Source organism: Mycobacterium paraffinicum (assembly GCF_025822865.1).
In the GTDB taxonomy this organism is placed as follows: Bacteria; Actinomycetota; Actinomycetes; order Mycobacteriales; family Mycobacteriaceae; genus Mycobacterium; species Mycobacterium paraffinicum.
In genome coordinates, this window is record NZ_JACKUR010000016.1 from 225,858 (window position 1) to 281,180 (window position 55,323).

56 protein-coding genes, 1 tRNA gene and 1 pseudogene (1 of these 58 cut by a window edge) are annotated in these 55,323 nt (G+C 66.7%); 24 read left to right on the forward strand and 34 right to left on the reverse strand.

Annotation, left to right across the window (positions count from 1 at the left end; translation table 11 throughout):
* Positions 1–485: 485 nt before the first annotated feature.
* The 3 genes from H7J89_RS06295 to H7J89_RS06305 form a co-directional block, all read right to left on the reverse strand.
* Entirely contained in the window at positions 486–1,475 is a 990-nt protein-coding gene (locus H7J89_RS06295; protein WP_264037842.1) for an anti-sigma factor RsbA family regulatory protein, read from the reverse strand.
* 97 nt (positions 1,476–1,572) lie between these two features.
* Complete coding sequence (locus tag H7J89_RS06300) at positions 1,573–3,003, reverse strand: FadR/GntR family transcriptional regulator (protein WP_264037848.1); 1,431 nt, start codon at positions 3,001–3,003, stop codon at positions 1,573–1,575.
* 33 nt (positions 3,004–3,036) lie between these two features.
* A complete protein-coding gene (locus H7J89_RS06305) occupies positions 3,037–4,230 on the reverse strand; it encodes a thiolase family protein (protein WP_264037854.1) in 1,194 nt (397 codons plus the stop codon).
* Positions 4,231–4,289: 59 nt separating this feature from the next.
* On the opposite strand from H7J89_RS06305, the gene H7J89_RS06310 reads away from it, so the two are divergent.
* On the forward strand, positions 4,290–4,625 hold the full coding sequence (locus H7J89_RS06310) for a Zn-ribbon domain-containing OB-fold protein (RefSeq protein WP_264037860.1): 336 nt from the start codon (positions 4,290–4,292) through the stop codon (positions 4,623–4,625).
* A gap of 9 nt (positions 4,626–4,634) precedes the next feature.
* On the opposite strand, the gene H7J89_RS06315 is transcribed toward H7J89_RS06310, so the two are convergent.
* Entirely contained in the window at positions 4,635–6,800 is a 2,166-nt protein-coding gene (locus tag H7J89_RS06315; RefSeq protein ID WP_264037868.1) for an acyl-CoA dehydrogenase family protein, read from the reverse strand.
* 108 nt (positions 6,801–6,908) lie between these two features.
* Positions 6,909–7,667, reverse strand: coding sequence for an SDR family NAD(P)-dependent oxidoreductase (locus H7J89_RS06320; RefSeq protein ID WP_067204519.1), 759 nt, complete (start codon positions 7,665–7,667; stop codon positions 6,909–6,911).
* 121 nt (positions 7,668–7,788) lie between these two features.
* Between H7J89_RS06320 and H7J89_RS06325 the strand changes: the two genes are divergently transcribed.
* The 4 genes from H7J89_RS06325 to H7J89_RS06340 are packed head-to-tail and all read left to right on the forward strand — an operon-like array spanning position 7,789 to position 13,831.
* Positions 7,789–9,318 carry an ATP-dependent DNA ligase gene (locus H7J89_RS06325; protein WP_264037896.1) on the forward strand — a complete coding sequence of 510 codons (1,530 nt, stop codon included), beginning with the start codon at positions 7,789–7,791 and terminating at the stop codon, positions 9,316–9,318.
* A 39-nt stretch (positions 9,319–9,357) separates the two neighbouring features.
* A complete protein-coding gene (locus H7J89_RS06330; protein ID WP_264037905.1) occupies positions 9,358–11,619 on the forward strand; it encodes a carbon starvation CstA family protein in 2,262 nt (753 codons plus the stop codon).
* Positions 11,620–11,628: 9 nt separating this feature from the next.
* Positions 11,629–13,158 (forward strand): Hsp70 family protein, encoded by a 1,530-nt coding sequence (locus tag H7J89_RS06335; RefSeq protein ID WP_264037913.1) that lies wholly within the window; start codon positions 11,629–11,631, stop codon positions 13,156–13,158.
* Positions 13,159–13,165: 7 nt separating this feature from the next.
* Complete coding sequence (locus H7J89_RS06340; protein ID WP_264037922.1) at positions 13,166–13,831, forward strand: nitroreductase family protein; 666 nt, start codon at positions 13,166–13,168, stop codon at positions 13,829–13,831.
* Between the two features lie 29 nt (positions 13,832–13,860).
* Here the strand turns inward: H7J89_RS06340 and H7J89_RS06345 are convergent, their stop codons facing one another.
* Positions 13,861–14,325, reverse strand: a complete 465-nt coding sequence (locus H7J89_RS06345) for a cyclic nucleotide-binding domain-containing protein (RefSeq protein ID WP_264037929.1) — start codon at positions 14,323–14,325, stop codon at positions 13,861–13,863.
* 140 nt (positions 14,326–14,465) lie between these two features.
* On the opposite strand from H7J89_RS06345, the gene H7J89_RS06350 reads away from it, so the two are divergent.
* The gene (locus H7J89_RS06350; protein WP_264037938.1) at positions 14,466–15,296 is read left to right on the forward strand and encodes an oxidoreductase; all 831 of its coding nucleotides are present in this window, start codon (positions 14,466–14,468) and stop codon (positions 15,294–15,296) included.
* Here the strand turns inward: H7J89_RS06350 and H7J89_RS06355 are convergent.
* The 5 genes from H7J89_RS06355 to H7J89_RS06375 form a co-directional block, all read right to left on the reverse strand.
* Entirely contained in the window at positions 15,280–16,812 is a 1,533-nt protein-coding gene (locus H7J89_RS06355; protein WP_264037945.1) for an AMP-binding protein, read from the reverse strand. The two genes, H7J89_RS06350 and H7J89_RS06355, sit on opposite strands and share 17 nt — an antisense overlap.
* A gap of 3 nt (positions 16,813–16,815) precedes the next feature.
* Positions 16,816–18,333 carry an aldehyde dehydrogenase family protein gene (locus H7J89_RS06360; RefSeq protein WP_264037953.1) on the reverse strand — a complete coding sequence of 506 codons (1,518 nt, stop codon included), beginning with the start codon at positions 18,331–18,333 and terminating at the stop codon, positions 16,816–16,818.
* Between the two features lie 149 nt (positions 18,334–18,482).
* Positions 18,483–19,589 (reverse strand): NDMA-dependent alcohol dehydrogenase, encoded by a 1,107-nt coding sequence (locus H7J89_RS06365; protein WP_264037960.1) that lies wholly within the window; start codon positions 19,587–19,589, stop codon positions 18,483–18,485.
* A 16-nt stretch (positions 19,590–19,605) separates the two neighbouring features.
* Entirely contained in the window at positions 19,606–20,883 is a 1,278-nt protein-coding gene (locus H7J89_RS06370; RefSeq protein ID WP_264037978.1) for a cytochrome P450, read from the reverse strand.
* A 134-nt stretch (positions 20,884–21,017) separates the two neighbouring features.
* On the reverse strand, positions 21,018–22,304 hold the full coding sequence (locus H7J89_RS06375) for a sensor histidine kinase (RefSeq protein ID WP_264037985.1): 1,287 nt from the start codon (positions 22,302–22,304) through the stop codon (positions 21,018–21,020).
* 36 nt (positions 22,305–22,340) lie between these two features.
* Here H7J89_RS06375 and H7J89_RS06380 point away from each other — a divergent pair, with 36 nt between their 5' ends.
* A complete protein-coding gene (locus H7J89_RS06380; protein WP_264037992.1) occupies positions 22,341–23,015 on the forward strand; it encodes a response regulator transcription factor in 675 nt (224 codons plus the stop codon).
* Here the strand turns inward: H7J89_RS06380 and H7J89_RS06385 are convergent.
* Complete coding sequence (locus H7J89_RS06385; RefSeq protein ID WP_264038000.1) at positions 23,008–23,202, reverse strand: ferredoxin; 195 nt, start codon at positions 23,200–23,202, stop codon at positions 23,008–23,010. The genes H7J89_RS06380 and H7J89_RS06385 overlap by 8 nt on opposite strands.
* Before the next feature lie 165 nt (positions 23,203–23,367).
* On the opposite strand from H7J89_RS06385, the gene adhE reads away from it, so the two are divergent.
* The gene (adhE, locus tag H7J89_RS06390; RefSeq protein WP_264038008.1) at positions 23,368–26,001 is read left to right on the forward strand and encodes a bifunctional acetaldehyde-CoA/alcohol dehydrogenase; all 2,634 of its coding nucleotides are present in this window, start codon (positions 23,368–23,370) and stop codon (positions 25,999–26,001) included.
* On the opposite strand, the pseudogene H7J89_RS25725 reads toward adhE, so the two are convergent.
* Both H7J89_RS25725 and H7J89_RS06395 read right to left on the reverse strand, forming a co-directional pair.
* Positions 25,986–26,119, reverse strand: a pseudogene (locus tag H7J89_RS25725) (LLM class F420-dependent oxidoreductase); the annotation flags it as partial. The gene adhE and the pseudogene H7J89_RS25725 sit on opposite strands and share 16 nt — an antisense overlap.
* Before the next feature lie 100 nt (positions 26,120–26,219).
* Positions 26,220–26,909, reverse strand: coding sequence for a sensor domain-containing protein (locus tag H7J89_RS06395; RefSeq protein WP_264038015.1), 690 nt, complete (start codon positions 26,907–26,909; stop codon positions 26,220–26,222).
* Positions 26,910–27,140: 231 nt separating this feature from the next.
* Here H7J89_RS06395 and H7J89_RS06400 point away from each other — a divergent pair, with 231 nt between their 5' ends.
* Positions 27,141–27,923 (forward strand): enoyl-CoA hydratase/isomerase family protein, encoded by a 783-nt coding sequence (locus tag H7J89_RS06400; RefSeq protein ID WP_264038021.1) that lies wholly within the window; start codon positions 27,141–27,143, stop codon positions 27,921–27,923.
* A gap of 29 nt (positions 27,924–27,952) precedes the next feature.
* On the forward strand, positions 27,953–29,302 hold the full coding sequence (locus tag H7J89_RS06405; protein ID WP_264038039.1) for an acyl-CoA dehydrogenase family protein: 1,350 nt from the start codon (positions 27,953–27,955) through the stop codon (positions 29,300–29,302).
* On the opposite strand, the gene H7J89_RS06410 is transcribed toward H7J89_RS06405, so the two are convergent.
* Positions 29,299–29,955 (reverse strand): MspA family porin, encoded by a 657-nt coding sequence (locus tag H7J89_RS06410; protein WP_264040161.1) that lies wholly within the window; start codon positions 29,953–29,955, stop codon positions 29,299–29,301. The genes H7J89_RS06405 and H7J89_RS06410 overlap by 4 nt on opposite strands.
* A gap of 245 nt (positions 29,956–30,200) precedes the next feature.
* On the opposite strand from H7J89_RS06410, the gene H7J89_RS06415 reads away from it, so the two are divergent.
* Positions 30,201–30,428 (forward strand): hypothetical protein, encoded by a 228-nt coding sequence (locus H7J89_RS06415; RefSeq protein ID WP_264038049.1) that lies wholly within the window; start codon positions 30,201–30,203, stop codon positions 30,426–30,428.
* 12 nt (positions 30,429–30,440) lie between these two features.
* Here H7J89_RS06415 and H7J89_RS06420 read toward each other — a convergent pair whose 3' ends face one another.
* Genes H7J89_RS06420 through H7J89_RS06435 form a run of 4 tightly spaced genes read right to left on the reverse strand, consistent with a single transcriptional unit; the run spans position 30,441 to position 33,595 of the window.
* Positions 30,441–31,400: a phosphotransferase family protein gene (locus tag H7J89_RS06420; RefSeq protein WP_264038057.1), complete on the reverse strand. Its 960-nt coding sequence runs from the start codon at positions 31,398–31,400 to the stop codon at positions 30,441–30,443.
* Complete coding sequence (locus H7J89_RS06425) at positions 31,401–32,201, reverse strand: SDR family NAD(P)-dependent oxidoreductase (protein WP_264038065.1); 801 nt, start codon at positions 32,199–32,201, stop codon at positions 31,401–31,403.
* A 45-nt stretch (positions 32,202–32,246) separates the two neighbouring features.
* Positions 32,247–32,675: a DoxX family protein gene (locus tag H7J89_RS06430; protein ID WP_372513726.1), complete on the reverse strand. Its 429-nt coding sequence runs from the start codon at positions 32,673–32,675 to the stop codon at positions 32,247–32,249.
* Complete coding sequence (locus H7J89_RS06435) at positions 32,672–33,595, reverse strand: alpha/beta fold hydrolase (protein ID WP_264038070.1); 924 nt, start codon at positions 33,593–33,595, stop codon at positions 32,672–32,674. Before H7J89_RS06435 ends, H7J89_RS06430 begins: the two co-directional genes overlap by 4 nt.
* 137 nt (positions 33,596–33,732) lie before the next feature.
* Between H7J89_RS06435 and H7J89_RS06440 the strand changes: the two genes are divergently transcribed.
* Together H7J89_RS06440 and H7J89_RS06445 are read left to right on the forward strand one after the other, a co-directional pair.
* Positions 33,733–34,128, forward strand: a complete 396-nt coding sequence (locus tag H7J89_RS06440) for a hypothetical protein (protein ID WP_264038071.1) — start codon at positions 33,733–33,735, stop codon at positions 34,126–34,128.
* Between the two features lie 42 nt (positions 34,129–34,170).
* Complete coding sequence (locus H7J89_RS06445) at positions 34,171–34,494, forward strand: DMT family transporter (RefSeq protein WP_264038072.1); 324 nt, start codon at positions 34,171–34,173, stop codon at positions 34,492–34,494.
* A gap of 2 nt (positions 34,495–34,496) precedes the next feature.
* Here the strand turns inward: H7J89_RS06445 and H7J89_RS06450 are convergent, their stop codons facing one another.
* On the reverse strand, positions 34,497–35,330 hold the full coding sequence (locus H7J89_RS06450; protein ID WP_264038078.1) for an alpha/beta fold hydrolase: 834 nt from the start codon (positions 35,328–35,330) through the stop codon (positions 34,497–34,499).
* Between the two features lie 224 nt (positions 35,331–35,554).
* On the opposite strand from H7J89_RS06450, the gene H7J89_RS06455 reads away from it, so the two are divergent.
* The 6 genes from H7J89_RS06455 (at position 35,555) to H7J89_RS06480 (ending at position 41,825) form a co-directional block, all read left to right on the forward strand.
* Positions 35,555–36,172, forward strand: coding sequence for a hypothetical protein (locus H7J89_RS06455; protein ID WP_264038088.1), 618 nt, complete (start codon positions 35,555–35,557; stop codon positions 36,170–36,172).
* Between the two features lie 94 nt (positions 36,173–36,266).
* Positions 36,267–37,724: a hypothetical protein gene (locus tag H7J89_RS06460; protein WP_264038097.1), complete on the forward strand. Its 1,458-nt coding sequence runs from the start codon at positions 36,267–36,269 to the stop codon at positions 37,722–37,724.
* A 25-nt stretch (positions 37,725–37,749) separates the two neighbouring features.
* Positions 37,750–37,926 (forward strand): hypothetical protein, encoded by a 177-nt coding sequence (locus H7J89_RS06465; protein WP_264038102.1) that lies wholly within the window; start codon positions 37,750–37,752, stop codon positions 37,924–37,926.
* A gap of 15 nt (positions 37,927–37,941) precedes the next feature.
* A complete protein-coding gene (locus tag H7J89_RS06470) occupies positions 37,942–38,379 on the forward strand; it encodes a hypothetical protein (RefSeq protein WP_276041755.1) in 438 nt (145 codons plus the stop codon).
* 222 nt (positions 38,380–38,601) lie between these two features.
* On the forward strand, positions 38,602–39,000 hold the full coding sequence (locus tag H7J89_RS06475; protein WP_264038119.1) for an MmpS family transport accessory protein: 399 nt from the start codon (positions 38,602–38,604) through the stop codon (positions 38,998–39,000).
* On the forward strand, positions 38,997–41,825 hold the full coding sequence (locus H7J89_RS06480; protein ID WP_264038127.1) for an MMPL/RND family transporter: 2,829 nt from the start codon (positions 38,997–38,999) through the stop codon (positions 41,823–41,825). The genes H7J89_RS06475 and H7J89_RS06480 overlap by 4 nt, the downstream gene beginning before the upstream one ends.
* Here the strand turns inward: H7J89_RS06480 and H7J89_RS06485 are convergent.
* Entirely contained in the window at positions 41,822–42,562 is a 741-nt protein-coding gene (locus tag H7J89_RS06485) for an SDR family NAD(P)-dependent oxidoreductase (RefSeq protein ID WP_264038136.1), read from the reverse strand. The genes H7J89_RS06480 and H7J89_RS06485 overlap by 4 nt on opposite strands.
* A gap of 348 nt (positions 42,563–42,910) precedes the next feature.
* Positions 42,911–43,105: a long chain fatty acid-CoA synthetase Faa4p gene (locus H7J89_RS06490; protein WP_264040179.1), complete on the reverse strand. Its 195-nt coding sequence runs from the start codon at positions 43,103–43,105 to the stop codon at positions 42,911–42,913.
* 252 nt (positions 43,106–43,357) lie between these two features.
* Here H7J89_RS06490 and H7J89_RS06495 point away from each other — a divergent pair, with 252 nt between their 5' ends.
* Complete coding sequence (locus H7J89_RS06495) at positions 43,358–43,660, forward strand: Rv1352/Rv1906c domain-containing protein (protein WP_264038145.1); 303 nt, start codon at positions 43,358–43,360, stop codon at positions 43,658–43,660.
* Here the strand turns inward: H7J89_RS06495 and H7J89_RS06500 are convergent.
* A complete protein-coding gene (locus H7J89_RS06500) occupies positions 43,627–44,148 on the reverse strand; it encodes a MarR family winged helix-turn-helix transcriptional regulator (protein ID WP_264038165.1) in 522 nt (173 codons plus the stop codon). The genes H7J89_RS06495 and H7J89_RS06500 overlap by 34 nt on opposite strands.
* A 139-nt stretch (positions 44,149–44,287) precedes the next feature.
* On the opposite strand from H7J89_RS06500, the gene H7J89_RS06505 reads away from it, so the two are divergent.
* Entirely contained in the window at positions 44,288–45,232 is a 945-nt protein-coding gene (locus H7J89_RS06505) for an NADP-dependent oxidoreductase (protein WP_264038169.1), read from the forward strand.
* A gap of 100 nt (positions 45,233–45,332) precedes the next feature.
* On the opposite strand, the gene H7J89_RS25730 is transcribed toward H7J89_RS06505, so the two are convergent.
* The 5 genes from H7J89_RS25730 to H7J89_RS06530 all read right to left on the reverse strand — a co-directional run bounded on the left by H7J89_RS25730 (position 45,333) and on the right by H7J89_RS06530 (position 48,787).
* Positions 45,333–45,800: a DUF4189 domain-containing protein gene (locus H7J89_RS25730; RefSeq protein WP_308205087.1), complete on the reverse strand. Its 468-nt coding sequence runs from the start codon at positions 45,798–45,800 to the stop codon at positions 45,333–45,335.
* Positions 45,801–45,891: 91 nt separating this feature from the next.
* Positions 45,892–46,152: a hypothetical protein gene (locus H7J89_RS06515; protein ID WP_264038173.1), complete on the reverse strand. Its 261-nt coding sequence runs from the start codon at positions 46,150–46,152 to the stop codon at positions 45,892–45,894.
* Between the two features lie 257 nt (positions 46,153–46,409).
* Positions 46,410–47,603 carry an NAD(P)/FAD-dependent oxidoreductase gene (locus tag H7J89_RS06520; RefSeq protein ID WP_264038174.1) on the reverse strand — a complete coding sequence of 398 codons (1,194 nt, stop codon included), beginning with the start codon at positions 47,601–47,603 and terminating at the stop codon, positions 46,410–46,412.
* A gap of 3 nt (positions 47,604–47,606) precedes the next feature.
* Complete coding sequence (locus H7J89_RS06525) at positions 47,607–47,795, reverse strand: ferredoxin (protein ID WP_067204616.1); 189 nt, start codon at positions 47,793–47,795, stop codon at positions 47,607–47,609.
* On the reverse strand, positions 47,792–48,787 hold the full coding sequence (locus H7J89_RS06530; protein WP_443677609.1) for a metal-dependent hydrolase: 996 nt from the start codon (positions 48,785–48,787) through the stop codon (positions 47,792–47,794). Before H7J89_RS06530 ends, H7J89_RS06525 begins: the two co-directional genes overlap by 4 nt.
* Before the next feature lie 209 nt (positions 48,788–48,996).
* Between H7J89_RS06530 and H7J89_RS06535 the strand changes: the two genes are divergently transcribed.
* Positions 48,997–49,818: a DUF1906 domain-containing protein gene (locus tag H7J89_RS06535; RefSeq protein WP_264038180.1), complete on the forward strand. Its 822-nt coding sequence runs from the start codon at positions 48,997–48,999 to the stop codon at positions 49,816–49,818.
* Between the two features lie 24 nt (positions 49,819–49,842).
* Here H7J89_RS06535 and H7J89_RS06540 read toward each other — a convergent pair.
* The 3 genes from H7J89_RS06540 to pgm all read right to left on the reverse strand — a co-directional run bounded on the left by H7J89_RS06540 (position 49,843) and on the right by pgm (position 52,859).
* Positions 49,843–49,915 (reverse strand) — tRNA-Ala (locus tag H7J89_RS06540).
* Between the two features lie 53 nt (positions 49,916–49,968).
* Complete coding sequence (locus H7J89_RS06545; protein WP_264040194.1) at positions 49,969–51,138, reverse strand: MFS transporter; 1,170 nt, start codon at positions 51,136–51,138, stop codon at positions 49,969–49,971.
* Between the two features lie 92 nt (positions 51,139–51,230).
* Positions 51,231–52,859, reverse strand: coding sequence for a phosphoglucomutase (alpha-D-glucose-1,6-bisphosphate-dependent) (gene pgm, locus H7J89_RS06550; protein WP_264038182.1), 1,629 nt, complete (start codon positions 52,857–52,859; stop codon positions 51,231–51,233).
* 104 nt (positions 52,860–52,963) lie between these two features.
* On the opposite strand from pgm, the gene crcB (H7J89_RS06555) reads away from it, so the two are divergent.
* Both crcB (H7J89_RS06555) and crcB (H7J89_RS06560) read left to right on the forward strand, forming a co-directional pair.
* Positions 52,964–53,359, forward strand: coding sequence for a fluoride efflux transporter CrcB (gene crcB / locus H7J89_RS06555; protein WP_264038184.1), 396 nt, complete (start codon positions 52,964–52,966; stop codon positions 53,357–53,359).
* Positions 53,356–53,739 (forward strand): fluoride efflux transporter CrcB, encoded by a 384-nt coding sequence (gene crcB / locus H7J89_RS06560; protein WP_264038186.1) that lies wholly within the window; start codon positions 53,356–53,358, stop codon positions 53,737–53,739. Before crcB (H7J89_RS06555) ends, crcB (H7J89_RS06560) begins: the two co-directional genes overlap by 4 nt.
* Position 53,740: 1 nt before the next feature.
* Here the strand turns inward: crcB (H7J89_RS06560) and H7J89_RS06565 are convergent, their stop codons facing one another.
* The 3 genes in view from H7J89_RS06565 to H7J89_RS06575 are tightly spaced (at most 20 nt apart) and all read right to left on the reverse strand, a layout consistent with a single transcriptional unit that may run on beyond the window.
* Positions 53,741–54,358: a GNAT family N-acetyltransferase gene (locus H7J89_RS06565; RefSeq protein WP_264038193.1), complete on the reverse strand. Its 618-nt coding sequence runs from the start codon at positions 54,356–54,358 to the stop codon at positions 53,741–53,743.
* The gene (locus tag H7J89_RS06570; protein ID WP_264038199.1) at positions 54,355–55,230 is read right to left on the reverse strand and encodes an LLM class F420-dependent oxidoreductase; all 876 of its coding nucleotides are present in this window, start codon (positions 55,228–55,230) and stop codon (positions 54,355–54,357) included. The genes H7J89_RS06565 and H7J89_RS06570 overlap by 4 nt, the downstream gene beginning before the upstream one ends.
* Before the next feature lie 20 nt (positions 55,231–55,250).
* Positions 55,251–55,323 carry the 3' end of a DUF488 domain-containing protein gene (locus H7J89_RS06575; RefSeq protein ID WP_264038206.1) on the reverse strand. 284 nt of this gene lie beyond the right edge of the window, so the window shows 73 of its 357 coding nt (coding positions 285–357); its start codon lies beyond the right edge, outside the window — the gene reads right to left on this strand; it ends in the stop codon at positions 55,251–55,253.

Consider the following 55,323-nt stretch of genomic DNA (forward strand, 5'->3'; position numbering starts at 1 on the left):
CCACAGCGGGGGGTCGGTCTAGGTCAGACCCCGCTGCGGGTGCTAGCTACTACGACACGATCGAGAAGACGCACGAGCGACGACACTAGCCGCATACGACGCTGACGTGCAAGTTTTCCCCCGGCGGCATAACGCGTCAGCCGGTCTCGAAATTACTCACAAATTTTGGTTTACTCATGTCGAACAGCGGGTATGGGATCGGGACATCCGTTCGTTGAACGGATGTGCAATTACTCCCCTCGGAAGAATGATGAAAGAAGGCTCATCATGAAGGCAAAGGTCACCAAGAAGAATCTTAAAGCCGCCGCGGCAACCGCAGCTGTGGCCGCAGTATTAATACTACCGACCGGATGTGCTTCATCCGCGGCCGGCAGCGGTGGACTCGTCGGCGGTGCCACCGGCGGCGGGCTTCTAGGCGGGCTCGGCCTTTAATCGATTACGTCAAGCAATCCCGCTGGGGCTCGTCCCCAGCGGGTTGCTTGCGTTTACCCGGTCGGCCCGGCCGACGGATCGAACCGCAGATACGCCTGAATGGTCGTACCGCTGGCGGTGGTGTGAGTGCGCACCAGGTCCGAGATGGCGTTGACCAGGTACAGCCCCCGGCTGGCAGGGCCGCATGGCCCCGGGTCCATGCGGCCCACCAGCGGATCGTCGAAGCATCCGGTGTCGCGCGCCTCGCACACCAGGTAACCGTCGTCGCGCCAGAAGGCGAGCTGGCACGCGCCGTCGGTGTACATCAGGCTGTTGCTGGCCAGCTCGGTCGCCACCAATTGCAGGTCCTCGATCCCGTCCTGGGACAACCCGATCCACCCGGCGTAACTCGTGGCGAACGAACGCGCGGGGCTGAGGTCCGACGACTTCTTGACCAGGTAGGTGACCGCCCCCGGATTGCCGGGCAGCGGCCGGTTGCAGCGCCGCAAGGCGGCGTCGGGCGCGTAGTCCGCGCTGCGTTGCAGCGCGTCGCCGCTCCATAGCAACGGGTGCGTCGCCCGGGCGTCCGCCAGCACGTCGTCGTCGAGCCGGCTCCCGTCGTAGAGGCACAAATTGGTTACCTGGTAGCCGTCCATTGCCCCGTTGACCAGCGCCTCGTGCTCCACGCAGGCAATGAGCTCTTCCGCGGTGCGGCCGGGCCAGGCGACCTGACTGACGATCCGCACCCGCTGGTCGGGGTGGTCGTCGACGAAAGCCCCCTCCATTGCCATCAGCCGGCTCGGGTTGCGGGCGACCTCGGTGATGTCGACCATCTGCAGGTCGGCCGACGACTCGCCCGCGCCCAGCGCGTCATGGAGTAGCGCCAATTGTTCCGACGGCACGGCGACCATCACCGCCTCGCCCATCGCCAGCCCGTCGCTGACGAAGCGGCTCACGAAGTCCAGGTACTCCTGCTGGGATTGGTAGATGAGTGCCGAATGGAGGAAGCCGAGCTTTCCAATTTGGGTGCTCGCCGTCACTCCAGCACTCTCGCTCTCGATCACAAATGCCAACCCCCTGCTGGACCGGCCGTTCACTTCCTCCCTCCCCAGTACCCCCGACGGGCCTTCGCTATACCGCGCTGCAGATCACATCTGAGAACTACAGCCACCAGGACGCGGCAGCGTCCAGATGACGCCGCACGCGATACCGGGCCAGGCTCTCGTCACCCGCCTCGATGGCGTCCACGATCCGCAGGTGAGCGTGGTGGACGGCCAGGACGTCCGCCCAGGTCGGTGGCGCCTGCCCGGTGCTCGACCAGTGCCGCCGGAACAACTCGACGATGATGCGCAGGAACAAGTCCAGGAGCGAATTGCCCGCCAGCTGCGCCAATCCGACGTGGAACCGGAACTCCTCCACGGCGGCGTCCGCGACGTCGCCGGGCGTTTGGTCGACCTCGGACCGATGGGCGGACAGGAAGGCGGCCACCTCGGATTCGCCGCGCCGCTTGACCACCTTGGCGACGTTGTCGATCTCGATGGCGTCCCGGACGCAACGTAAGTCCTCGCGGCTCGGGTCGCGGTACTGGAGGTACAGGGCGATGGTGTCAATGCTCGCCTGCGCCTGGGGTGTGGCGATGACGAGCCCTCCGCCGGGCCCGCGGCGCATGTACGCGATCGAGTGGTATTCGAGCAATCGCACCGCTTCGCGAAACACCGCCCGGCTCACCCGATAGCGCTCGATGAGGGCCGTCTCGGTGCCGAAGACCGAACCGACCTTCCAACCGCCGGCGGCGATGTCGTCGCCGATCGTGGCCGCCAGCATCTCCGCCAGCTTGCCGCGGGGCACCTCGATGTTGAGCGGCCGCGGCCTGCGTCGCCTGCTCGCGTTGCCGGGGTGATGGTGCTGCAGCCAGGCGGTCACGGCCTCGACGTGTCGTTCGCTGAGCGTCTTGGCTCGCGCCGAGTCGCCGGACGTGACGGCCGCGACGATCTCGGAGTGGTCGACGTGCATCCGGTCGACCGCCTCGATGGCCTCGCTGGCCGTGTCCGTCCGCGACTGCAGCGCGTAGCGGGTGGTGAGCCGCATCAGCACGTCGATAAACAGTTGCAGGACAGGGTTTTTCGATTGCTCCGCCAGGGCGATGTGGAACTCGTCCCGTGGTGTCGGCAGCCCGGGTTTCCACTGTTCCTCGCCCTCCAACACGCCCCGCAGCCGAGCGATGCCCGCCTCGTCGATTCGTTCGGCGGCCAGCGAGGCCGCCAACGGCTCGAGCACCAGGCGCGCATTGAGCAAGTCGCCGAGGGTCGTGCCGAGGTATTCGAGATAGATGACGACGGCGCGGGTGGCGGGGCCGGCATCGGGCTCGCAGATGATCAGCCCGCCGCCCGGCCCGCGGCGCATCCGGGCCACCTGATGGTGCTCGACGAGCCGGACAGCCTCGCGCAGCACCGAACGACTCACCCCGAAGCGCTCCTGCAGAGCGTGTTCGGAGCCCAGCGATTCGCCGGTGGCCCAGCCGCGGCGGACGATCTCGGCCTCGAGGTCCCGCGCTATCTTGGAAGCCAGCTTGTTCCCGAGACCAGTGCTCATATCAGGCCCAACGGCGTTTTGGCGCAGGCCTTTTCAGCATGTGAGCAACATGCAGCCGGCGACGGGGCCGCCTCCGACGGAAACGACGCCGACGTCCGGGCGCTGCGACACCTGCCGCTCCCCCGCCTCGCCGCGCAGCTGCAGGCAGCCCTCGTGCAACGCCCAGTAGCCGTGCATGCGCCCGGCCGAGAGTTGGCCGCCGTAGGTGTTCAGCGGAAGTTCGCCGTCACGGGCGATTCGGGCGCCGCCTTCGACGTAGGGCCCGGCCTCGCCGTCGCCGCAGATTCCCAGGGCTTCCAGCCAGGCCAGGGTGAGGTAGGTGAACCCGTCGTAGAGCTCGGCGACCTTAACGTCCGCCGGCTTCAGGTCGGTCCGCGACCACATCTGCGCCGTCGCGTCCGACATCGCCATCTTCGGGTAGTCGTCGCGGTGGAACCAGCCCCCGGCGCCGTCGGACCCGCCGATCGCCTCCACCGCCACTGCGCGGTGCGGGCAATCACGCGCGTACTCGGCATGCGAGACCACCACCGCGATCGAGCCGTCGATCGGCACGTCGCAGTCCAGCAGCCCGAACGGCGTGGAGACCGGCCGCGCGCTGAGGTAGTCGGCCATGGTCATCGGGTCGCGGTACACGGCGCGCGGATTCAGCGCGGCGTTGCGCCTGCCGTTGAGCGCGACCCAGCCCAACTGCTGTTTGGTGGTCCCGTACAGCTCCATGTGGCGCCGGCAGTTGAGCGCCAGCCAGTTCGCGGCGGAGTAGGCGTTGGCCGCGACCAAGTCGTTGACGTCGTCCATCGCGCCGACGGCGGGCCGTTCGGCACCCTCGGGCGCCTCGAACATCCGCGCGAGCGGGGGCGCGGGCGCGTTCTCCTGCGGCTTGACGGGGACGGTGCCCCCGAGCATCTGGATGGTCCGGTACACCACCACGTGGCGGGCGCGACGCTCGGCGACTGCGCGGCACGCCGACATCACCGGGCTGAGCAAGCCGCCGGTGCCGAAGCCGGATCCGCAATCCGCCGCCTCGATCCGCAGCTGGGCGTTGACGTCCCCGGCGGGGGTGTCACCCAGCGTCGCGATGCCGTCGACGTCGGACGGGACCAACCCGGCGTCCTCGATGGCGGCCCGCACCGCTTCCATGGTCAGGTCCAGACCCGGGATGCCGCTGCGGCGACCGATCCGCGAGATGCCGATGCCGGACAGGATCGCGTCCTTCTCGAAATGCGTCATGCACACCGCCCGTCAGCCCACAGCCCCGCATCGGATCAATTGAGTGTACTGTATTCGTCGTGCCGGACGAGCCGCTGCTCATCGAACATTGCGACCATTGCGCGCGTTGGGTGCATCCCGCGGCCGGCAAATGCCGCACGTGTGGCGGCCCGCTGGTAGCGCGGCCGGTTTCCGGCCGCGGCACGGTGTTCACCTATACGGTCAACCATCACCCGTATAACCCGGAGATTCCCGTCCCGTACGTGATCGCCATCGTCGAACTCGCCGAGCAACAGGGTCTCCGGGTGGCCGCCAACATCGTTGACTGCGAACCCGATTCCGTCAGGTGCGGCATGACCGTCGGCCTCCGGCCGGAAAAGGGCAGCGGCGGGGCGCCGTTGTTCGCACCCGCCTGACCCGGGCGGCTAGTTGATCAGCGGGTCGCGCGGCATGCCGAGGATCCGCTCGGCGATCTGATTGCGGGTGACCTCCGAGGTGCCGCCGGCGATCGCCATGCCGCGCGCTCCCATCGCCAGCCGGCCCACCACCGCGCCGGGCCCGTCCATGAGTGCGACCTCCGGGCCCGCCAGCGCCGCCCAGATCGCGGCGCCGTCCACCATGTGCTCGGCCAGCTTCAGCTTGGTGATGTTGCCTTCCGGGCCGGGCCCGGCTCCCTCGACGCTGCGCGCGGCGCGGCGCAGGTTCAGCAGCCGCAGCGCGTGATCGTCGGCGAGGAAGGATCCGATCCGAATGGGCGCGCCCGCCAACCGATCTGACTGCTGCTGAGCGAGCTGCACCAGGGTGGACGCCAAGCCCTCGTAGAACGATCCGCTGCCACCGATGCTCACTCGCTCGTTGCCCAGCGTCGCGCGGGCGACCGTCCACCCCGAGTTGGGCGTCCCGACGACGTCCTCGTCGGGAACGAACACGTCGTTGAAGAACACCTCGTTGAATTCCGAGCCGCCGGTGATCTGCCGCAACGGCCGCACCTCGACGCCCGGGCCCTTCATGTCGATGATCACGGTGGTGATGCCGGCGTGCTTGGGGGCTTCCGGGTCGGTGCGGACGGTGGCCAGGCCGCGCGCGCAATACTGGGCCCCGCTGGTCCAGACCTTCTGCCCGTTGATCTTCCAGCCGCCGTCCACCCGGATCGCGCGGGTCTTGACGGACGCCGCGTCGGAGCCGGCCTCTGGTTCGGAGAACAACTGGCACCAGATCTCCTCTTGGCGCAGCGCCTTCTCCACGAATCTTTCGATTTGCCAATCGGTTCCGTGCTGGATCAGGGTCAGGATCACCCATCCGGTGATCGAGTAATCGGGCCGCTTGATGCCGGCCGCGCGGAACTCCTCCTCGATCACCAACTGCTCCACCGCGTCGGCGGCGCGGCCCCAGGGCTTGGGCCAGTGCGGCATGACGTAGCCCGTCTCGATCAGCTTGTCGCGTTGCGCCTCTTTGTCCAGGGCGGCGATCTCGGCGGCGTCGGCATGGATCCGGGTGCGCAGTTCTTCGGCCTCGGGCGGCAGGTCCAGGCTGTTCTCCCGCTTGGCGCCGGCGGCCGTGCGCTCGAAGACATCCCGGGCCGGCGCGTCACCGCCGAACAGCGCCGCGATCACCAGCGCGCGGCGAAAATGCAGATGCGCGTCGTGCTCCCAGGTGAAACCGATGCCGCCGTGCACCTGAATGTTCAGCTCGGCGTTGCGTGCATAGGCGGGGAAAGCCAGGACCGCGGCCACCGCGGCGGCCAGCTGGAACTGGTTTTCGTCCTCGGACGCCGCGCGCGAGGCATCCCACACCGCGGCGACCCCCGACTCGGCCGCCACCAGCATGTTCGCGCAATGATGTTTCACCGCTTGGAAAGTGGCGATGGTGCGCCCGAACTGCTGCCGCACCTTGGCGTAGTCCACGGCGGCCTCAACGCAGTCCGCCGCACCACCGACCGCCTCAGCGGCCAGCAGCGTCCGCGCCCGGGCCAGCGCCGATGCCCGCCCGCCCACCAGGACGTCGTCGGCGCTGACGTTCACGTTCTCCAGGCGGACCCGTCCGGAGCGCCGGGTCGGGTCGAAGTTGTTCGGCACCTCGACCGACACGCCGGCGCGGTCGCGCTCCAGCAGCAGCACGTCTTCGCCCGCGGTGATCAGCAGCAGCTCGGCCAGTCCGGCGCCGAGCACGATTCCGGCGTCACCGTCGGCGATCCCGTTCTTGAGTTGCACCCCGCCGTTCAGGCCGATGCCCGCGGTGACGGTCCCGTCGATCAGCCCGGGCAGCAGTCGCGACTTCTGTTCGGCGCTACCGTCTTTGGCGATCACCGCCGAGGCGATGACGGTCGGTACGAACGGCCCGGGCGCCACGGCGCGGCCGAGTTCCTCGACCACCACCACGAGTTCGGGCAGACCGAAACCGGAACCGCCGTATTCTTCGTCGACGTGCAGGCCGAGCCAGCCCAGCTCGACGAGGTTCTGCCAGAACGGCGGCCGGGATTCCTCGGCGGCATCGAGCAGGGACCGCGCCGCCCAGCGAGCTTTTTGCGAGGTCAGGAACCCGCGCGCGACCTCGGCGAGCTCACGGTGGTCGTCGGTCAGTGCGATACCCATGAGGGGCCCTCCTCGCTACCGGCTGGGTAGCCGGCCCCGCTTCGAGGGGAAGCGGGGCGGCTGCCTAAAGAGTGTACTTAATGCGAGGAGGGCGCCCCGTGGGGGTGGTTACTTGGGCGCGAACCGCTGTCCGGCGTCCAGCCGCAGGCACTGGCCGTTGAGCATCGGGTTCTCCACGATGGCCGCCACCAGCTTGGCGTACTCGATCGGCCTGCCGAGGCGCTTGGGGAAGGCGGCGTCCTTGGTGAGCGCCGACGCGAATTCGTCCGGAATCCCCTGTGTCAATCCGGTAGCGAACAGGCTGGGCGCGATCGCCAGCACACGAATTCCCAGGGAGCCCAGGTCGCGGGCCATGGTCAGGCACATGCCGGCGATGCCGGCCTTGGCGGCGGTGTAGGCGACCTGCCCGATCTGACCCTCGAAGGCCGCAATCGAAGCGGTGTTGATGATGACGCCGCGCTCTTCGTCCTCGGGCTCGTTCTTGGCCATGTGCGCGGCCGCGAGCCGGCTGATGTTGAAGGTGGCGATGAGGTTGAGGTCGATCACCGATTGGAAGGACTCGAGGTCGTGGGGGCCGGACTTGGTCATCGTCCGCTTGGCAATGCCGCCGCCCGCGGTCGTGATGATGACGTGCAGGCCGCCCAGTTTGTCGACCGCGGTCTGCAGGGTCTCCTCGGTGCCCTTGAAGTCGGTGACGTCGACCGGATAGAACGCCCCGCCGATGGCTTCGGCCACGGTCTTGCCGTCGGAACCCTCGCGGTCGAGGATGGCGACCTCCGCCCCGCGCTCGGTCAGCAGCTCCGCGGACGCACGACCCATCCCCGATGCGCCGCCGATGACGACGACCTTCTTCCCGTTGATCTCCATCCGGACCCTTCCTTTCGGGTTGTCAGATCTCTTGCAATCTGTAACGTTACGTAGGCACGCTAGCGTGTGCGCCGCGCAGGGTTGACCCCGCCTTGTTCAAGAGCCATGCCAAGCTGATTTGGTGCTCCTTCTCGACGTGGCGGCAACCTCACTTGACGTGGGCGGCACGTCGTCACGGCTGAGCAAGGTCGCCCACATCGCCGACCTGTTGCGCCGCGCGGCGGCCGAGCCCGACGCGGTCGCGATCGTGGTCTCCTGGCTGTCGGGTGAGCTGCGCCAGCGCCAGATCGGGGTTGGCTGGGCCTCGCTGCGGTCGCGGCCACCGCCGGCGCCGCATCCGACGCTGACCGTCGCCGGGGTGGACGCCGGCTTCTCGGAGATCGGATCGGTGTCGGGCAAGGGGTCGCAGGCGCGGCGCGCCGAGCTCATCGCCGGGCTGTTCGCCGCCGCGACCGACACCGAGCAGGCCTTCCTGATGCGATTGCTCGGCGGGGAGCTGCGCCAGGGCGCGCTGGCGGGGATCATGGCGGACGCGGTGGCCAGGGCCGCCGACATCCCGACTGCGTCGGTACGACGCGCCGCGATGCTGGGCGGGGACTTGCCGGCCGTGGCGGCCGCCGCCCTGGGCGGCGGGACCGGGGCTCTCGACGCGTTCGCCCTGCGGGTCGGCCGGCCGGTCGGCCCGATGCTGGCGCAGACCGCCACCGGAGTGGCCGATGCGCTCGAACGCCACGGCGGCACAACCATATTCGAGGCCAAGCTGGACGGCGCCCGGGTGCAGATTCACCGGGCCGGTGATGAGGTCACCGTCTACACCCGAAGCCTTGACGACGTCACCGCCCGGTTGCCCGAGGTGGTGGAGGCGACGCTGGCCCTGCCGGTGCGCGACTTGATCGCCGACGGTGAGGCGATCGCGCTGCGGCCCGACAACTCACCGCACCGCTTCCAGGTCACCGCGTCGCGGTTCGGCCGCTCGGTCGATGTGGGCGCAGCACGTGCGGCGCAACCACTTTCGGTGTTCTTCTTCGACATCTTGCACCGTGACGGCGCCGACCTGCTCGACGCTCCGACCGCCGAGCGGCTGGCCGCCCTGGACGCGCTGGTGCCGGCCGCGCAGCGGGTGGATCGGCTGCTGACCTCCGACCCCGCGGCCGCCGCGGGCTTCCTGGACGCGACACTGGCCGCCGGCCACGAAGGCGTGCTGGCCAAGTCGCCGGACGCGCCGTATCAGGCGGGCCGGCGCGGGGCAGGGTGGCTGAAGGTCAAGCCGGTGCACACGCTGGATCTGGTGGTGCTCGCGGTGGAATGGGGATCGGGGCGCCGAAGCGGCAAGCTCTCCAACATCCATCTCGGTGCGCGCGACCCGGCAACCGGTGAATTCATCATGGTGGGAAAGACTTTCAAGGGAATGACCGACACCATGCTGGACTGGCAGACGGCGCGGTTCAGCGAGCTCGCCGTCAGCGGAACCGACGGTTACGTCGTGCGGTTGCGGCCCGAGCAGGTGGTCGAGGTGGCGTTGGACGGCGTCCAGAAATCCTCGCGCTACCCCGGCGGTGTGGCGCTGCGGTTCGCCCGGGTGCTGCGCTACCGCGACGACAAAGGCCCGGCGGAGGCCGACACGATCGACGCCGTACGGGCGCTGTATTAAGTCGAGCGCTGTTCTTCTTCCGCGCGTAGGGTTTCCGCCGTGGCAGTGAAAGCGCGCGACGACGTCAGCTACATCCACACCGACGACGAGCTACCGCCCGTGGCGATCGTCGACCGCTCCCCCATCACCGTCCGGCACAAGATCGTGTTCGGGGCCGTCGCCGTGATCGGTGCGGTCGCGTGGGCGATCATCGCGTTCGCGCGCGGCGAGGCGGTCAACGCGGTCTGGTTCGTGATCGCGGCCATCTGCACGTACCTCATCGGCTTCCGGTTCTACGCCCGGCTGATCGAGATGAAAATCGTCCGCCCGCGCGACGATCACGCCACGCCGGCCGAAGTGTTCGAGGACGGCACCGACTATGTGCCCACCGACCGGCGGGTGTTGTTCGGTCATCATTTCGCCGCCATCGCCGGAGCGGGACCACTCGTCGGCCCGGTGCTCGCCGCGCAGATGGGCTATCTGCCCTGCAGCATCTGGATAGTCATCGGCGCCGTGTTCGCCGGGGCGGTGCAGGATTACCTGGTCTTGTGGATCTCCACCCGGCGGCGGGGACGTTCCCTGGGCCAGATGGCCCGCGACGAACTCGGCGCCACCGGCGGCGCGGCCGCCCTGGTCGGCGCGTTCGTCATCATGGTGATCATCATCGCGGTGCTGGCCCTGGTGGTGGTGCGGGGGCTGGCCCAAAGCCCCTGGGGCGTGTTCTCCATCGCCATGACCATCCCCATCGCCCTCTTCATGGGGTGCTATCTGCGGTTCCTGCGGCCCGGGCGGGTCGCGGAGGTGTCGATCATCGGTTTCGTGCTGCTGATGCTGGCCGTGGCCTCCGGCAACTGGGTCGGTGAAATGCCTTGGGCCGCAACGTGGTTGAGCATCTCGCCGGTGACGGTTTCGTGGCTGATCATCGGCTACGGTTTCGTGGCTTCGGTGCTGCCGGTCTGGCTGCTGCTGGCCCCACGCGACTATCTCTCCACATTCATGAAGGTCGGCGCCATCGCGCTGCTCGCGGTCGGCATCTGCGTGGCCCGCCCGCTCATGCAGGCACCCGCGATCTCGCGGTTCGCCGCCGGCGGCGACGGGCCGGTGTTCCCCGGTTCGCTGTTCCCCTTCCTGTTCATCACCATCGCGTGCGGTGCGCTGTCCGGGTTCCACGCACTGATCTCGTCGGGGACGACGCCCAAGCTGCTGGAGAAGGAAAGCCAGATGCGGTTCATCGGGTACGGCGGCATGCTCACCGAGTCGTTCGTCGCCGTGATGGCCCTGATCAGCGCATCAATCCTCGACCAACACCTGTACTTCGCCCTCAACGCCCCGGCCGCGCAAACCGGCGGCACCGCGGCCACCGCCGCCGACTACGTCAATCGGCTCGGCCTGTCGGGGGCCCCGACGACCGCGGACGAACTCACCAGGGCCGCCGCCGGCGTGGGAGAAAAGTCGATCGTGTCGCGCACCGGCGGAGCCCCGACGCTGGCGGTCGGCATGTCGGAGGTGTTGCAGCGGGTCTTCGGCGGGGTGGGCCTCAAGGCGTTCTGGTATCACTTCGCGATCATGTTCGAGGCGCTGTTCATCCTCACCGCCGTCGACGCGGGCACCCGCGTCGCGCGGTTCATGCTGTCCGACGCACTCGGCAACCTCGGCGGCCCGCTGGCCAAACTGCGCAACCCGAGCTGGCGGCCGGGCGTCTGGCTCTGCAGCCTCGCCGTGGCCGCGGCCTGGGGCAGCATCCTGCTGATGGGCGTGACCGATCCGCTGGGCGGTATCAACACCCTGTTTCCGCTGTTCGGCATCGCCAACCAGCTGCTGGCCGCCGTCGCGCTGACCGTAGTCACCGTGATCGTCATCAAGAAGCGCCTGCTCAATTGGGCTTGGATTCCCGGGATTCCGTTGCTGTGGGACTTGGCGGTCACGCTCACCGCGTCGTGGCAGAAGATCTTCTCGGCGGATCCCAATGTCGGTTACTGGACGCAGCACTTCCAATACCTCGCGGCGAGAAACGCCGGCAAGACATCGTTCGGTTCGGCCAAGAACGCACATCAACTCGACGACGTCATCAGGAACACCTTCATCCAGGGCACGCTGTCGGTTCTGTTCGCGCTTGTCGTCGTCATCGTGGTGATCACCGGGGTGGTCGTCGCGCTGGGCGCCATGCGCGGCGCGGGCAGGCCGCTGACCGAGGATGAGCCGGTGCCGTCGAAGCGGTTCGCGCCGTCGGGTCTGGTCGCCACCGCCGCCGAGCGGGAGTTGCAAAAGCGATGGGACGCGCCGGCCGAAAAGGTCGTGTCGAACTCCCCAGCGCGGTCCTAAGATTGCGCGATGAGAGTCGGCATCGACTTTGGCACCACACACACTGTCGTTGCGGCCGTCGACCGAGGCAACTACCCCGTCATCTCGTTTGACGGCGTTGACGCGTGGCCGTCGATCGTCGCGGCCAACGCCGCCGGGGACTTGCGATTCGGCGCGGATGCCGCCGCCGTCCGCCACGACCCTGGGTGGTCGGTGTTGCGATCGTTCAAACGCCTGCTCAACGAGGCCGGGCCCCAGACCGAGGTGAGCCTGGCCGGCCGCAGCCATCGACTGGCCGACCTCCTCACCGGCTTTCTGGCTCAGCTCAAGAACGACTTGCTGCGCCACTCCAACGCCAGCCTCACCGCGGGGGAACCCATCGAGGCCGCGATCAGCGTGCCGGCCAACGCCTCGAGCGCCCAGCGCCTGCTGACACTGGACGCCTTCGTCGCGGCGGGGTTCCACGTCGTCGCGCTACTCAACGAGCCGTCGGCCGCGAGCCTGGAATACGCGCATCGGTACCGCTCCACCATCACCGCCAAACGGGAATACGTCCTCATCTACGACCTGGGCGGCGGCACCTTCGACGCGTCGCTGCTCAAGATGACCGGGCACGCGAACGAAGTCGTCATCAGTGAGGGCATCCAGCGCCTGGGCGGCGACGACTTCGACGAGGCGATCGTCGACCTCGTCCTGGCCGGTTCTCGGCTCTCCGGTGTGGGCGCCGCCGTCCGCGACCTGCTGCGGGAGGAGTGCGCCGCCCGCAAAGAGGCCGTGGGGCCGCAGACGCGCCGCTTCCTGGTGGACCTGTCGGGCGTCGACGGTGCGGACCGCCCCCCGTTCTCGTGTCCGGTCGACGACGTCTATGCGGCCTGCGCGCCGCTGGTCGACAAGACGATGAAGCTGCTCGAACGCGTCCTGCACAACCCGGCGCCGGGCGGCACCGACGTGAGCTGGTCGGAGGTCGCCGGCATCTACGTCGTGGGCGGCGCCGGCAGCTTCCCGCTCGTTTCGCGGATGCTGCGCACCGCCTTTGGCGACAAGCGGGTCAAACGCTCACCGCACCCCTTCGCGGCCACCGCCATCGGCCTGGCCGTCTTCCTCGACAAGGAATCCGATTTCGCGCTCTCCGAACGCTTCTCGCGCAACTTCGGCGTCTTCCGCGAGGCCGAGGCGGGCGCCGGCGTCGTCTTCGACCCGATCGTGTGCAAGGACGTCTCATTGCCCGCGGATGGGCACACCCCGCTGGTGGTGAAGCGGACCTACCGGGCGGCGCACAACATCGGCCACTTCCGGTTCGTCGAGTGCAGCCGCCTGGTCAACGGCCGGCCCGACGGGGACGTGACGCCGTATGATCCGGTGCTGTTCCCGTTCGACCCGGCCCTGCACGGGCGCGACGACCTCGGGCGCCAGCCGGTCGGCCGCTGGCGGGACGGGCCCGATGTCGAGGAGCGCTACGTCATCGCGCCCAGCGGCGCGGTCGAAGTGACACTGACGACACAACCGGCCGGATTCAAACGCACCTTCCGCCTGGAGCGCCGCGCCTCCGCGAGCGCGTGAGGCGGCCATGGAGCTGTACGAAGTCATGCGGACGACTTTCGCGGCACGCGAATTCACCGACGACCCGGTGCCCGACGAGGCGTTGTGGCGCATCTTCGACAACGCCCGGTTCGCGCCGAGCGGGGGCAACCGGCAGGGCGCCCACATCACCGTGGTGCGTGATCCGGACACCCGTCGCCACCTCGCCGAGCTGGGCGTGACGGCGGCCCGGCGCTACTTCGCCCAGCTGCAGGCGGGTGAAAACCCTTGGAATTCAATCCATCCCAGCGGTGTGCCGCAGGACGTCATCGACCGGACCGAGATCCCCGACACCTTCGTCGCGCCAATCGCGAAAGCGCCGGTCGTTCTTGTTGTTTCGGTCGACCTGACCGTCGTCGCATCCATCGATCAGGACCTGGACCGCGTCGGCCTGGCCGGCGGCGCGTCGGTCTACCCGCTGATCTGGAACATTCTGCTGGCCGCCCGCAGCGAGGGGTACGGCGGCACCATCACGACCATGGCCATCGCGGCCGAGGACCAGGTGCGCCGGCTGCTGGGAATCCCCGACCTGCACGCGCTCGCCGCGGTTGTGCCCCTTGGCAAACCGGTGCGCCAGCCGACCAAGCTGCGCCGCCGCCCGGTCGCGGAATTCATCACGCGCGACCGCTTCGACGGTCCGGCGTTCGAGGGCTGAGGGGCTGAGGGGCTGAGGGGCTTCCGTCCCTATTCGATGACATCGGCATAGATGTCGAGGAGCCGGAACCTTGTCGCATCGAGATGCTCTCCGAGCACCGCGATCACACGCTTCTGCAGCTCGTATCCCAGTTCGTGGTCCTCTTCGCACTTGCCGCGCAGGCACTTGCCGTCGAAACCGATGGCGCGCGTCGTCTCGACCGCGCGCGCGTCGAACCGCCAGTTGTACGGCGGCACCAACCACGACCATCCAAGGATGTCTCCGTCTCCGAGTGTCTGCACCGTCAAGCTGCCACGGCCCAGAGCGGGGGTTTCGAGCGCGATCCTGCCGGCGCGGATGAGGTAGAAGTGATCAGCGGGCTGGCCCTCGCGAAAGATCAACTCGCCCGCGGCGAAGCGCAGGTTTGCCGCACACCCGACCGCCAACTGCACATAGCGCGGGTCCATCCCGCGGAAGAACGGGTGCCTGGCCAGAACGCCCTCTAGCGTCCTCACTACCTGTTTCCTTCACCGGTGCCGATCAATTGCCTAAGACGGACGATAGTTGATTATGAAGGCCCACGTTCGGCGATCGAAGAGAAGAATCGCCACGGCATAGCCCGCATACCGTCTCGGCGAGAGAAGGAGCGATCTTCATGTCCACCTGGTTCGTCACCGGCTGCTCGACCGGACTCGGTCGAGCGCTCGCCGAGGCCGTCATCGGGGCCGGTCACAACGCCGTCGTCACCGCGCGCGACGTCACCAAGGTCGCCGACCTGGCCTCGGCCGCGCCCGAGCGGGTACTCGCCGTCGCCCTCAACGTCACCGTCCCCGCGCAGGTCGCCTCGGCGGTGCGCGAGGCCCACGACCGGTTCGGCGTCCCGGACGTCCTGGTCAACAACGCCGGCTACGGTTACCGGGCCGCGGTCGAAGAAGGCGACGACGCCGACGTGCGCACCCTGTTCGAGACGCACTTCTTCGGCACGGTCGCCATGATCAAGGCCGTCCTGCCCGGCATGCGGGAACGCCGCAGCGGCGCGATCGTCAACATCTCCTCGATCGGCGCAACGGTGACTCCGGTGGGCTCCGGCTATTACGCGGCAGCCAAGGCCGCCATCGAAGGCATGAGCGGAGCGCTGCGCGGTGAGCTTGCCCCGCTGGGCATCTCGGTGACCATCGTCGAACCCGGCGCGTTCCGCACCGATTTCGCCGGGCGCTCGCTCGTCCAGTCGGGCACCGTCATCGACGACTACGCGGACACCGCCGGGCAACGCCGCAAGGAGAACGACACCATGCACGGCAACCAGGCCGGTGACCCCGCAAAGGCGGCCACCGCGATCATCGCGGCGGTCGAGTCGAGCGAGCCCCCAGGATTCCTGCTGCTCGGCCCCGACGCCCTGGCCTTCTACCGATACGTCGCGGACGCCCGCGCCGGCGAGATCGCGAAATGGGAACAGATCACGAGCGGCACTAACTTCGGACCGTAACCTGCTGCCGCAGCTTGTTTTTCGCGAGTTTTCCGGTCGGGGTCCGGGGCAACTCGTCGACGAACTCGACCGAACGGGGCGCCTTGTAATGGGCGATCCGGTCGCGGACATAGTCGACGAGATCTGCTGAGAGGGAATCGGTTCCACTCACCCCGGGCACCAGCTGCACGAGCGCTTTGACCTCCTCGCCCATCTCGGGGTGGGGCACGCCGATCACGGCGACGTCGAGCACCGCGGGGTGCAGCGCCAGCGCATTCTCGACTTCCTGGGGGTAGATGTTGACCCCGCCGGAGATGATCATGAACGACTTGCGGTCGGTGAGGTAAAGGAAGCCGTCGGGGTCGACGTAACCGAGGTCGCCGACGGTCGTCCAGAACGGATGTTGCGGGTGGCAGGCCGCGGCGGTCTTTTCGGTGTCGTTGTGGTACACGAACGGTAGATGGTCGCGTTCGAAGTACACCGTGCCGACGGCACCGACGGGCAGCTCGTTTCCACCGTCATCGCAGATGTGCAGCGTCCCAAGCACGCTTTGCCCCACCGAACCGGCGTGGGTGAGCCACTGCTCGGAGTCGATGAACGTCAGGCCGTGCGCCTCGGTCGAGCCGTAGAACTCGTAGATGATCGGGCCGAGCCAGTCGATCATCGCCCGCTTGACATCGGTCGGGCAGGGCGCGGCGGAGTGCATGAGCATCCGCAGGCTCGAAAGGTCATAGCTGCGCCGGATGGTCTGATCCAGTTTGAGTAGCCGGATGAACATGGGAACCAGCTGCGCGACGGTGACCCGGTACTGCTCGATGTAGCGCAGGGTGGCTTCGGCGTCGAACCTGTTGGCCAGCACCACCGTTCCACCGAGCGCCTGCACCATGCCGCACCAGCGCAGGGGTGCGGCGTGGTAGACGGGCGCTGGAGACAGATAGACGTCGGTGGCTTCGATTCCGTAGAAATGGCTGGCCATGGCCAGGATCGGATCTCCCGGTTCGTCGATCCGCCGGTCTGGCAGCGGCGGCTTGACACCCTTCGGGAAGCCCGTTGTGCCGGAGGAATACAGCATGACGGCGCCCGACGGTTCGGCTTGCAGGCGGGGGCCGGCCTCGGCGAGAGCGGTTTCGTAGCAATCGAAACCGCGAACGTCGCCGCCGAACGCCAGCCGCAGGCCGGCGCCGTCGGCCTGCTCGGCGACTTCGGCGGCGAGGGCGGCCAGCGCGGCCGACGCGATCAGCGCGCGTGCACCCGAGTCACGCACGATGTAGCCGGCCTCCCGCGCCGTGAGGTGGTGATTGACGGCGGTGATGTACAGGCCGGATCGTTGCGTCGCCCAGTACACCTCGAAGGCTTCAGCGGCGTTGTCGGACAGCAGTGCGACGACATCGCCATGGCGGAGCCCGGCGTCGTGCAGCACCCGCGCCAGCGCGACGGAGTTGTCGTCGAGCTGCCGGTAGGTCAACACCTGCCCGGTCTCGGCGAGGATGACGGCGGGGCGGTGCGGACCACCGTCCGCGTGGGTACCCGGGTACATCGGTCAGGCGGTCGCCGCGGCCGACACGACAACGGGATAAACCCGCTTGGCACGGTCATTGGTCATGTCGACATGCACGAACTTTTGCTCGGTGTACTCGTCGAGGGCACCGGGTCCGAGCTCGCGCCCCAGACCGCTTTGCTTCATGCCGCCGAAGGGGAACATCGCATTGACCATGTGCCAGTCGTTGATCCACACCGTTCCGGATTCCAACTCGCGGGCGATCGCCAGCGCCCGTTCATTGTCTGTGCTCCACACCCCCGCGGACAGTCCGTACTCGCTGTCGTTGGCGATCGCGACCGCCTCGGCGTCGTCGGCGCATTTGATCACCACGAGCACCGGCCCGAAGATCTCCTCCCGCGCCACCCGCATGTCGTTGGTGGCACCGGTCAGGATCGTGGGCGCGACCCAATGGCCTTCGGCGAGTTCGGATTCGGTGGGGACGGTGCCCTGGAACGCGATCTTGCAGCCCTCCTCTTGCCCCAGCGCGATGTACTTCTCCACTCGCGCTTTCTGTTTGGCGGAAATCAGCGGGCCAACGTCGGTGGTCGGGTCCATCGGATTGCCCACGACGAGCGTGGACGCGCGGGCGACCAGCCTTCGCACGAACTCGTCGTGAATTGAGGCGTGCAGCAACAGCCGGGTACCGGACTCGCAGGCCTGCCCGCACATCAGCAAGAATCCGAACAGCGTGCCGTCGACCGCCAAATCCAGATCGGCGTCGTCGCAGACGATGTTTGCGCCTTTGCCACCCAACTCGAGGGTGACCCGCTTGACGTTGGCGGCGGCGGCGCGCATCACGGTCTTACCGACTTCGGTCGAGCCGGTGAAGGCTACCTTGCGCACATCGGGGTGCTCGGCCAGCCGGGCGCCGACCACGGGCCCCGGCCCGGTGATCACGTTCAGCACACCTGCCGGCAGCCCGACTTCGTCGGCCGCCCTGGCCAATTCGAGCAACGTCAGCGGAGTCTGGTCGTCGGGCTTGAGCACGATGGTGTTGCCGGCCGCCAACGCGGGGCCCAGCTTCCACACCGCCAGCAGCAACGGGAAGTTCCACGGCACGATGCCGGCGCACACACCCACCGGCTCGCGACGAAGAATCCCGGCGGCCAGCGTGGGCGCTTCGATCAAGGCTCCGCTCTCCTCGAACGCATAGGACCGCGCCAGCGACGCGAAGTATTTCAGGTGGGCGATCGAGTAGCCGAGCAGAAAAGCGCCCGCGGACCGTGCGGTTGCACCGTTTTCGCGTACCTGCAGGACCGTCAACTCGTCGAACCGCGCGGCGAGGTTGTCCGCGATCGCATCGAGGATGCGGGCGCGTTCCGCCGCGGGCGTCAACCGCCACACGCCGGAGGCATGTGCGGCCTTTGCCGCCGCCACGGCCTCGTCGGCCATTGCCACGTCGCCCCGGGCAACGGTTGCTACCAATCGGTTCGTCGCGGGATCGCGCACCTGAAAGCTGCTTGACGCGTCGTGCCACTGCCCGTCGATGTACATCGGGTAGTGCGGAATGTCAGTCATGTCGTCCTTGCCTCCAGTCATCGGGTCCGGCGACGCCAATGTGCGAAACTCCTCCAGCGGCCGGCGGCGTGGTGCGCGGCACTGACCCCGGCCGGGATGCCCAGCGGGACAGCGATAATGACGACGATGGTGATGAGGCTCATGGCCGCTCAGAACCGGATCAGCCCGCGGAGATTGACCCCGGCGTGCAGGTCGGCGTAGCCGGTGTTGATCTCGTCGAGGGTGTACTCCTGGGTGACGAGCTCGTCGAGCTTCAGCCGCCCGGCTTGGTACAGGTCGAGCATGCGGGGTATGTCGTGCCGGGGATTGGACGATCCGAAAAGCGAACCGCGAACCTGCTTTTCATACAGGGTCAGATCGAAGAGCGACATGGCGACGGACGTGTCGGTCGGATGCGGGATCGCTGTCATCACCACCCTGCCGCGCTTGCCGACCAGGCTCAGCGCCTGAGCCACATACGCGCCTTCAGCCGAGTCGGTGCTGACCACGCATACGTCAGCCATCTGGCCGCGCGTCAGGTCGATGATCAGGGCTTGGGCCTCGTCGACCGTCGCCGCGGTGTGGGTGGCGCCGAACTCCAGTGAACGGCCCCGCTTGTACTCCACGGGATCCAGCGCGACGATCACGCGTGCCCCAGCGATCCGCGCGCCTTGCACCGCGTTCATGCCGATCCCGCCCACACCCATGACCACCACGGTGTCGCCGTCACGCGCTTCGCCGGTGCGCACCATGCTGCCGTAGCCGGTGGTGACTCCGCATCCCACCAGGGCGGCGGTGTCCAGCGCGGTGGAAGGATCGACCTTGATCACCGATGCCAGTGGCACCACCGTGTATTCGGAGAACGTTCCCAGCACGCACATTTGCCCCAGCGCTTGGCCCTTCGCGTGGAATCGGAAGGTGCCGTCGAGTTGCGGTCCCGCGATGATGGCGGCGCCGAGCACGCACAGGTTGCTCATGCCGCGCGAACACGGTTCGCAGCGGCCGCAGGCGGGGATGAAGCTCAACGCAACGGAATCGCCTTCGGCGACTTCGGTGACGCCCGGTCCGACATCGACGACGACGCCGGCGCCCTCATGCCCACCGACGACCGGTAGCTGCATCGGCATGTCGCCGGTGATCAGGTGGTCATCGGAGTGGCACAGCCCGGCGGCGGCCATCTTGACCAGGACCTCGTTCTCCTTGGGCCCGTCGAGGTCGACCTCTTCGACCTCCCACTTCTGGTGCAGCCCCCACAGCACCGCTGCCTTCGTCTTCATCGAAAACTCCTTGGGGTCAGCGCTTCTCGGGTGTCCAGGTCGCCGGCAGGCTGTTGACACCGTTGATGAAGTTGGCCAGGGCGTAGTTGGGCTCCGGCGCCGAGATATCCGGGATGCGCGTGTAGACCTCGGTCAGCAACGCCTTGAGCATGGTGCGTGCCAGCGCCGCGCCCAGGCAGAAGTGCGGACCGCCACCACCGAAGGCGATGTGCGGATTCGGGTTTCGCAGGATGTTGAACGAGTGGGGGTCTTCGAAGACGTCCTCGTCGCGGTTGCCCGCGTAGTACCACAGCACCACCTTGTCGCCGGCCTTGATCTCCGAGCCGCGCACGGTGATGTCCTGGGTGGCGGTACGGCGCATGTGCAGCAGCGGCGACCCCCAGCGCAGCACCTCCTCGACGGCGGTGCCGACCCGGCCCTCGACGTCCTCGACGAGCAGCGCGCGCTGGTCGGGAAATTTCGAGAGGGCGGCGATGGCGTGGGCCGAGGCGTGCCGCGTGGTGTCGTTGGACGCGACGCCCATCAAAACGAAGAAGGCCTTCAGCTCGTCGTCGGTCATCTTCTTGCCGTCGAACTCGGCCTGCACCATCCAGGTCATCAGGTCGTCGCCGGGGTTGGCCCGCCGCTCGGGGATCAGGACCGTCGCCACGGCGTGCAGGTCCATGACGGCGCCCATGAACAGCTCGAGTTCGCTCTGCTCGCCGCGGATGTTGGGGTCTGTCCAGCCCACGAGCCGCTGCGCGGCGCGGACGGCCTGATCCCGCAGTTCACCTTCGGGCAGCCCGAAGAAGCTGCCGAAAATGCGGCCGGGCAGCTTGACCGACACGAGTTGGACGAAGTCCCCCTCGCCGAGGTGGGCCATCTCGCTGACCAGGTCATGGGCGTGGCCGCGGATCCAGCCTTCCAGGCGGCGCACGTTCTTGGGCTTGAAGGCCTCCGTCGTGATTCCGCGCAGCTGGGTGTGCCGCGGGGCGTCCATGGCGATGAACGACTGGGCGATCTCCACCGCCTCGGGGGCGAAGTCCTCCATGGTGATGCCCTGCGCCGAGGAGAAGATCTCCGGGTGGCGGCTGGCCATCCGGATGTCCTCTTGTTTGGTCAGCGACCAGAAGCCCCTGGTGTTGAGCTCGGGGGGCAGCAGATCCGACTCCGCGGGGCGGCTCCACGGCACGGGGTTCTCCGCGCGCAGGACGGCGAAGGCGGCGTCCCGCTCCTCCGGGGGTTTCGCCCAGAACTCGCGGGCGCTCAGGTCGATGTCTTTATGGGTAGGAGCGGTCGTGGGTGCGGTGGTCATCGGGGGCCCTTTCTGGCGGTGGGCAGTGGTGCACGTCACCGCGGTTGCACCCATGCTGGTCAGCGCGGTGGCTGCGCGGCACAGGCGCGAGTGCCAAACACTGGCCTGCGCGGGCCAGCGCATGGAACCGGCGATCAGGCGACCGGTGCGCGGAAGGTGGCGACCAGGCCCCCGCCGTCGCGCGCGGCGAAGTCGACCCGGCCGCCCATCGCTTCGGCGATCTGCTGCACAATCCACAGGCCGAGCCCGGCGGTGCCACGTTGGCCGCCGACGCTGACGTACTTGGTGGTCAGCTCGCCCAGGCTGTCGGCCGGGATGCCCGGCCCCCGGTCGGCCACCGTGCAGACCAGTTCGTCGCCTTCCCGCGCGCACGCGACGTCGACCGGTTCCCGCCGGCCGTGCCGGGAGGCGTTCTCCAGGAGGTTGGTCAGGATCCGGCGCAGCCCCTGGGCGTTCACGGCCACGGCACCGACGCCGCCGCTGACGCTCAGCCGCAACCGCGGCGCCGCCAGACCGACAGCGTCGGCGGCGGCGATGATGAGGTCGGCCACATCGACGCGACGGACCCGGCCGGTCGAGAATGTCGGGCGGCGGCTCAGCGCGACGTCGGAGAGCGCGTCGAGCATGTCGGCGAGGTGATGGACGTGGCGGGCCACCAGCTGCAGACTGGTTTCCCGGTCGGCCTGCGACATTGCCCGCTGCGAAGTCAATGCCTCGGTCAGCGCCTCCAAAGACGTGACGGGAGTGCGAAATTCGTGCACCAGCACCTGAAGTCCGTCCTGTTGCGACTGGTATGAGCGCAGCAGGCGCGCCCGCAGGTCGCGTTCCTCTTCGGCGGCGGCGTGTTCGGCCTCGGCCTCTACCAGCGCCCGCACCCGGGAGCGGTGTTCGCGTTCGGCGAGCGCGGAGAGCCCCGCGGTGATGATCGCGACGAAGATCAGATACACCGCCGACCACCCCGCCTGCAGGGCCGGAGCCGCGGCGACCGGAAGTCTGGGCGACGACGTCAGCGCCACCGGAACATAGGCAGCGCCCAAAAAGATTGCGCCCAACAAGGTTTCAGTGAACGACAGCCGCGCTGCCGAGGCGATGACGGCCAGCGCCAGCACCGCGACCACCGGGCTGTAGACGCCGCCGCTCAAGGCGATGAGCGCCAGCGTGAACGCCGAATCGAAGCCGGTTACCAGCCACGAGTACCGGGTGCGCCGCACCTCCAGTTGCGGGTAGGCCATCAGTACGGCCGCGTAAAGCATCGCGCCGCCCAACACCACGACCGTGGCCGCGGTGTGCTGCCGGACCCACTGGGGTCCGATCGCCAGCAGCACGCCGATTGAGACGACCACGGCGACCCGTACCGCGACGACGGTGCGGGCCAGCCCGTAGTCCTCGCCGTCGAAGTCCGTTCGATCGAGCCGTCTCACCCAGCTGACCATAGAGTTGGGGCTAGCATCGCGGCAATGACTCGCTCGCCGTACGTCGTGGTGATCGTGGACGACCATGAGCTGTTTGCGCAGGGCCTGGCCCTGTTGCTCACCCGCGAATGGGGCGAATTGTTCACCGTCGGCGGCCAGACGACGTACGTGGAAGAGGCCGCCGACCTGGTGTCCCGCTGCGATGCCGATGTCGCGATCATCGACCTGTCGATGCCGCCCCTGGGCGGGGTCGCCGCCATCCGGCACATCAAGGCGCGCCACCCGAAGACCCGGATCCTGGCGCTTTCGGGGACCGACGACCTGGGGCTGGCCGAAGAGGCGTTGCGGGCCGGAGCCGACGGTTTTCTGCCCAAAACCGCCAGGCCGGAGGCGCTGGCGGGGCCACTATGGACGATCGCCGAGGGGTTGCGGGTCGTCGACGGCGCCCTGCTCGATGCGCTGCTGAGCAACACCCGCAAGCCGCCGTCGGAGCTGCTGAACAGCCTCAGCGCGCAGGATTTCCAACTGTGGACGCTGCTCGCGACCGGCATGGAGACCGGTGACATCGCCCAGCGGATGCTGGTGTCGGAGCGCACCGCCAAACGCATGGTCGCCGCGCTGCTGCACAAACTTGGAGTCAACAACCGCATCGCCGCTGCCGCGTTGGCCGGGCGCTACCGGTTGCTCGATGAGGTCGCCGAAACCGGCCGGATCAGTTGAGGACCCGGATCGCCTGCGCGGGGCACATCGCGGCCGCCCGAATCACCCGTTCGCGGTCGGCTTCGGGCGGGTCCGGCTCGAGCACCACCACCTGCTCGGCACCGTCGGGAATGTCGAACACGTCGGGAGCGGCCAGCAGACACTGCCCGTGCCCCTCGCACAGGTCGTAGTCGACGGTGATGCGCATGACCGCCAGTATCGGCCCCGTAGGGGCACCGCGGACGGTCCGCACGCGCCAGATGTGGCCTGGCCGGGCCAGCTAGTCCAGGGCCTTTCAGCCCTAGGCGGACGACGCAGCATCTGCTCATTCTGGAGACCCTTAGCGTTCCCTTCCTGAGCCGAAAACCCGATCATGACAACTACCCGAACTCAGACCGCCTCGTCCCTCGAAGCGCCCGCCGTCACAGAACAGCGCATACGCGAACTCGACGCGATCGTCGGCGCGGCTGCCCAGGCGGCCCGCGAATTCCGCAAGCTCGACCAGCAGCAGGTCGACGCGATCGTCGAGGCCATGGTGCGCGCGGGGGTACGCGCCGCCGGGGAACTGGCGAGCATCGCGATCGAGGAGACGGGTTTCGGCGTCTTCGAGGACAAAGTCGTCAAGAACTATGTGGCCACCGAGTTCCTGCACGACTATCTGCGCGGCAAGAAATCGGTGGGAGTCATCGACGAGGACGTCGAACACAACATCGCCCACGTGGCCGAGCCGATCGGGGTCGTGCTGGGCATCACCCCGGTGACCAACCCGACCTCGACGGTGCTGTTCAAGGCGATCGTCGCCGCCAAGACCCGCAACGCGATCCTTTTCCGGCCGTCACCGTATGCGGTGCGCTGCTGCGAACGCAGCCTCGAAATCCTCCGCACCGCGGCCGAAGCGGCCGGGATGCCGCCCGGGGCGCTGCAGGTCATTCCCGATGCCGCACACGAGGTGACGCACTACCTGTTCAAGCACGCCGGAGTCGATTTCATCTGGGTGACGGGCGGACCGAAGATCGTCGCCCTGGCGAATTCGGCCGGAAAGCCCGGGCTGTCCGTCGGTCCCGGCAACGCGCCCATCTACGTTCACAAGACGGCCGACCTGAAAGGCGCGGTCGTTGACATCTTGATCTCGAAAACCTTTGACTCCTCGGTAATTTGCCCCGCCGAGCAAACCTGCATCATCGACGACGAGGTATACGACGAGGTGATCGCCGAGTTCGAGCGGATGGGCGCCCGAGTGCTCACCCCCGGCGAGGCCACGGCGGTGGCGGAGTTCGCCTTCGGCTGCGGCGACAAGATCTCGCACGAGGCGGTTGGGCAGAAAGCATCGGAGCTGGCCGCCCGAGCCGGCTTCAGCGTGTCGCCGACCGTGAAGGTGCTGCTGGCACAGCTACCTGCCGACCTGGACGAACTCGCTTCGCATCCCCTGCTGCAGGAGAAGCTGATGCCGGTGCTCGGCGTGGTGCGCGCACGCGGCGTACAGCACGCCATCGACGTCGCGGTCCTGGTCACCGAGCACGGGGGGCTGGGTCACACGTCGGCGGTGTACGCCAACGACGAGAACGTCATCGAGGCCTACGGTCTGGCGGTTCGCACGGGCCGCATCCTGGTGAACGCGCCCACTGCGGTCGGAGCCCTCGGCGGGGTCTACAACAACCTGACACCGACGTTCTCGCTGGGTTGCGGCACTTGGGGTGGCTCCAGCACGACGGAGAACGTCAACTATCGGCAGCTGCTGAACATCAAGACCGTCTCGCGGCGCCGCACCCCGCCGCAGTGGTTCCGTGTCCCGTCCAACACCTACTTCAACGAAGGCGCACTGGACAACTTGCGCGATCTCGACTGCGAAACCGTCGTGGTGATCACCGACGTCCCGACCGAAGAGCGCGGCGTGGTCGAGGCGCTGCGCGGCAAGTTGCGCGCCCCACACGTGCAGGTGTTCAGCGAGGTGACACCGGAGCCCGACGAGAGGACCATCCGCCGTGGTGTCGCGTTGCTGCAGCGGGTCCAACCCGATCTGCTGGTCGCGGTGGGCGGCGGCTCGGTGCTGGACGCCGGCAAGGCGATCCGCCTGTTCTACGAACACCCGGAGAAGAGCCTCGACGAGTTGACGATGCCGTTCCTCGACCCGCGCAAGCGCGTGGCCGACTATCCGGTCGACCGCCATCGCGTCCAATTGGTTGCTGTCCCAACCACATCGGGTACCGGATCGGAAGTCTCGCCGGCGGCGGTGTTGACGGTGCGCGGAAAGAAGGAGACGCTCGTCGACTACAGCCTGGTGCCTGACCTCGCGGTCGTCGACCCGGTCCTCACCTCGTCAATGCCGCAAACGCTGACCGCCGACACCGGCATCGACGCGCTGACCCATGCGCTGGAGGCGGCCGTCTCGATCTTCGCGTCGCCGTACACGGATGCGTTGTGCGCCCAGGCGGCGCGACTGATCTTCGATGCGTTGCCGAGGGCATACGACGACCCCGACGACCTTTCGGCGCGCACTGACATGTCCAATGCGGCAACCCTTGCCGGGCTTGCCTTTTCGAATGCGTTCGTCGGGACCAATCACGCGCTCGCCCATGCGGTCGGGGCGAGATTCGAGATCCCGCATGGCCGGGCGAACGGTATCTTCCTGCCGCACGTGCTGCGCTACAACGCAAGTCTGCCCAGCAAGTTCATGCCCGCCCCGGGTTATTCGGCCTACGTGGCCCCGGACAAGTACGCACAGCTCGGTCAACTGATCTTCGGCGGCCATGAGCCGAACGAGTGCCGCGACCGGTTGTTTCACGGGGTCGATGATCTGCTGAACCGACTGAATATGCCACGATCGGTGCGCGAGTGCGGCGTCGACGAGGAGCAGTACCTCGAGGCGCTACCCGCGTTGGCGATGACGGCTTTCGAGGACCTCAGCAACCGCACGAACCCGCGGATGCCCTTGGTGAGCGAGATCTCCGCTTTGCTTCGGGTGGCCTTCTACGGCGATGCCGAGGCGCAACCTCAGCCGCGCAGCTGAGGCAGCACGTCACGCTCGTACGCGGCGAAGAATCCGTCCATGTCCGGGCCGACCTGCTGGACACACACCTCGTCGATGTCGGGTCAAGGTACTCCCACACCTTCGCGAAATGGGTGTCCCAACCACCTGGTCTCGCCAAAACCGATATGCTGCAGAAACTTTCGCGCCGAGCCAGGACGGACGGTCACCGAGGTGATTCCCCTCGGCAACTTTCGCTTCTAAGGGATCTTTTTGGCGATCCGTTTGGCGATCTGAGCACCCCGATCGTCGATGTGGTCGGCGCAGGCGCTCACGTCGACGACGATGTTGTTCGCGGTCGTCAACGCGCGCTGGCACGCCCAGCCGTCCGCACCTTCTTCTTGAACCCGAGTGATGGCCAAAACGCCGTCCTCGACGCTGGCCTTACTCAGCGACCAGTAATGGGGGTTCAGGTCGCCCGGGTCATGCAGATCGACACGCCGGTTGTCGCAGTTGGCCCAGCCGGTCACCTGGCTTGCATAGAAGTCATGGGCGGCCAAAGCCCCGGGAAACGCCACCACCGCCTGGTAGGCGATGTGGTCCGCACGATCGCGGTGGTCCTTGAGTTCCTGAACACGCACAGCTGTCCAGCCGCTGCCTTGGTAGGAATACTCCTGCGCTTCGGCCCAGACCAAGCATCCATCCTCGAGGGGACGATTGGTGTACATCGTGTCGGCGGACGCCACGACTTCCATGTGAGCATCCATGACGGAGCCGACATCGCCGGTATCGAGCAGTAGTCCAGATAGTGCGCCGGTCGCCAGTGGCTGCGGGGCATGACCCAACGTCGGAGCCGCAACCACCCTCCCGTCGGTGGTCACGGTGCATCCCGCCGTCAGCGCGGACAGCACCAGGATCGACAGCGCATGCCACTTGCCCGCTGACCTCATCGGCCTATTTCACCGCACCGCCGCATGGTCACCAAGCCTATCCGGGTGCGCGCGAGAATCGCTTCGCCGAGTCGGAGAATAGAGTTCTCCTCGACCGAGAGACGGATTACTATGACCGTGTCCCCGCGCCCGAACGATGGGAGTCGTCATCGACGCCTCGACCCTCGATGCGGTACGCGCGCCGCGCGGCCGCGGCCGCGCCGACGGCGGACTGACCAACATCGAGCGGGTGTGAGCGTGCCGAGCGCGCTGGAGCTCGATCGGCCGTGCGACGGTGTCGTCGTGCTGCGCCTGAACCGCCCCAAGCAGCTCAACGCCATCAACGAGGCGATGCAAACCGAATTGCGTCAGGCGCTGGCCGATTTGGCCACCGACCGCTCAGTGCGTGCGGTGGTGCTGACCGGCGCGGGCCGAGGCTTTTGCGCCGGCATCGACGTGCGGGACTTCGGTCCATCGATGCTGGACGCCACCGCACCCGCGCTGGAGCGGATGCGCTTCCAGGAGCGGATGGCGGGCCTGGTGGAAGCCGTCCGTGCGCTGCCGCAACCCGTGATCGCCGCGGTCAACGGACCCTGCGTCGGGGCCGGCCTCGCGCTATGTCTGGCGGCCGACATCCGAATCTGTTCGCAGAGCGCATCATTCGGCAACGCCGCCATCCTGCTCGGGCTCTCCGGGGCCGAGATGGGCATGAGTTACCACCTGCCGCGCATCGTCGGAACCAGCGTGGCCGCCGACTGGATGCTCACCGGGCGCACCGTGTCGGCGGCCGAAGCCGATCGGCGCGGTCTGGTCAGCGAGGTCGTCGAGCCGGATCGATTGGCGGAGCGGGCCGTCGAGTTGGCGTCGCTGATAGCCGGCCATTCTTCCCTGGGCGCGCAACTGACCAAGCGGGCCCTCCAGGTCAACACCGACGCGGCGAATCTCTCGGCCGCGCTCGAGCTGGAGAACCGCAACCAGGTGATCTCGCACGCCACCGACGAGGCCGCCGAGCGCCGCAAGACGTGGACGTCGTGACGGAGTCAGCAACCTAGAAAGGACGCCGCATGGCGTGGGACTTCTCCACCGATCCCGAGTGGGCACAGCAACTCAAGTGGGTCGAGGACTTCGTGCGCGAGGAGTGCGAACCGATCGACCTGATCGTCAAGGAGTCGCACGACCTCAACGATCCGGTCCGCCAGGCCCTGATCCCGCCGCTGCAGGAGATCGTCAAGGACCGCGGCCTGTGGGCCACCCACCTCGGTCCGCACCTGGGCGGCCCGGGCTACGGTCAGGTGAAACTGGCGCTGCTCAATGAGATTCTGGGTCGGTCGGAATGCGCGCCGATCGTCTTCGGCTCCCACGCTCCCGACTCGGGCAACAGCGAAATCCTGGCGCACTACGGCACCCCGGAGCTCAAGGCCCGCTACCTTGAGCCGCTGCTCGACAATCGGATCGTTTCCTGCTTTTCGATGACCGAGCCGCAGGGCGGTGCCGATCCGAAGGTATTCCGCACCACCGCGGTACCCGACGGGAATCACTGGGTCATCAACGGCGAGAAGTGGTTTTCGTCATTCGCCTCGATGGCTTCTTTCATCATCGTGATGGCCATGACCGACCCCGACGCACCGCCGTATCAGCGCTATTCGATGTTCGTCGTTCCCGGCGATACCCCCGGCATCAACGTGCTGCGCGACGTCGGCCTGGGCTATCAGCCGGTGGGCGGTGGGCGCGAGGGCTATGTCCGCTACGAGAACGTGCGCGTGCCGGCCGATCACATGCTCGGTCCGCGGGGTGGGGCCTTCGTGGTCGCGCAAACCCGCCTGGGCGGCGGGCGGATTCATCACGCGATGCGCACCGTCGGGCTGGTCCGCCGGATCTTCGACATGCTCTGCGAGCGCGCGGTGTCGCGGTACACCCAGGGCGAAGTGCTGTCCAACAAGCAACTCGTTCAGGAGATGATCGCCGACTCGTGGATGGAGATCGAGGCCTTCCGGCTGCTGACCCTGCAAACCGCTTGGAAGATCGACCAATTCAACGATTACAAGGCGGTGCGGGCGGATATCTCGGCGGTCAAGGCGATGATGCAGAAGGTGCTGCACGACGTGTCATCGCGGGCACTGCAACTGCACGGATCACTGGGCACCACGCACGAGATGCCGTTCGTGCAGTACCTGGTGGAGTCGTTCGTGCTGGGGCTTGCCGACGGGCCGACCGAGGTGCACAAGGTGACGCTGGCCCGCTTGCTGTTGAAGGACCGCGAGCCGGCGCCCGACCTGTTTCCGTCCGAGCACCTGCTGCAGTTGCGCGCGGCCGCGGAGGCGAAGTTCGCCGACAGGCTGGCCGGCGTCCCCCGCGGCGTGGCGATCGCTAGCGCGGCGGAGCAGGGCGAAGCGGGTCGCCACCCTCGGCCTTAAACCGATTTGGTCACGCCGACGTACGACAGCACCACGTCGGACAGGTCGGTCATCCGGGTCAGCACCGCATAGGAGCGGATGAACGACTGGCCGACGCACCCATCGATTTTGATGTGGAAGTTGCTGATCATGACCCAGGGATTGGCACCCTTGAACTGTTTCTTGATCACCGGCACGGTGAGGACGAGGCCTGGCTTCATTCCGATGCTCATCACGCCGTTCATCGGAGTCGAAACGAACGGCAGCAGGGGCGGCAATGTACCGGTGGTGTCGAAGGTGGGGCTGACGCCCGGGATGATGCCGGCACCGCCCTCCATGATCACGCCGTTGGAGGTGCTCATATCGATCCCGCAGCCGATCTGATAGCCCACTTCCAGGACGCCATGGGGTTCTTCCGATCCTTTCAGCGAGCCGACGTAGATGCCGCTGGCCATGTATTCGCGCGACGCGACGGAGGTGGTCAGCGGTGCCACCGGAACCTGCGCCTCGTCCTTCGCGCCCAGCCCCAGGGTCCAGCCGTCTGGGGTGTTGAGGATGACGGGGGGATTCGACGGCACCGCCCCCTCGGCCGGTGCCGAAGCTGCAGCGGCAGGCTCGATCTCGGGACTGTCATCGGGATCAGCGGTCGCCGCCGGCGCCGTGACCACGCACATGACGAGGCAAACGGCCACCACCAGCGCGCGACGAACGACCACGGCTACCGGCCTCACGCACGCCAACGTACGCACGTGCCGTTTCGAGTCGCGAATTTGCTGGGCGGCCGATCGAAGTTGTTGTGTCTTTGTGACTCTTATGCGATATGGGCGCCGAAGGTAGAATTGGACCCTGCTAGCCGGCGGTTCAGGCAGACGACGGAAGGGCCGCGACGATGAAACGTAGATTTGCTGCTCTACTTATCGTGGGTTTGACGGCCCTGGCAGCTTTGACGGGCGGCACCGGAATGGCGGTGGGAATAGCGCTCGCGTCTCCCGACCCCGGCCAGGTGGACGACATCCCGACGATCGACGAATGGCAGATCCAGTTCCCGACCACCATGACGAACCCATACGAAGATTCAGTCGGCTCGTCGGGTGACTGGGGCGGCGTGGGAATGTGGTGCCAAAATCTCCACGCCAACTGCAGCTGATCGGGTGCCCCGTTAATCCAGCAGTGACCGCGCCAGATCCAGCAGCCTCGGGAGTGTTGCCGCCATGTCTTCCAATTCCGGCCGTGGTGTGCGCCTGCGCCGATTGTGCTTGACGATCAGCGACCACGTCGCCGCCGACTTGAAGCACGCCAGCGCGCGGAACCAGGCCAAGTCGGTGACGTCGCGGCCCAGCTCTTCCTGGTAGATCTCGGCGAGCTCACCGACGGGCGGCACCATCCCCGCAGGGCCCGAAACACGCCGATACGTGTCCGGGTCGCAATTGATGAGCAACCAGCCGGCGTCGATACGCGGATCACCCACCGACCAGATTTCCCAATCGATCACCGCGTTGATGCGGGAACCGGCGGCCAGCAGATTGCCCAGCCGGAAATCGCCATGCACCACGCTCGGCCTGATAGCCGTTGGCGCGCAACCCAACAGCGCGTCACGCACCGCCGGCCAATCCGGCACCAGCGCCGCGTCGACGGTCCGCAGCGTTTCGGACCACCGCCGGACTTCGGCGCCGGCGTCGACAATCGGTTCACCGCCCAGGCCTAGCTCACTCGGTGACAGACCGTGCAACGCGGCCATGGCCCGGCACGCGTTGCGATACCGATCGGGAAGATCGGGAGATCCGGGACCGCCGTCGAAAAGCGGTTCGACACAGTCGCCTTCCACGCGTGACATCACGAACAACGGCGGCGTGTGCGGCGGTTCTCCCTGGTCCTCCCACAGCACCTCGGGCACCGGAACCCGCGTCCCGGCAAGGGCTTTGACGATGCGTGCCTGCCGGAGCACGTCGCGATGCGCGACGGGCTCGACACCGGGCGGAGCGACCTTGATCACCACCGGTCGGCCATCCAGGGCGCCGCCGAACGTGAGGCTGGAGGCTCCCCCGGACAGCGGCGCGACGCCGGTCACCCCGGCGCCGCCCAGTCGTCGCCGCAACCGGTCCGGCTCGAGCTCGGCCATTCAGCCGGCGGGCTTGGTCCAGCCGACCTCGGCGAGGAAGGGCTGGGTGTGCGCGATGCGCCCGGTCAGGGTCTTCGGGTCACCGGTACACAGCCGATAGGCGGTCTCGGTGATCAGTTCGATGTCCTCGGTGTCGGTCTTGGCCAAGTCGAGGGTGCCGGCTCCCGGCGTGGCCACCGGATTGCTGGGAGCGGCGGCGTTGACGGCGATCCCGTCGTCATACAGCTCGGCCGCAAGGCTTTTCGTCAACCGGTTGAGCGCGGCCTTGACCGTCCCGTAGATCCCGAAGCCCGCGGTGCGGTCGAAGTCGGAGAACGGCGGACCCGGCGGCAGATCGCCGCCCACCGAGGTCAGGTTCAGGATCCAGCCCCGGCCACGCTCGCGCATCGCCGGAATCGCCAGTTGGCTCAGCTGCAGTGGACCGAGAACATGCATCTCCATCATCAGGCGGACCCGCCGTTCGGGAAACGCGTCCAGGGGCCGCAGGAAGGTCACCGCCGCGTTGTTGACCAGGATGTCCGGGGCGCCGACAGCGCCGACCACCTCCGCGAAAAGCCGTTCACGTTCCGTGGACTGGGACAGGTCGGCTTGGACCGCGACGGCCTTCCCGCCGGCGGCCACCAACTCGTCCAGCGTTTGACTCAGCGACCCTTGGTATTTGGGGTCGGGGTCCATCGTGCGGGCGGTCAGCGCGACCGTGGCACCTCGCGCGGCGAGCCGTGCGGCGATCGCCTTGCCCAGCCCCCGGCTGCTGCCGGTGACGAGGGCCACCATCCCTTCGCACCGTCGGTCAACGCCCATCATCGGCCTCCTACGGAAATGGCTTCTCCGTATCAGAGAATGCCATTATCGCCGGTCGAGGGGAAGTGCCGTCCTGCGCAAGGCGTCGATCGAGTAGTTCCCGCCGCCCGTGAACACCAGCAGCAGGAACGCGAAGCAGAACAGGATCGCCAATCCGCCGCCGTTGCCCGCCGGCGGATCGGCGACGGGCCAGGGCGCTTGCGGCTGATGGATCCAGAAATAGGCGACCGCCATCTCCCCCGAGGCCACGAACGCGACGGCCCGGGTGAACAGGCCGGTCGCGATCAGCAGACCCGCGACGACTTCGATCAACCCGGCGTACCAGCCGGGCCAGGAACCAAACTCGACGCGAACGGGCGAAGGGACGGGCCAATCAAACAGGCTCCTCGAGCCGTACGCGGCGAACAACAGTCCGTACACGACCCGAAACACACTCAGCACGGCCGGGGCGTAGCGGCTCAGATCCTTTGTCACGATCCAGAGATTACGGTCGCGGTCCAGTCGAGCAGGCGCCGCCAGAGCCGATGCCGGCCCGACGCCATGTTGTGGCAGTGCGCGCTGTCGCCCAGCACCAGGGTGGTGATGTCCGGACAGCTGCGATAGAGACCGCCCTCGGCGCGTGGCTCCGGTGAGACGTCGACGATGCCGTATCCGAGCAACACGGGGACGTCGATCAGCGCGGCGTGTTCAGCGACGACCCCGGGGATCATGGCGGTGCCGAACACGCGCGGCACCATTGATTTCGCGACGACGCAGTCCGCGGCCACGACGTCGGCCGGGACATCGGCAAGGTGGAACCAACTCTGCAAGTGCTCGCGCGGACCCTCGAAATAGGGCTGCGTCAGGGCGGACAGGATCTCCCGGGCGAGCTCGGCGCGTCCCTGTGCGGTTGCCGACCGGGCGATGAATTCCGGATCGAGGTTCAGCGGCGCCACGTGTTGATTGGTGCAGCCGAGCAGGGCCAGTGCGGCGAAGCTGGAGAACAGTGCTTGTTGCGTGATCGCGACGTAGCCGCCGAGGGAATGGGCCATCGCCACGGGGGGTGCTTGGATTCCGGTTACGTCAGGCAACGCGGAGACCGCATGGGCGAGCGCGGCGGCGATGTCGGCAAAGCCGAAATCACGTGCGGGTTGGGAGCTTTCGCCGGTACCCAGGGGGTCGATGGTGACGACGTCGTAGCCGTTCCCGGTGGCGAAATCGGCGAAGCTGTACCCGTGCTGACCGGGGATGCGCAGGTCCCAGTAGTCGCGGCTGTAGGTACCTCCAGGCAGACAGACCAATAGTGCCGGCGCCTCCGCACCGGTGCGCGCGGGATAGTACGTCGCCGCCAGCGACGCTTCCTCGCCGATCACGTCGCCGACATCGAACTGCAACGGCCGCGCGGGAGAGTTCATCGGGCACCCATGTCGTGTGTCCTCCTCTGGATGGCAGCCGAACGGACCATGTTCGCGGTCGCACCATTTGTACCGGCCTAGCGTCATAATCGCCTATATCGGGCGGTTGAGACGTGGGCTCGTGGAATGGATTAGTGATGGCCGAAACTTTCCCCGGTGGGCAATCGAGTCCTTCGGGACGAGCCGCGAAGATCGGGCAGCGGGTGAAGGAACTCAGCCAGCGAAGGGCAGAGTTGGCGGCGGGCGAGCGCCCGTCACCGGAGTCCGTGGATTCAGCGCGCCGCCGTGCTGAAGAATCCCTGCACCGTGCGCAAGAAGCTCACCACGCTGCCGCGCAGCGGCACGAAGAGTTGGCGCGCGTGCATGAGCAGACGGCGAACAACTATCAACGCGCCGCAATGCAAGGACTTGGGCCCACCGCTCGATTGCAACAAGCGGCCGACGAGCACTGGCAGGCCGCACACGATGGCCATTTAGAGGCCGCGGAGGACGAAGCGAAGGCCCACAACCCCAAGGAATCCTCCTCGGGTTAGTTTCCACCTGCCGTCCGCCCGCCGCTCACCCAAGGAGATTTCGTGACGTATGCCCTACTTCTCTGCGCCATTCTTGCGGAAGTAGCCGCGACCAGCCTGCTCAAAAGCACGGAAGGCTTCACCCGACTCTGGCCGACGGTCATCTGCCTGACGGGTTACGCAATCTCATTTGCGCTGCTGGCGCTGTCGATCTCGCGCGGCATGCAAACGGACGTCGCCTACGCGCTGTGGTCGGCAATCGGTACGGCCCTGATCGTGCTGATCGCCGTCCTGTTTCTCGGCTCGACGATCTCGGTCGCCAAGATCATCGGGGTCGGGCTGATCGTCGCCGGCGTGGTGACGCTGAATCTGTCCGGCGCACACTGACGCTAGGCGCGGGCCGTCAGCGGTGCACTCAGCAGACTGACGAGCGCGGTGGTCACCTCGTCGGGGCGTTCCTCCATGACGTAGTGGTCGGCGCCGCGCAGCCGAACCAGCGTGGCGCGCGGAATGGACTCGGCCAATTCGCGCGCGGTGCTGAACGGGATATATGGATCGCGGTCACCCCAGATGACGGCCACCGGGCAACGTATCGTCCCGAGTCCCTCCGCGAGCCACGGGACGACGGGCACCGGATAGTGAGCGAAGAAGTTCCAGAAGCTGCGCTTTCCCTCCGGCGAATTCATCCAGCCCAGATACTCGGCTTCCAGCGCGGTGTCGAAACAGCCGAGTCTTCGGTAGCGGGCCAGAGCCAAATGGTGCAGCGTGGCCAACGGAAGATGTTGTGCGGCACGTGATGCCGGCGGGTGGGTAGCGATCCAGTGTTGACCCCGCGAGAAGCGGTAGAACCATGGGCGAAAGATGCCATGTGCGCGGGTGTTCAACAGAGCGAGTCGCAGCACCCGCTCGGGATGGCGGATGGCATAGCCGAGTCCGATGAGGCCGCCGTAGTCGTGGGCGCACAGGTTGAAACGTTGCCACCCCAACTCCGCCACGAATCGTTCGATCCGCTCCACCTCGTTGTCGTAGGTGGGTGCGGTCGCCGGCGGCGCGGACCGGCCGAAGCCGGGCCAGTCCGGCGCCACGACATGGTGGCTGCCGGACAGCGCCCTGATCTGATGGCGCCAGCAGGACGCGCTCTGAGGATAGCCATGCAGCAGCAGCACCGGCTCGCCGGTGCCGGCGGCCTCGCCGAACACGTTGCATCCGTCGACACTCCACATGGTCGAAACATATTCGGGTCCTTGGTCGCGCTACCCCTCCGTTTGAGACACACGGCGCTCCATTCCCGCCACCGTCAGCTCTGCTGCCCCGGGACTGCCAGGGAAATTTTCATCGGATCGCGCGATCACTGAGTACTGCGATGACATCTGGAACGTGTGGCCGCTGACCGTCAAGATGTGAGAAAGCGGCTGATAATCGCCGCGCCCGGGCCTAGGATCTCGCCATGTCGATTCTGGGCAATGCAACGGTCGTCCTCGCGCGCCTGACCAGGTCGACCTCCAACGCGTTGCGCGTCGAGCTCGCGACCCCCGATGGCACCGAACTGGCGCGTGCCCAGCAAAAGGGCGGTGCCGCAGTGCTATTCGGCTTTAAGAACGGGGGCAAAAGCGAGTACACGCTGTCCGCGGCCAGCGGTGACGAACTCAGGATCGCGGTGGCCGGAACGACCACCATCTCCAACCGCGGCACCCCGGTGGGAAAAATCGTCCCCGCCGACGGCGCGGCCCGCCTGGAAGACGGTGGCGGCACCGTGCTGGCGGTGGTGCGGCCGCACACCGGACACAAGGCGGACAGCGCCTGGCATCATCGCTTGTTGTCGCCTTCCGGCGAGGCGCTCGGCGTCCTCACCCTGATGACCGTTCACACCGGCTGGAGCGACGTCGAATCCGAAGCCATTCAGTTGCTGACCAACCACAACGTCGCGACCCTGAAGGCACCGTCGGCGGGCGCGATGCTCACCCTCGCCGCGCCGGCCGACCCACGCCTTGGTGACATCCTGGCCGCGGCGTACGTTGACTTCTCGGTGCTCCCCCGCGGGTACATCGACCAAAGCCAGACCTAGTCATAGCCCGGGTCGGCTTTCCCGCGGGGGTCGGCAGTGGACGTTTTCAAGGTCCACCGCAAGGATCGACACCGTGACCCCTGGCAGGAGGAAAGTGACCCGACGATTCCGTGGGCTTGTACTGGCCCCGCTGACCGCGATGCTGGCGGTGCTGCTCGCGCCGTCCGCCTCGGCGGACACCTACACAGATCAGCTGGTGGGCAAGTTCAACGCCCAGACCCACGTGGTGGCCGACCCCGGGGCGAATCCGCCGTTGCGGGACCCGGACAGGCTGAACGACCAGATCCTCGCCAGCCGCTGGACGTGGAGTTCCACGCCACCGATCTGGGTGGCGGCGGTGGTGCCCAGCCAGACCGGTGTGACCACCCCGGATGCCATCCACAACGTGATCCTCGGACGCAATCCCGCGTTCAGCGGGATCATTCTGGTCATCGACTCCAAGGGCTATCACGTGCGCGCCTACAACGTGCCCAAGGCGATCGCCGACAGCGTCGATCCGTTCCTGAGCCAGTCGGCCAGGAGCCACCGGAACGACCCGCAGGGCGCGACGAGTGAATTCGTCAGCAAATTGACCAGGTTGGACGTGTCCTCCGGGGGACCGGCGTCCACCACCTCCCCCGTTGTGCACAAGAACCCCGACCGCTGGGCATGGCTGTGGACCATGCTTGTCTTCATTGCCGTCGCATTGAGCGTGGTCGCCTTGATCTCATTCGCTGTCGGCCGAAATCGCAAGCGCCGCAAGGCTGCACAGGAGCGCGAGCAGATCAAACAGGAATTGATCGCCGCCGAATCCGGTGTCGGGGACATCGACAACGCGGTGCTCACCGACAGCGATACTGACGTCAGCGCAGAGTCGACCAAGGCCAACGCCAGCCTCTACGACGCCCGAAAGGCCTATGAGACAGGCGACTACGGCGCGGCGAGGGCGCACCTCCGAGTAGTGGAGTCCACGGTGGCCAGGGCCTACCAGAAGCTCGGACGCCCCGCGCCCAATGTCGGCGCTGTCGACTCGGTACCCGAGGACGAGCGCAAGCAGGCCTCGGTGCGGGCGAAGAATCCCGACACCGGTGAGTACGTGACGATCAACAACAACAACTACAGCACCACCCCGCAGCCCGGCTATCCGCACTACTACGGGGGTGGCTACTACAACGGAATGTTCTTCTACCCCGGCTATTACCCGTACGCGTTCTGGGGCGCGGGTTGGGGTTGGGCGCTCACCGACGTCCTACTGATGGATGCGCTGCTGGACGACCATTGGGGCGGCAGCTATGACCGCGGCTTCGACGCCGGCCGCGACTCGGCGTATGCGGACACCAACTATGACGGCGGCCAAACCGCCGGCTACGACAGTCAGCAAGGCGACGTCGGGTTCAGCGGCGGCTATGATTCCGGCGGCGACACCGGCTTCGCGGGCGGCGACGCTTCGTACTCCGGCGGTGGCGACTCGGACTTCGGCGGCGGCTGGGACTCCGGCGGCGGATCCGACTTCGGCGGCTCCGATTTCGGCGGCGGTGGGTCGGACTCCAGCGGTGGCGACTTCGGGTTCTGATGCCCCAGACGTAAGGTTTCCATCGATGAGTACCGACAAGATCAACCGCGGCATCCTGCTCGCCATGGCGGCGATCGGGGCAATCGCTTACGCGTTGCTCTACCCGCACGCCTCAATCGTCTTCAAGGTTCTGGTGCCGCTTGGCCTGGTCGTCCTGTTGGGGCAGATCGTCCGCGACGTCGTGAACGCCCGGAAGCGGTGACTCAGAAGGAGTTCGATGGTGACTGAGGGTCTATTCGGTCTGCTGACCGTCGTCGCATTAGGGCTGGCGTTGACGCTGGCCGCCATCGCCACCGTGTTCGTACGGCGAATGGAGAGGCGGCCAACCGCCCCGATAAGCGAGGAAATCGGGAGCGCCAAAGAGGTGGTGCGCAAACTGCGCAAACGCGAACCGATGTCGCCGGAGGAATTGGATTACGCGAAGCAAATCGTCGCCGATCGCAGTTCCTTCATGGCGCTTTGCATCCCCGGCACGTTGTTCATGCTGGGCTGCTTTTACGTATTCGGCAGCCTTTATCACCTGCACGGGGCGACGCCGTCCGAGCGAACATTCCTCGGGGTGATCCCCATGCTGACCTCGACGAACTTGGCTCTTCGCATGCTCGGTAGCGCACGGTTGAAGAGGCGCCTGCGCAGCGCGTCCACCGCATCGTGAGGGGGGTGCGCATGACGAGGTCCGGGACACCGAGATCGCGCCTGCGGGCCGCTTGCAGTAGTCTCTTTACCGTGACATATCAACCAGATTGATATACCACCTGGTCTTGCCGCACGCGCACGGCGGTCGGGGGATGGAACGAACACAAGGTCAGGAGGGGTTCGGGGAGATGAACGAGTGAGTCCTCGTTCAGTCAGCAGGACTGTCTTGGAGCGAGCCTGGATGCCGCTGGTCACCGTGGTCGCGGTCGGTGTCGGTCTGCTCTGCATGTACAAGGTGCACCAATTCTCCGAACCCGAGCCGGTCATCACCGTCAATGGCCCGCAGGCTCCCGAGCAGTTCAACCTCAAACGGATCACCTATGAGGTGTTCGGCTCCGCCACGCAGGGCGGGAAACTCGTCTACATCGACATCGACGGCCATCCGCATCAGGTTGAAATCACAACTCTGCCGTGGTCCCACACTGAGACGACCACGCTCTCGGTAGCGTCCGGCAGCATCTCGGTGCATGTCCACGGCGGTCAGGTGGGTTGCCGAATGCTCGTGGACGGCGTGATCCGTGACGAACAGTCGGACGACCATCAGGACGCCGACGTCGAGTGCAGGGTCAAGTCGGCATGAGCGAGCACCGTTTCGACGAGCCCCGGGTCAAGCGCCCGTTCATCCCCAGGATGGTCCGGGCTTTCGCGATACCGATCATCCTGTTTTGGGGCCTGCTCGCGGTCAGTACGAACACCTTTATGCCCCAAGTGGAACGGGTCGCTGAAGAACTCGCCGGACCGATGGTCCCGCACTATGCGCCCTCACAACGGGCGCTGCTGCACATCGGCGAAAAGTTCCGCGAATCCAACTCGACCAACTTGACCATGGTGGTGTTCGAGGCGAACCGACCGCTGGGAGACCAGGATCACCGGTACTACGACGATCTGATGCGCCGTCTGCAGCACGACACCCGGCACGTGCAATACGTGATGGACCTGTGGGGCAAGCCGTTCACCGCGGCGGGTGCACAGAGCGTGGACGGCAAGTGCACTTACGTGCTGTTGCGTCTCGCCGGCGACATCGGCCAGATTCAAGCCAACCAATCCGTGGACGCCGTCCGCGACATCATCAAGAAGGACCCGCCGCCGCCCGGCCTCAAGGTCTACGTCAGCGGCGCGGCTCCGCTGGCCTCGGACACGCTGGCCATCGCCAATGCCAGCCTCAACAACGTCACGATCGTCACCATCTGCCTCATCGTGGTGATGTTGCTGCTGGTGTATCGCGCGCCTTCAACCTTGTTGGTGCCTTTGCTCGGCGTGCTCATCGAAATGCTCGTCGCCAAGGGCGTCGTGTCCACGCTCGGCCACCTCGGGTACATCGAACTCTCGTCGTTCGCGGTGAACATCGTCATCGCGCTAACCCTGGGAGCGGGAACCGATTACGGCATCTTCTTGATGGGCCGGTATCACGAGGCTCGACAGGCGGGCGAAAGCCGGGAGGACAGCTTCTACATCGCGTACAAGGGTGTCGCGCCCATCATCATCGGCTCCGGCCTGACGATCGCGGGCGCATGTTATTGCTTGACCTTCGCGCGCCTTAACTACTTCCACACCATGGGGCCGGCCGTCGCGATCACCATGCTGTTCACCATCGCCGCGGCGATGACGCTGGGCCCCGCGGCGCTGACCGTCGGCAGCCTCTTCGGGATGTTCGACCCGAGGACCAACGCCAAGGGATACCTGTATCGGCGCATCGGCGCGAGCGTGGTGCGGTGGCCGGTGCCCATCCTGGTTGCCAGTTCCGCCGTCGTCATGCTCGGCGCGATCTTCGTGCCGACGTACCGGCAGAACTACGACGATCGGCAATACCAGCCGGCCAGTGCGCCCGCCAATCTCGGCTTCCAAGCGGCGGATCGGCACTTCCCCAAGAGCAAGCTGTTCTCCGAGATGCTGATGGTCGAAACCGATCACGACATGCGCAACTCGGCCGACTTCATCTCGCTGGACCGCGTCGCGCGGGCGCTGATTCGCCTGCACGGTGTGGCGATGGTGCAAGGCATGACGCGGCCCCTGGGCCGGGCGCTCGAGCACGCCAGCATTCCGTACCTATTCACCACGCAGGGCAGCGGCAATGGCCAACAACTGCCATTCAACAGGGAGCAAAACGCCAACACCGACGCGCAGGCCGATATCCAGGCGCACTCGGTCGCGGTGTTGCGCAAAGAGATCGGCTTCTTCCAGAAGGTGTCCGACGAACTGCACCAAACGGTTCTCACTGTGACCGACCTGCAGAGGGTCAGCGACGACATCAGGGACGAGGTCTCGAACGTCGACGACTTCTTCCGCCCGATCAAGAGCTACTTCTATTGGGAGAGACACTGTTTCGACATCCCCATCTGCTGGACGTTTCGTTCGCTGTTCGAGACGATCGATCAAATCGACAAGCTGGCCGACGACATCGCGGACGCGAGGGTGTCCCTCGAGGAGGTGGACAAGGCCTTCCCGCAGATCATCGCCCAACTGAAAGCCACCGCCGACGACACCGAGGCGCTGCAGTCGAAGTTGGTCAACAGTTACGGATCCGCCGATCTGCAAACCGTCCAAACGGAGCAGACTTTCGATGATCTGATCAACGTCGGGAACGACTTCGACAAGTCCCGCAGCGACGACTTCTTCTACATCCCGCACGAGGGCTTCGACAACGAGGACGTCAAGACGGGGATGAAGTTGATGATGTCGCCGGACGGCAAGGCGGCCCGGTTCATCGTCACCCACGAGGGCGACGCGATGGGCCCCGAAGGTGTGGAACACGTCGAACAGTTCCCTGAGGCGATAAAGACGATCCTGAAAGAGACGTCGTTGGCCGGCGCGAGGATTTACATCGGCGGCTCGGGGTCCAACGACAAGGACATCAAGGAATACGCGATGTCGGATCTCATGATCGCGGCGATCGCCGCCTTCGTGCTGATCTTCTTGATCATGATGTTCATCACGCGAAGCCTGGTGGCGGCCTTGGTGATTCCCGGCACCGTGGCGTTTTCCTACGCCGGCGCGTTCGGCCTGTCCATACTTGTCTGGCAGCACCTGATCGGACTGCACCTGCACTGGCTCGTCCTACCGCTGACGTTCATCATCCTGGTGGCGGTCGGGTCGGACTATAACCTGCTGCTGATCAACAGGGTCAAAGAGGAACTGCACGGCGGAATCCACACCGGTCTCATCCGCGCGCTCGGCAGCACGGGCGGTGTGGTGACATCCGCGGGCCTGGTCTTCGCCTTCACCATGCTGGCGATGCTCACCAGCGACCTCAGGACGATCGGCCAGGTGGGTTCGACCGTGTGCATCGGACTGCTGCTCGACACGCTGATCGTGCGTTCGTTCGTCGTACCGTGCATCCTGCGAATCCTTGGGCCGTGGTTCTGGTGGCCGACCCTGGTCCGCGCCCGTCCGGCGGTCGCGCGCTAGCCGGCGCCCTTGCCGTTGTCGACGCGATAGACGGCGCCATGCACCGCGGCGGCGGCATCGCTGGCCAGGAAGGCGATCACGTTCGCTACATCGAGGGGCTGCATCATGCCGCGTGGGGAGGCGGTGCGCATGATCAGGTCGTAGTTAGGGTTGTCCGGCGCACTGAAATGTTCGATCTGCGGCGTGAGCATCCCACCCGGGCATATTGCGTTGACGCGCAAGCGATCCGCGGTGTACTCCACCGCCAGAGCGCGGGTCAGTCCGATCAGGCCGTGCTTGGCGGCGCAGTAGCCCGCTGAGTACGCCTGGCCCTCGACGCCGGCGATGGAGCCCACGTTGACGATGTTGCCGCCCCGCTCCAGCAGGTGCGGCAACGCGGCCCGGCACAGGTAGAAGGGACCGTTCAGATTCACCGCAAGATCGTGCCCCCAGTCCTCATCGGTCATCGACTCCGTCCGACGCATCTGGTGGTGACCGGCGACGTTGACCAGGACGTCGAGTCCGCCCAGCTCGCGTACGCACTGCTCGACCGCGTCGCGGCAGGCCTGCGCAGAGGAAACGTCGACCGGTGCGTAAGAACCATGTTGGATGTCGGCGAATACCTCGGCCAAGCGTGCGGTATCCCGGCCGATGCCGTAAACCGTTGCGCCCTCGCGGGAGAACAGCCGGGCCGTCTCGGCGCCGAGGCCCGACGACGCTCCGGTCACCAGGGCGACCTTGCCCTCTAGCGTTGACATATCAGTCCGTGTCGCTCAATACCGCATCCGCGCAACGCCACCCCGCAGCAGCCCGAGGGGAGTAACGAATCTTGGCCCCCACACGGTCATCGCACGGCGTGCGGTCAACAACACGAGCAGACTGAGCGCGAGCCGCCCCAGGGCCACCCGGCTCGTTCGCCTTCTCCATGTTGGCGGCCTCGCCCCCGCGCGTCGGCCGAAGCAATAGCCGACACACATCGCCATCGTCAACGCGGCGACCGCCGCGAGCACCGTCATGATGATGAGCGTTGTGCGTCACCGTCGCGGCGCGATCACGCGCGGGATACGCCTTGGCCAAAATTAATGAGGCCAGGGCCGGGTCCGCCGCTAATCGGTCTCGCTGACGACATAAACGGCGACATAGCCGATGGGGATGCCGGTCCAGGTCGCAATGCATTCGCGGGCCGCCAGTTCCACCGCACCGCGGCGGACGGTCCGCGTGATCCTGCTGATCTCGGGAATCCGGATGATCCACCCGTCAGCGTCACGAGTGATCTCGATATCGAAGCACTGGCCGACCATGGGGCACTTCACACGGGGAGCGGCCCGATGTGCACGGGCGCTGCGCAGTGATTGTCGGCGCAGCAGGGTGGGCTGAATGGGCATGGCTGCTTTCGGAGAGTCGCAATCAGAACCGCGGGCAAGAGTAATGCGCATTCAGACGAAAACCTAATCGGCCAGTCAGACTGGCACGCAACTGATGCGCACTCTCCACCAAGTCGTCGCCGGGACTTAATGTTTGTGTTTATGCGACTGGTCCGGGCGCCTGAACGCATGGCGAGTGTCGTGTCCGCGTTGATCATCGGCAGTCTTGCCGCCCCGTCGGCGCACGCGGATGGCGGCTATGGGCCCGGCTCCTACGCGGTGCCCGCCCAACTCCCCCATGGCACCTACGTCGCCCATGCCGAACCCGGCGACTACCGAGCGGCCTGTGTCTTCACGACATGGACCAGCGATGGAAGACTGATCAACTCCGACAGCGGGATTCAAACTACCCCGGTCACAGCGAACCTCTCGGCGCCCGCGGTGGCGAAGTTCATTACTCACGGCTGCACACCGTGGACGAAGGTCGGATGAGATCCGCGCCGGCGTTTGCGCGAGGCGGCCGAGCGCCCGGGTCGGGCACGCATGTGATCCCTGGCGCGACCCATGATGTCGCCGAGCGCGCGCACGTCCTCGCCGGAAAGCGCATCGAATAGCAGGTCGCGAACGACGTCGATGTGGCCCGGCAGGACTTTGGCGAGCCGCGCGTGGCCGGCCTCCGTGATGCGGACGACCGTGGCGCGCTGATCAGCGTCGCTGGCTTCGCGAGCGATGAGGCCCGCTTCCTCCAGCAGGCCCGCCTGATGGGTCAGGCCGCTGCGGCTGTAGACCACGCCGTCGGCCAGCTCGGTCATGGTCAACCGGCGCTCGGCATCGGCGAGTTTCGCCAAGATCTCGAACTGCACATAGCTGAGATCGCCCTCCGAACGTAACTGTCGCTGCACGGCGTACTGCAGCAGGCTGACACCCTCCATCAGGGCGAAGTACGTGCGCATCTGCTGAGGCTTGAGCGACTCCGTCATGCCGCGATCATAATGCTTCGAATTTGAAGCAATGTGGCGATCGTCACCCGGGATGTCGGAATCACTTCGACTTCGAAGCAAGTTGTGCGGGGTGGTAACTGCTTCGAAATCGAAGCACCTAGCGGAAACGGAGGAGATTATGAAGGCTGTGCAGTATCACCGTTACGGCGGCGGCGACGTTCTGCGGTATGAGGAGGTTCAGCGGCCGGCGCCCGGCCCGGGCCAGGTCCTGGTGAAGGTGGCCGCCACCTCGTTCAACCCGGTCGATGCCGGCATCCGCGGCGGCTACCTGTCCGAGGTGTACGCCATCTCCTTTCCCCACACCCCGGGCGTCGACGTTGCGGGAACCATCGCCGGACTCGGCGAGGGGGTGACCGGCTGGAAGGTTGGCGACGCCGTCGTCGGGATGCTTCCACTGGATGCCCCCGGCGCCGCCGCCGAGTACGCGCTCGCACCGGCCGAGGTGCTGACCGCCGCGCCGAAGACGGTGCCGCTGGCCGATGCCTCCGCGTTGCCCACCGTCGGTTTGACGGCTTGGCAGGCGTTGCTCGAGGTCGCCGGGTTGAGGGCGGGTCAGTCCCTCCTGATCAACGGGGCGGGTGGAGCGGTCGGCGGTTACGCGGTTCAACTGGCCAAGCAGGCTGGAGCCGTCGTCACCGCGACCGCGTCGGCCCGCAGTGAGAACCGCCTGCGGCGCCACGGGGCCGACCGGATCATCGACTACATCGACTACGCGCCCGCGCCGCTCGCCGTCGCCGGGGCGCCCTTCGACGTGGTGCTGAATCTGGTCGGTACCTCACCGGAGCAGACCGCGGCCCTCGTCGGCCTGGTCGCCGACGGTGGGTTTTATCTCGGCACCATGACATCGGGAGAACAGGACCCCGCACGGCGGGTGCGGGCGCAGCGCGTTTTCGTCCGCAGCGACGCTGCGCAGCTGGCCGAACTCGTCAGCCGGGTGGACGCCGGGCAATTGGTGATCGACGTCGCCGACCGCCGTCCGCTGACCGAAGTCGCCGCCGTGCACGATGACTCCGATGGCAATCGACTGCCGGGAAAGACCATCCTCGTTCCTGCGAGCGAGTGACGCTCGGCCACAACCGGATACGTGAGACGAGCTGTCCCGCCGGCAACCCGCCGGCGGGACAGCTTTCGGCACGGAACGGGAGCTCGGATGACCTCGTCGTTTAGGGCCATCGGGTAGCCGGGCCGCCCCAGTGTGGCTGGCACACCCAGTTGACGATCTTTCCGCTGGGCAACGCGTTCAAGGCGTCAGCCTCCGCCGCTTGACGGGATAGGCCCGATCCCCCAAGGTATCTCAGACCGTCGTAGGCGACCGCGCCACATACGATAAAACCGACGATCACTTGACAATTCTCGTCACCACACTGCTCCAATGCGACTTGGTTGGCTAACGCCTGAGACGTGTAGCCGGAAGATCTACCCCACGCGCCGCTTGGGGCATAGGCAATCGCGCCATAGTGCATCGTATGAGGGACGGGCGCCTGGGGTTCCATACCCATCGCGGACAGCACAGCATCGTCGATATTGGCGCCTACCTGCGGAACCAGCGGAAGCGCCACGATCATCAGCCCCGCTGTAATCCCTACGCTCCCGCCCGCAAGGGCAATTCGGTGCCAGCGCTTCGTAATCATTTCCGAACCCCTTTCTGAGGTCTGTGAGGCAGTGGTCAGAAAAATCAGATAGGTTGAGCACCAACAGTTTTCGATCTACAGGTGCGCCGCGCTACGGGTGGGGCGTCGGCCGCGGTGTCGGGGTAGCCCCTTGTCCGGGAGCCATCGATCCTCCCGGGCCCATCATTCCGGGCCCCATGCCTCCACCGGATCCCATCATCGGGCAGGTAGCGTCACGGCCTCCGTTGGATACCCCGTGCCCGCCATAGGTTCCGTCCGACGCCCGGCCGAGAAAGAACCCGGAGAAAAAGATCACGGCCACGATGAAGACGACGCCGGCGGCGATGCCCACCAGGGCCCAAAGATGATCCACCCAACTAGACCGATTAGATCGATCAGAGTGCAGGTGCTGCGCTGGCCCGGTGGGCGGTTCGGTGGATTTTTGCGCTTCGGTCATTCTCGAATGGTGCGACCGTATACCCTTCGGGGGTAGGGTCTAAAGTCCCCTAGCCACGCCGCTGCCGGACCACCTCATTACGCCGCTCCCGTTGGATGCCCCCCGCGCTGCCGCCGGCTACGTCCTCGCACCGCCGCAGTACTGACCACCGCGGCCGAAGCCGGCCGCATTCCCTAATCCGGTCGACTGGGTGGAAATTCGGCTCGCTTCTCGATGGCTTCGCGGTAGGCGTATACCCGGCCCGGGATCGTCCCGAGCACCGCGATGGTGCGACCGCCCCGGCCGTAGGCGGCAACGAACTTCCAGCCCTCCGGATCGCCTTCGACGATCTCGATAGCGTCGTAATCGGTTGGCACACCAAGCATTTGCAGCTTGACGTCGTACTGGTCGGACCAAAAGTATGGCACCTCGTCATAGGTCTCGGCGCCCGCCGGCCCCGCCAGCAGAGTCCGGGCCGCAGCCGCACCTTGACGGCCCGCGTCGTCCCAGTGCTCGGTCCGCAGGTGCCGTTCGTACAGCGGGTGCCACCACCGCGCGACATCGCCGGCGGCGACAACGGCGTCCCCGCCCTCGGCCGCGCCCGTGGCGTCGCAGATCACGCCGTCGTCGACACGCAATCCGGAACCGTCCAGCCAGTCGGTGGCGGGAGTCACCCCGAGGCCGACGACGACGAGATCGGCCGGAATTCGCGAGCCATCGGTGAGCCGAACACCCCGCACCCGGCCGTCACCCTCGAATTCCTCGACACCAACTCCGACCCGCAACTCCACGCCGTGTTGACGGTGCAGCTCGGCCCAGCGCGGTGCCAGCTCCTTTCCCAGCGCGGCCAGCAGCGGGCCGCTGGCCTTTTCGATCAGCACCACGTCCAGGCCTATCGACCGGCAGCTCGCAGCGACCTCGGCGCCGATGAACCCGCCGCCGACAACCACGACCCGCGGGCGCGAACCGAGCCGGTCCCGGATGGCCAGGCAGTCGTCAACCGTGCGCAGCATCAGCACCCCGTCGGGAACCGGGCCGCCCGGCCATTCCCGGGGCGCCGCACCGCTGGCGACCACCAGCCCGTCGAACGGCAGCGAAAGGTCCTGCCCGTCGTCACGCACGTGGACGGAGCGCGAGGACATGTCCAATCCGACGGCAGACGCGTCGCGCAATACGCGCGCATCCATATCGAATTGCGGCGCGAGGTCGACACCGGCCCGGTGCACCTTGCCGGTGAGGAACTTCTTCGACAGCGGCGGGCGATGGTACGGGGCATGCCGCTCGGCACCCACGATGGTCAGCGCGCCGTCATAGCCCTCATGCCGCAGCGTCTCCGCCGCCCGCGTGCCCGCCACGCCCGCACCGACAACCACGACGTTCTCCAGCATCGCTCAGTCCTTCACCGTGATGGCCTGTGTGGGACAAGACACCTCGGCGCCGATCAGCTGCTGGCGCAACTCCTCCGGCGCCTCCTCCTGCAGCACGTGGAGACCGTCCTCGCGCACGTCGAACACGTCGTGGCAGATGCTCATGCACACGCCGTTGCCATCGCAGGTGTCTAGATCTACCGAAACCTTCATCGCACCTTCGCCTTTCGTGCCCCATTGCCGGAAGTCTCGCGAGTTTGATCCGGTGACTTCCCTTTGGATCGCGCCCGCTCCTGGGCGGCCTTCGCCACCGGCGAGTACGCCAGGTAGTCGATCGCCATCTGGGTGTCCGCCTCGTCGTTGGGATGATGGCTGGGCCTCATGTACCGGACGGGTGTCGTGACCATCAGCTTCCATGGGCCCGGCAACCGGTACTCGCGGGCGGCCCAGAGCCAGTCCCGCCAGCGCCACTTGCGGTCGATGGTCGGGTCTTGGGCCATCAGGTAACGAGCCCCCGCGACCCACCAACCGATGAACAGCGGCGAGACGAACAACATCGAGAACGCCCTGATCAAGTAATTCCCGGAGACGTGCTGGTAGACGTCGTACACCAGCGAGCGGTGTTCGACCTCTTCGGCGCCGTGCCAACGCAGCAGGTCAAGCATCATGGGGTCGGCCTTCGCGTAGTCCAGACCCCGGTTCGTCAGCACCCACTGGCCAAGCATCGCGGTGTAATGCTCCAATGCGGCCACATCGGCCAGCCGTCGATACAGCCACCACCGCTTCATCGGCGGCGGGAACCACTTGGGCGCGTCGCCCAGCGTCATCGACAACAGCCTCCCAAGCCGATCGGTATACGGCTTGGTCTCGATGCCCTGCTCGGCGAGGTGGTCGAGCACCACTTGGTGCGCCCACGCATGCCAGGACTCCTGCTGGATGAACGGCTTGATCGCGGCCTCCAGCTCCGGGTCGTCGACCAGCGACGACGCCTCGAGGACGGCCTTGATGAAGTGACGCTCACCCTCGGGCANCAGCAGGTGCAGGACATTGATCATGTGCGTCGAGAATGGGTCGTCGGGCACCCAGTGCAGCGGCGTCTCGGACCAATCGAACCGGACCATCCGTCGATACATCGGGTGTCCGTCGTGGTGAAGTTGAACCTCGGGCATCAAAAGCTCCCTCCCGCCGACAGGCCATGCGGGCATCGATTCTCTGCGAACAACCGTTCACTCGGCCGCGTACCCACCCAGAGCGCCGGTTATGCGTACCCGTGGTACGAGGTTCCTGAGAGTTGCTGCCGCTCGTCGCCGGCGCTTCAGCCATGGACTCGACACGATGAAGCGCAGGAACCGATTTGATATCGACTGCTACGCGCCACTTATGTTGACAAAAGTCACAAATTTAACATCACGCGATGCAGAAATTGTCGGCGAATGTGCGGCGACCGCGCCCCATTCCCCGGCGCGACTTATTGCGCTACGCCACTGCTGTGTCTGCACTGCCGGCGTGGTATGCGGCATCGGCAAGTGCCGCCGTCGCTACGGCGGATGCCGTCCCTACGATGCCTGCCACCACTCCCAAACTGATCGACTTCGCCATGCGCCAAATTCCAGCGGAGCACATCCGAGCGGCCGGCTACGCCGGGGTCATCAACTACGTGTCGCTCTCGCGTCCGGGCTCGTCGATGGGCGCCAAGCCGATCACGCGGCCTTACGCCGAGCAGCTGTCCGCTGCCGGACTGATAATCGTCAGCAACTACCAATACGGCAAGCCGGGCGGGACGGCACCATCGGACTTCAGGCGCGGGTTCGAGGGCGGCGTCGCCGATGCGCGCACCGCCTGGAAGTTGCATACCGCGGCGGGTGGCGGTCAGAGCGCCCCGATCTTCTTCAGCGTCGACGAAGACATCAACCACGACACCTGGAACAACCTGGCGCTCAAGTGGTTTCGCGGAATCAACTCGGTACTGGGAGTGCAGCGCACCGGCGTCTACGGCGGTATCGACGTGTGCCAGTGGGCCGCCGCCGACGGCGTCATCGGCAATTCGCGCACCCCCGGCCACCGGTGGGCCTGGCAAACCAAGGCGTGGTCCGGCGGCAAGGTCGACCCTGCCGCCGTTCTCTACCAACGCGTGGTCAGTACCGCGTCGAATCCGGGCCCAGTAGTCGGGGGGCTGGAAGTCGACGTCAACGACGTCCTCGCCGGCGATTGCGGCCAGTGGAACCTACATCGGTGAGCCCGGTGTCATCGGAATATCGAGTGGAGCTAAGGGGACTCGAACCCCTGACCCCCACACTGCCAGTGTGGTGCGCTACCAGCTGCGCCATAGCCCCAAGTCGTGCCCATCGAAGCTACACCACTGGCAACCGTCGTTCAAAGTTGCTGCTCAGGCAGCTTCGACGTCCGCCTCGGTCTCCACCAGGCCGGACGCGCGTTCCGGTCCCAACCGCGTCTCCGGCGCCATGACCCAACCGGCGGCGGCGACCAGCAAGACAACCCCGCTGATGCCGAAGCCCCAGCCGAAGCTCAATTTTTCGGCCGCCCAACCGACCGTCACGGAGCCGACGATGGCGCCCAGATCGGAGAACATCTGCACCGCCGCCACCGGCATTCCCGCGCGCGCCTCGCTGCCGAGAATGTCCGCCACCGCGGCCTGCATCGGTGACATGAAAATGCCTGTGGTCGCACCCGATACCGCCGCCGCGACCATGAACGCGGGCAACGACGACACGACTCCCAACGCCGCGGTCGCGACGCCCGACGTTGCCAGGCCGATGATCAACAACGTGCGTCGACCCATCCGGTCGGACAGGTAGCCGCTGGGGATGACGGCCAGGGCGTTCCCGCCCGCGAACGCCGCAAGCGCCACCCCGATGACGCCGACGCTTTCGCCCATGACGTCGGAGAGGAACAGCGGCACCAGCGCGACACGCAGACCGAACGCCGCCCAGCCGGTCGCGAAATTCGACAGCAACGCCGACCAATACGCGCGGGAGCGCAGCGCCTGCCGCATCGTCACCGTTGACCGGGTCGGCGGCGGGGGTGCCGCCAGCTCCGAATGCCGCAGGCCGTAGAACAGCACCGCGGCCAACCCGAGCATTGCGACGCCGTACACGATGAATGGAGCGGTCAGCCCCCAGCCCGCGGTCAGGCCACCGATCGCCGGCCCACCGACCGCACCCACCATGAACGACGTGGTGAACAACCCCGCGATCCGCCCCCGGGCATCGGGCGGGCTGATGTGGATCATCAGTCCCAACGCCGAGACGTAGAACATCGTCGAGCCGACACCGCTGATGGCGCGGAACATCAGCAATTGCCAATACGTCTGCGAATACGCACAGGCGATGGTGGACAACGCGACGATCAGCAAACCACCGATGTAAATCCGCCGCTCGCCCAACCGCTGCACCAGCACGCCGCTGACCGGGGCGAAACACAGGCGGCTCAACGAAAAGACGGTGACCAAGAAAGTCACCGCCTTGATGCTGACCCCGAAGGTATGGGCGAATGCGGGCATCGCCGGCGAAATGACACCGTACCCAAGCGCGACCATGACATTCGCCCAGCTCAGGATCCAGACTTCGCGCGGCAGCCGCGGAGAACGGGAACCACGTTCTCCCGAACGGGTAAGCCTGAGGGAAAACGTCACCCAATGACTTTATTAACCACCTCGCGCGCGGCTTCCTGCACCTCCGCCAAATGCTCGGGGCCATTGAAGGATTCCGCGTAGATTTTGTACACGTCCTCGGTGCCCGACGGCCGCGCGGCAAACCATGCGTTGGCGGTCGTCACCTTCAATCCGCCGAGGGCCGCCCCGTTGCCGGACGCGGCGGTGAGCTTCGCGGTGATCGGCTCGCCGGCTACCTCGGTGGCGGTCACCTGATCGGGAGAGAGCTTGGCGAGCCGGGCTTTCTGGTCGCGATCGGCGGGCGCGTCGACCCGGGCGTAGAACGGCGTGCCGTATTCGGCGGTCAGCTCCTGGTAGCGCTGCGAGGGGGTCGATCCGGTGACGGCCAGGATCTCGGAGGCCAGCAGCGCCAAGATGATGCCGTCCTTGTCGGTGGTCCACACCGAGCCGTTGCGCCGCAGGAACGACGCCCCCGCCGATTCCTCGCCACCGAAGCCGATGGTGCCGCCCATCAGGCCGTCGACGAACCACTTGAACCCGACCGGCACCTCGACGAGCTTGCGGCCGATGCCGGCGACCACCCGGTCGATGATCGACGAACTGACCGCGGTCTTGCCGACGGCGATGCCCTCCGGCCACCACGGCCGGTGCGTGTACAGGTAATCGATGGCCACGGCCAGGTAGTGGTTGGGGTTGAGCAGCCCGCCGTCGGGCGTGACGATGCCGTGCCGGTCGGAGTCCGCGTCGTTGCCGGTCGCGATCTGGTAGCGGTCGCGGTTGGCGATCAGCCCAGCCATCGCATCGGGCGAGCTGCAGTCCATCCGGATCTTGCCGTCATGGTCGAGCGTCATGAACCGCCAGGTCGCGTCGACCAACGGGTTGACCACGGTCAGGTCCAGGCGGTGCCGCTGCGCGATCTCACCCCAGTAGTCGACGCTCGCCCCGCCGAGCGGGTCCGCCCCGATCCGCACACCGGCCGCGCGGATCACATCGATGTCGACCACGCCTGCCAGGTCGTCGACATAACTGCCGAGGTAGTCGTGGCGCTGGACGGTCCGCAGCGCCCGCGCCAGCGGCACCCGCTTCACCCCCGCGCCATCGCGCAGAATCTCGTTGGCGCGCTTGGCGATTGCGTTGGTCGCATCGGTGTCCGCCGGCCCGCCGTTGGGCGGGTTGTACTTGAATCCGCCGTCCGGCGGCGGGTTGTGCGACGGCGTCACCAAGATCCCGTCGGCCAGCGCTTCGGTGCGACCACGGTTGTAGCTGAGGATGGCGTGGCTGACCGCCGGTGTCGGGGTGTAGCGATCGCGGGAGTCGACGACGGCCTCTACATCGTTGGCCGCCAATACTTCCAGCGCCGACACCCACGCCGGCTCGGAAAGACCGTGGGTGTCACGGCCGATGAACAACGGCCCAGTGGTGCCGTGGGCGGCGCGGTATTCGATGATGGCTTGGGTGATGGCCAGGATGTGGGCCTCGTTGAACGCCCCGTTGAGCGCGGACCCGCGGTGGCCCGACGTCCCGAACACCACCTGCTGGGCGACGTCGTCGGCATCGGGCTGAATCGAGTAGTAGGCCGTCACCAGGTGAGGCAAATCGACAAGGTCTTCGGGCTGGGCCGGCTGACCGGCGCGGGGGTGGGCCATGGTTCTCAATTCTGCCCGTGGCGCACCTCGCTGACTTGTCAGGTACTTTTCTGACGTCCCGGATTCACCCACCCGTAAGTCCTGGCAAGGGGAAGGGATCGCGCGTGGCACACGACTATCGCGAGTTGGCCGCGGTTTTCGCCGGCGGGGCGCTGGGCTCCCTCGCCCGGGCCGGCTTGGGCACGCTCGCCGCGGGTGACCCGGCGAAGTGGCCGTGGCCGACGTTCACGGTCAACGTCGTCGGCGCCTTCCTGTTGGGGTACTTCACCACCCGACTGCTCGAGCGATTGCCGCTGTCGAGTTACCGGCGCCCCCTGCTCGGCACCGGATTGTGCGGCGGACTCACCACGTTCTCCACAATGCAGGTCGAAACGCTGAGGATGATCGAGCACGGCCATTGGACCCTGGCCGCGGGTTACACCCTCGCCAGCATCGTCTTGGGCTTGCTGGCGGTGCACTTGGCCACCAAATTGGTGCGCCGGGTACGGATCCGCGGATGACGGCGGGCGCGGTCACGACGGCTGCGGTGTGGGCTGGGGTCGCGCTGATCGGCGGCGTCGGGTCGGTGCTGCGCTTCGTGGTCGACCGCGCGGTGGCCCGCCGGGTCGCCGAATCCTTCCCGTTCGGCACGCTGGTCGTGAACATCAGCGGCGCCGCGCTGCTCGGATTTCTCGGCGGCCTGGTGTTGAGCAAAGAGGCGGCCCTGTTGGCCGGCACCGCCTTCGTCGGCGCCTACACCACGTTTTCCACCTGGATGCTGGAGACGCAGCGGCTCGGCGAGGAACGACAGGTGCGCGCGGCGGTCGCCAACATCGTCGTCAGCATCGTGCTGGGTGAGGCGGCGGCGCTGCTCGCGCAGTCGATTGCCGAGCGGCTCTGAGTCACCCCCGGGGCACGTCGCCGGGGGTGCGGGGCAGCGCATAGAGCGCCATCCGCCGGTTGGACATGTCGTGCTCGCCGAGGAAGGCGCAGCCGCCCCGCTCGCAGAACGTGCGCGCCAAGACGTTGCGGTGGTCGGGATCGAACATGATGCGCCGGCATCGCGGATCAAGCCCCAAGATGCTGCCCACCAAATACGGCAGCAGGTAACTGACGTGTCCCCGCTTGATGTAGTCCGGATCGGCCACCGCGACATGCAGACCCAGATCGTGCGCATCGTAATCGTACCGGGTCGCGATGGAATCCTTTGCCGCTCGGTACAATTCGATGTAAGCGCGGTCTGTTCCATCGAGCGTTGCGATGAATGGGCGGGAGAAGCCACTTTGGAGTTGCGCCCGCAGATAATTGCGCCAGCGTGTAACCGGCCACGCGGACTCCCACGCTTCCACCAGGTGCGGCCGGTTCATCCACTCGGCGATCATGTCGGCGTCGGCGTCCGGGTCGGCCAGACGCAAGCCGTACGGCTCGGGCAATGCGGGTATCGGCGGCGGCGGGACGGCGCGCACCTCGTCGGGAATGTCGGTCAACTCCCGCGGCAGTATGGGATCGGCCTCGCTCATGCCGGTGCCGCCATCGTCCACCGCTCCGCCAGCGCCGAGACCCATTCGACAGCCGCATCGGGCCGGTCCGGCGGCGCTGCGACGAGAACCAATTCGTCAACGCCCAACTCGTCGAGGGCGCCGATATCAGCAACACCCGGATCGCGCAGCGCCACTGACAGCCGCAGCTGCCCACGATCACGCCCCGCCTCGGCACACAACTGCTCCAACTTGGCGATGCGTTCCCGGACGGCCCCGACGCCGTCGATGTTGAACCCATACCAGCCGTCTCCCCACGTCGCCACCCGGCGCAGTGCCGAATCGCTATTGCCCCCAACCGCAATCGGGATCCGACGATCGTGCACCGGCTTGGGGTTGACACGAATGGCGTCGAAGCGAACGAAATCACCGTCGAACGAAGCAACGTCGTCACGCCATAACGTGCGCATTGCCGCAACGTATTCGGCGGTCCGCGCACCGCGATGGGCGAAAGGCACTGAAAGCGCGGCGAATTCCTCCTTCGACCACCCGACACCGACGCCCAATGTCAGCCGTCCACCGCTGAGCCGATCCAGGCTGGCGGCCTGCTTAACCACCACCACCGGATTGTGTTCGGGCAGCAGGAGCACGCCCGTCGCCAGCCCGATCCGAGACGAGGCGGCCGCGGCGAAGCTCAGCGCGATCATCGGATCAAGCCAATCCGCTTGTGCGGGAAAAGCGATGACGCCGTCATCCGAATAGGGATAGCGAGAGGCGGGCCGGTCGACCATGACGACGTGTTCGCCGACCCACAGCGTGGCGAACCCGCAGTCGTCCGCCGCTGACGCGACGGCATCGATCACCGCGCGGTCGGCACCGGCGCCGATTCCCAGGGCGTGCAATCCCAGCCGCATCGCCCGATCGTCTCACGCGATCAGTGGCTTTTCAGCAGCTCCGCGAGAACGGCCGCCTGGCTGATGTCCGTATCGCGGGTAGCGGTCACCAGG

What these genes read in the sequence shown, in the direction of transcription:
- H7J89_RS06405 (WP_264038039.1), top strand. Translation starts at nt 27,953, where the DNA reads ATGGCGTGGGACTTCTCCACCGATCCCGAGTGGGCACAGCAACTCAAG.
- H7J89_RS06320 (WP_067204519.1), bottom strand. Translation starts at nt 7,667, where the DNA reads ATGGAGATCAACGGGAAGAAGGTCGTCGTCATCGGCGGCGCATCGGGG.
- H7J89_RS25730 (WP_308205087.1), bottom strand. Translation starts at nt 45,800, where the DNA reads ATGATTACGAAGCGCTGGCACCGAATTGCCCTTGCGGGCGGGAGCGTA.
- H7J89_RS06300 (WP_264037848.1), bottom strand. Translation starts at nt 3,003, where the DNA reads ATGAGCACTGGTCTCGGGAACAAGCTGGCTTCCAAGATAGCGCGGGAC.
- H7J89_RS06505 (WP_264038169.1), top strand. Translation starts at nt 44,288, where the DNA reads ATGAAGGCTGTGCAGTATCACCGTTACGGCGGCGGCGACGTTCTGCGG.
- H7J89_RS06480 (WP_264038127.1), top strand. Translation starts at nt 38,997, where the DNA reads ATGAGCGAGCACCGTTTCGACGAGCCCCGGGTCAAGCGCCCGTTCATC.
- H7J89_RS06420 (WP_264038057.1), bottom strand. Translation starts at nt 31,400, where the DNA reads ATGGCCGAGCTCGAGCCGGACCGGTTGCGGCGACGACTGGGCGGCGCC.
- pgm (WP_264038182.1), bottom strand. Translation starts at nt 52,859, where the DNA reads ATGGCCCACCCCCGCGCCGGTCAGCCGGCCCAGCCCGAAGACCTTGTC.
- H7J89_RS06410 (WP_264040161.1), bottom strand. Translation starts at nt 29,955, where the DNA reads ATGTGCGTGGTCACGGCGCCGGCGGCGACCGCTGATCCCGATGACAGT.
- H7J89_RS06520 (WP_264038174.1), bottom strand. Translation starts at nt 47,603, where the DNA reads ATGCTGGAGAACGTCGTGGTTGTCGGTGCGGGCGTGGCGGGCACGCGG.
- H7J89_RS06395 (WP_264038015.1), bottom strand. Translation starts at nt 26,909, where the DNA reads ATGAGGTCAGCGGGCAAGTGGCATGCGCTGTCGATCCTGGTGCTGTCC.
- H7J89_RS06365 (WP_264037960.1), bottom strand. Translation starts at nt 19,589, where the DNA reads ATGAAGACGAAGGCAGCGGTGCTGTGGGGGCTGCACCAGAAGTGGGAG.
- H7J89_RS06455 (WP_264038088.1), top strand. Translation starts at nt 35,555, where the DNA reads ATGTCGATTCTGGGCAATGCAACGGTCGTCCTCGCGCGCCTGACCAGG.
- H7J89_RS06350 (WP_264037938.1), top strand. Translation starts at nt 14,466, where the DNA reads ATGTCCACCTGGTTCGTCACCGGCTGCTCGACCGGACTCGGTCGAGCG.
- H7J89_RS06315 (WP_264037868.1), bottom strand. Translation starts at nt 6,800, where the DNA reads ATGGGTATCGCACTGACCGACGACCACCGTGAGCTCGCCGAGGTCGCG.
- crcB (WP_264038186.1), top strand. Translation starts at nt 53,356, where the DNA reads ATGACGGCGGGCGCGGTCACGACGGCTGCGGTGTGGGCTGGGGTCGCG.
- H7J89_RS06355 (WP_264037945.1), bottom strand. Translation starts at nt 16,812, where the DNA reads ATGTACCCGGGTACCCACGCGGACGGTGGTCCGCACCGCCCCGCCGTC.
- H7J89_RS06500 (WP_264038165.1), bottom strand. Translation starts at nt 44,148, where the DNA reads ATGACGGAGTCGCTCAAGCCTCAGCAGATGCGCACGTACTTCGCCCTG.
- H7J89_RS06535 (WP_264038180.1), top strand. Translation starts at nt 48,997, where the DNA reads ATGCAGAAATTGTCGGCGAATGTGCGGCGACCGCGCCCCATTCCCCGG.
- H7J89_RS06305 (WP_264037854.1), bottom strand. Translation starts at nt 4,230, where the DNA reads ATGACGCATTTCGAGAAGGACGCGATCCTGTCCGGCATCGGCATCTCG.
- H7J89_RS06475 (WP_264038119.1), top strand. Translation starts at nt 38,602, where the DNA reads ATGCCGCTGGTCACCGTGGTCGCGGTCGGTGTCGGTCTGCTCTGCATG.
- H7J89_RS06545 (WP_264040194.1), bottom strand. Translation starts at nt 51,138, where the DNA reads ATGGTCGCGCTTGGGTACGGTGTCATTTCGCCGGCGATGCCCGCATTC.
- H7J89_RS06485 (WP_264038136.1), bottom strand. Translation starts at nt 42,562, where the DNA reads ATGTCAACGCTAGAGGGCAAGGTCGCCCTGGTGACCGGAGCGTCGTCG.
- adhE (WP_264038008.1), top strand. Translation starts at nt 23,368, where the DNA reads ATGACAACTACCCGAACTCAGACCGCCTCGTCCCTCGAAGCGCCCGCC.
- H7J89_RS06465 (WP_264038102.1), top strand. Translation starts at nt 37,750, where the DNA reads ATGAGTACCGACAAGATCAACCGCGGCATCCTGCTCGCCATGGCGGCG.
- H7J89_RS06440 (WP_264038071.1), top strand. Translation starts at nt 33,733, where the DNA reads ATGGCCGAAACTTTCCCCGGTGGGCAATCGAGTCCTTCGGGACGAGCC.
- H7J89_RS06340 (WP_264037922.1), top strand. Translation starts at nt 13,166, where the DNA reads ATGGAGCTGTACGAAGTCATGCGGACGACTTTCGCGGCACGCGAATTC.
- H7J89_RS06385 (WP_264038000.1), bottom strand. Translation starts at nt 23,202, where the DNA reads ATGCGCATCACCGTCGACTACGACCTGTGCGAGGGGCACGGGCAGTGT.
- H7J89_RS06565 (WP_264038193.1), bottom strand. Translation starts at nt 54,358, where the DNA reads ATGAGCGAGGCCGATCCCATACTGCCGCGGGAGTTGACCGACATTCCC.
- H7J89_RS06360 (WP_264037953.1), bottom strand. Translation starts at nt 18,333, where the DNA reads ATGACTGACATTCCGCACTACCCGATGTACATCGACGGGCAGTGGCAC.
- H7J89_RS06470 (WP_276041755.1), top strand. Translation starts at nt 37,942, where the DNA reads ATGGTGACTGAGGGTCTATTCGGTCTGCTGACCGTCGTCGCATTAGGG.
- H7J89_RS06450 (WP_264038078.1), bottom strand. Translation starts at nt 35,330, where the DNA reads ATGTGGAGTGTCGACGGATGCAACGTGTTCGGCGAGGCCGCCGGCACC.
- H7J89_RS06435 (WP_264038070.1), bottom strand. Translation starts at nt 33,595, where the DNA reads ATGAACTCTCCCGCGCGGCCGTTGCAGTTCGATGTCGGCGACGTGATC.
- H7J89_RS06495 (WP_264038145.1), top strand. Translation starts at nt 43,358, where the DNA reads ATGGCGAGTGTCGTGTCCGCGTTGATCATCGGCAGTCTTGCCGCCCCG.
- H7J89_RS06380 (WP_264037992.1), top strand. Translation starts at nt 22,341, where the DNA reads ATGACTCGCTCGCCGTACGTCGTGGTGATCGTGGACGACCATGAGCTG.
- H7J89_RS06370 (WP_264037978.1), bottom strand. Translation starts at nt 20,883, where the DNA reads ATGACCACCGCACCCACGACCGCTCCTACCCATAAAGACATCGACCTG.
- H7J89_RS06490 (WP_264040179.1), bottom strand. Translation starts at nt 43,105, where the DNA reads ATGGTCGGCCAGTGCTTCGATATCGAGATCACTCGTGACGCTGACGGG.
- H7J89_RS06335 (WP_264037913.1), top strand. Translation starts at nt 11,629, where the DNA reads ATGAGAGTCGGCATCGACTTTGGCACCACACACACTGTCGTTGCGGCC.
- H7J89_RS06425 (WP_264038065.1), bottom strand. Translation starts at nt 32,201, where the DNA reads ATGGGCGTTGACCGACGGTGCGAAGGGATGGTGGCCCTCGTCACCGGC.
- H7J89_RS06570 (WP_264038199.1), bottom strand. Translation starts at nt 55,230, where the DNA reads ATGCGGCTGGGATTGCACGCCCTGGGAATCGGCGCCGGTGCCGACCGC.
- H7J89_RS06525 (WP_067204616.1), bottom strand. Translation starts at nt 47,795, where the DNA reads ATGAAGGTTTCGGTAGATCTAGACACCTGCGATGGCAACGGCGTGTGC.